Origin of the sequence: Microbacterium sp. I2 (assembly GCF_051364985.1) — a bacterium.
Classification (GTDB): Bacteria; Actinomycetota; Actinomycetes; order Actinomycetales; family Microbacteriaceae; genus Microbacterium.
In genome coordinates, this window is sequence record NZ_JBLWIH010000009.1 from 288,358 (window position 1) to 344,660 (window position 56,303).

The 56,303-nt window shown below is 68.1% G+C and carries 52 protein-coding genes and 1 pseudogene (2 of these 53 only partly in view); 38 read left to right on the plus strand and 15 right to left on the minus strand.

Features of this window, described 5'->3' with window-relative positions:
* Positions 1–14, plus strand: partial view of a glycosyl hydrolase family 28-related protein gene (locus tag ACLKM7_RS08400; protein ID WP_436446694.1) — the end only. 1,816 nt of this gene lie to the left of the window's left edge; 14 of the gene's 1,830 nt are visible here — the last part of the coding sequence; the start codon falls outside the window, past its left edge; it ends in the stop codon at positions 12–14.
* A 126-nt stretch (positions 15–140) separates the two neighbouring features.
* Here the strand turns inward: ACLKM7_RS08400 and ACLKM7_RS08405 are convergent, their stop codons facing one another.
* Positions 141–923, minus strand: coding sequence for an IclR family transcriptional regulator (locus ACLKM7_RS08405; protein WP_436446695.1), 783 nt, complete (start codon positions 921–923; stop codon positions 141–143).
* A gap of 225 nt (positions 924–1,148) precedes the next feature.
* On the opposite strand from ACLKM7_RS08405, the gene ACLKM7_RS08410 reads away from it, so the two are divergent.
* The 14 genes from ACLKM7_RS08410 (at position 1,149) to ACLKM7_RS08475 (ending at position 16,844) form a co-directional block, all read left to right on the plus strand.
* The gene (locus tag ACLKM7_RS08410; RefSeq protein ID WP_436446696.1) at positions 1,149–2,078 is read left to right on the plus strand and encodes a DUF6282 family protein; all 930 of its coding nucleotides are present in this window, start codon (positions 1,149–1,151) and stop codon (positions 2,076–2,078) included.
* Positions 2,079–2,080: 2 nt separating this feature from the next.
* Entirely contained in the window at positions 2,081–3,013 is a 933-nt protein-coding gene (locus ACLKM7_RS08415; RefSeq protein ID WP_436446697.1) for a 3-keto-5-aminohexanoate cleavage protein, read from the plus strand.
* 18 nt (positions 3,014–3,031) lie between these two features.
* Positions 3,032–3,973: a hypothetical protein gene (locus ACLKM7_RS08420; RefSeq protein WP_436446698.1), complete on the plus strand. Its 942-nt coding sequence runs from the start codon at positions 3,032–3,034 to the stop codon at positions 3,971–3,973.
* Between the two features lie 3 nt (positions 3,974–3,976).
* Positions 3,977–4,768: an HpcH/HpaI aldolase family protein gene (locus ACLKM7_RS08425; RefSeq protein ID WP_436446699.1), complete on the plus strand. Its 792-nt coding sequence runs from the start codon at positions 3,977–3,979 to the stop codon at positions 4,766–4,768.
* A gap of 35 nt (positions 4,769–4,803) precedes the next feature.
* Complete coding sequence (locus ACLKM7_RS08430) at positions 4,804–5,556, plus strand: SDR family NAD(P)-dependent oxidoreductase (RefSeq protein ID WP_436446894.1); 753 nt, start codon at positions 4,804–4,806, stop codon at positions 5,554–5,556.
* A gap of 341 nt (positions 5,557–5,897) precedes the next feature.
* Complete coding sequence (locus ACLKM7_RS08435) at positions 5,898–6,887, plus strand: ABC transporter permease (protein WP_436446700.1); 990 nt, start codon at positions 5,898–5,900, stop codon at positions 6,885–6,887.
* On the plus strand, positions 6,884–7,822 hold the full coding sequence (locus tag ACLKM7_RS08440) for an ABC transporter permease (protein WP_436446701.1): 939 nt from the start codon (positions 6,884–6,886) through the stop codon (positions 7,820–7,822). The genes ACLKM7_RS08435 and ACLKM7_RS08440 overlap by 4 nt, the downstream gene beginning before the upstream one ends.
* Positions 7,819–8,715 (plus strand): ABC transporter ATP-binding protein, encoded by an 897-nt coding sequence (locus ACLKM7_RS08445; RefSeq protein ID WP_436446702.1) that lies wholly within the window; start codon positions 7,819–7,821, stop codon positions 8,713–8,715. The genes ACLKM7_RS08440 and ACLKM7_RS08445 overlap by 4 nt, the downstream gene beginning before the upstream one ends.
* Positions 8,705–9,496 carry an ABC transporter ATP-binding protein gene (locus tag ACLKM7_RS08450; RefSeq protein ID WP_436446703.1) on the plus strand — a complete coding sequence of 264 codons (792 nt, stop codon included), beginning with the start codon at positions 8,705–8,707 and terminating at the stop codon, positions 9,494–9,496. The genes ACLKM7_RS08445 and ACLKM7_RS08450 overlap by 11 nt, the downstream gene beginning before the upstream one ends.
* 58 nt (positions 9,497–9,554) lie before the next feature.
* Complete coding sequence (locus ACLKM7_RS08455; RefSeq protein WP_436446704.1) at positions 9,555–11,165, plus strand: ABC transporter substrate-binding protein; 1,611 nt, start codon at positions 9,555–9,557, stop codon at positions 11,163–11,165.
* Between the two features lie 96 nt (positions 11,166–11,261).
* On the plus strand, positions 11,262–12,188 hold the full coding sequence (locus ACLKM7_RS08460; protein ID WP_436446706.1) for an amidohydrolase family protein: 927 nt from the start codon (positions 11,262–11,264) through the stop codon (positions 12,186–12,188).
* The gene (locus ACLKM7_RS08465; protein ID WP_436446707.1) at positions 12,185–13,345 is read left to right on the plus strand and encodes a sialidase family protein; all 1,161 of its coding nucleotides are present in this window, start codon (positions 12,185–12,187) and stop codon (positions 13,343–13,345) included. Before ACLKM7_RS08460 ends, ACLKM7_RS08465 begins: the two co-directional genes overlap by 4 nt.
* Before the next feature lie 50 nt (positions 13,346–13,395).
* Positions 13,396–15,015 (plus strand): ABC transporter substrate-binding protein, encoded by a 1,620-nt coding sequence (locus ACLKM7_RS08470; RefSeq protein WP_436446708.1) that lies wholly within the window; start codon positions 13,396–13,398, stop codon positions 15,013–15,015.
* A 2-nt stretch (positions 15,016–15,017) separates the two neighbouring features.
* Positions 15,018–16,844 (plus strand): nuclear transport factor 2 family protein, encoded by a 1,827-nt coding sequence (locus ACLKM7_RS08475; RefSeq protein ID WP_436446709.1) that lies wholly within the window; start codon positions 15,018–15,020, stop codon positions 16,842–16,844.
* 1 nt (position 16,845) lies between these two features.
* On the opposite strand, the gene ACLKM7_RS08480 is transcribed toward ACLKM7_RS08475, so the two are convergent.
* Together ACLKM7_RS08480 and ACLKM7_RS08485 are read right to left on the minus strand one after the other, a co-directional pair.
* The gene (locus tag ACLKM7_RS08480) at positions 16,846–18,867 is read right to left on the minus strand and encodes a nuclear transport factor 2 family protein (RefSeq protein ID WP_436446710.1); all 2,022 of its coding nucleotides are present in this window, start codon (positions 18,865–18,867) and stop codon (positions 16,846–16,848) included.
* Positions 18,864–19,646, minus strand: a complete 783-nt coding sequence (locus tag ACLKM7_RS08485; protein WP_436446711.1) for an IclR family transcriptional regulator — start codon at positions 19,644–19,646, stop codon at positions 18,864–18,866. The genes ACLKM7_RS08480 and ACLKM7_RS08485 overlap by 4 nt, the downstream gene beginning before the upstream one ends.
* 291 nt (positions 19,647–19,937) lie before the next feature.
* Here ACLKM7_RS08485 and ACLKM7_RS08490 point away from each other — a divergent pair, with 291 nt between their 5' ends.
* On the plus strand, positions 19,938–21,206 hold the full coding sequence (locus ACLKM7_RS08490) for an iron-containing alcohol dehydrogenase (RefSeq protein WP_436446712.1): 1,269 nt from the start codon (positions 19,938–19,940) through the stop codon (positions 21,204–21,206).
* Positions 21,203–22,486: pseudogene (locus ACLKM7_RS08495) on the plus strand (aldehyde dehydrogenase family protein); the annotation flags it as partial. The gene ACLKM7_RS08490 and the pseudogene ACLKM7_RS08495, both read left to right, overlap by 4 nt.
* Positions 22,487–22,714: 228 nt before the next feature.
* Here ACLKM7_RS08495 and ACLKM7_RS08500 read toward each other — a convergent pair.
* The 4 genes from ACLKM7_RS08500 to ACLKM7_RS08515 form a co-directional block, all read right to left on the minus strand.
* Positions 22,715–23,674, minus strand: coding sequence for a zinc-binding dehydrogenase (locus tag ACLKM7_RS08500; protein ID WP_436446713.1), 960 nt, complete (start codon positions 23,672–23,674; stop codon positions 22,715–22,717).
* Between the two features lie 62 nt (positions 23,675–23,736).
* A complete protein-coding gene (locus ACLKM7_RS08505) occupies positions 23,737–24,180 on the minus strand; it encodes a DUF6069 family protein (protein ID WP_436446714.1) in 444 nt (147 codons plus the stop codon).
* A 132-nt stretch (positions 24,181–24,312) separates the two neighbouring features.
* Positions 24,313–24,993: a response regulator transcription factor gene (locus ACLKM7_RS08510; RefSeq protein ID WP_436446715.1), complete on the minus strand. Its 681-nt coding sequence runs from the start codon at positions 24,991–24,993 to the stop codon at positions 24,313–24,315.
* Positions 24,993–26,201: a sensor histidine kinase gene (locus tag ACLKM7_RS08515; RefSeq protein WP_436446716.1), complete on the minus strand. Its 1,209-nt coding sequence runs from the start codon at positions 26,199–26,201 to the stop codon at positions 24,993–24,995. Before ACLKM7_RS08515 ends, ACLKM7_RS08510 begins: the two co-directional genes overlap by 1 nt.
* 153 nt (positions 26,202–26,354) lie before the next feature.
* Here ACLKM7_RS08515 and ACLKM7_RS08520 point away from each other — a divergent pair, with 153 nt between their 5' ends.
* Together ACLKM7_RS08520 and ACLKM7_RS08525 are read left to right on the plus strand one after the other, a co-directional pair.
* Entirely contained in the window at positions 26,355–27,053 is a 699-nt protein-coding gene (locus tag ACLKM7_RS08520) for an ABC transporter ATP-binding protein (RefSeq protein ID WP_436446717.1), read from the plus strand.
* A complete protein-coding gene (locus tag ACLKM7_RS08525) occupies positions 27,050–28,351 on the plus strand; it encodes an ABC transporter permease (protein ID WP_436446718.1) in 1,302 nt (433 codons plus the stop codon). The genes ACLKM7_RS08520 and ACLKM7_RS08525 overlap by 4 nt, the downstream gene beginning before the upstream one ends.
* A gap of 54 nt (positions 28,352–28,405) precedes the next feature.
* Here ACLKM7_RS08525 and ACLKM7_RS08530 read toward each other — a convergent pair whose 3' ends face one another.
* Positions 28,406–29,323 (minus strand): helix-turn-helix domain-containing protein, encoded by a 918-nt coding sequence (locus ACLKM7_RS08530; RefSeq protein ID WP_436446719.1) that lies wholly within the window; start codon positions 29,321–29,323, stop codon positions 28,406–28,408.
* 29 nt (positions 29,324–29,352) lie between these two features.
* Positions 29,353–30,402: a LacI family DNA-binding transcriptional regulator gene (locus ACLKM7_RS08535; protein ID WP_436446720.1), complete on the minus strand. Its 1,050-nt coding sequence runs from the start codon at positions 30,400–30,402 to the stop codon at positions 29,353–29,355.
* Positions 30,403–30,553: 151 nt separating this feature from the next.
* On the opposite strand from ACLKM7_RS08535, the gene ACLKM7_RS08540 reads away from it, so the two are divergent.
* The 4 genes from ACLKM7_RS08540 to ACLKM7_RS08555 are packed head-to-tail and all read left to right on the plus strand — an operon-like array spanning position 30,554 to position 35,841.
* Positions 30,554–31,915, plus strand: a complete 1,362-nt coding sequence (locus tag ACLKM7_RS08540) for an ABC transporter substrate-binding protein (protein WP_436446721.1) — start codon at positions 30,554–30,556, stop codon at positions 31,913–31,915.
* A gap of 13 nt (positions 31,916–31,928) precedes the next feature.
* Positions 31,929–32,846 (plus strand): carbohydrate ABC transporter permease, encoded by a 918-nt coding sequence (locus ACLKM7_RS08545; RefSeq protein ID WP_436446722.1) that lies wholly within the window; start codon positions 31,929–31,931, stop codon positions 32,844–32,846.
* A 2-nt stretch (positions 32,847–32,848) separates the two neighbouring features.
* Positions 32,849–33,760 carry a carbohydrate ABC transporter permease gene (locus ACLKM7_RS08550; RefSeq protein ID WP_436446723.1) on the plus strand — a complete coding sequence of 304 codons (912 nt, stop codon included), beginning with the start codon at positions 32,849–32,851 and terminating at the stop codon, positions 33,758–33,760.
* A gap of 2 nt (positions 33,761–33,762) precedes the next feature.
* Positions 33,763–35,841, plus strand: a complete 2,079-nt coding sequence (locus ACLKM7_RS08555; RefSeq protein ID WP_436446724.1) for a glycoside hydrolase family 2 protein — start codon at positions 33,763–33,765, stop codon at positions 35,839–35,841.
* 64 nt (positions 35,842–35,905) lie between these two features.
* Here the strand turns inward: ACLKM7_RS08555 and ACLKM7_RS08560 are convergent, their stop codons facing one another.
* Positions 35,906–37,114 carry an MFS transporter gene (locus ACLKM7_RS08560; RefSeq protein ID WP_436446725.1) on the minus strand — a complete coding sequence of 403 codons (1,209 nt, stop codon included), beginning with the start codon at positions 37,112–37,114 and terminating at the stop codon, positions 35,906–35,908.
* A gap of 142 nt (positions 37,115–37,256) precedes the next feature.
* On the opposite strand from ACLKM7_RS08560, the gene ACLKM7_RS08565 reads away from it, so the two are divergent.
* The 3 genes from ACLKM7_RS08565 to ACLKM7_RS08575 all read left to right on the plus strand — a co-directional run bounded on the left by ACLKM7_RS08565 (position 37,257) and on the right by ACLKM7_RS08575 (position 39,738).
* A complete protein-coding gene (locus ACLKM7_RS08565) occupies positions 37,257–38,129 on the plus strand; it encodes an SDR family NAD(P)-dependent oxidoreductase (protein ID WP_436446726.1) in 873 nt (290 codons plus the stop codon).
* 168 nt (positions 38,130–38,297) lie between these two features.
* On the plus strand, positions 38,298–39,134 hold the full coding sequence (locus tag ACLKM7_RS08570; RefSeq protein WP_436446728.1) for a class II glutamine amidotransferase: 837 nt from the start codon (positions 38,298–38,300) through the stop codon (positions 39,132–39,134).
* 103 nt (positions 39,135–39,237) lie between these two features.
* On the plus strand, positions 39,238–39,738 hold the full coding sequence (locus ACLKM7_RS08575; protein ID WP_436446729.1) for a nucleoside deaminase: 501 nt from the start codon (positions 39,238–39,240) through the stop codon (positions 39,736–39,738).
* 4 nt (positions 39,739–39,742) lie between these two features.
* Here ACLKM7_RS08575 and ACLKM7_RS08580 read toward each other — a convergent pair whose 3' ends face one another.
* Positions 39,743–40,111, minus strand: a complete 369-nt coding sequence (locus tag ACLKM7_RS08580; RefSeq protein WP_436446730.1) for a MarR family winged helix-turn-helix transcriptional regulator — start codon at positions 40,109–40,111, stop codon at positions 39,743–39,745.
* A 94-nt stretch (positions 40,112–40,205) separates the two neighbouring features.
* On the opposite strand from ACLKM7_RS08580, the gene ACLKM7_RS08585 reads away from it, so the two are divergent.
* A complete protein-coding gene (locus ACLKM7_RS08585; RefSeq protein ID WP_436446731.1) occupies positions 40,206–41,645 on the plus strand; it encodes an MFS transporter in 1,440 nt (479 codons plus the stop codon).
* A gap of 63 nt (positions 41,646–41,708) precedes the next feature.
* Positions 41,709–42,677, plus strand: coding sequence for a squalene cyclase (locus tag ACLKM7_RS08590; protein ID WP_436446732.1), 969 nt, complete (start codon positions 41,709–41,711; stop codon positions 42,675–42,677).
* Between the two features lie 50 nt (positions 42,678–42,727).
* Here ACLKM7_RS08590 and ACLKM7_RS08595 read toward each other — a convergent pair whose 3' ends face one another.
* Complete coding sequence (locus ACLKM7_RS08595; protein ID WP_436446733.1) at positions 42,728–44,461, minus strand: FAD-dependent oxidoreductase; 1,734 nt, start codon at positions 44,459–44,461, stop codon at positions 42,728–42,730.
* A 76-nt stretch (positions 44,462–44,537) separates the two neighbouring features.
* Here ACLKM7_RS08595 and ACLKM7_RS08600 point away from each other — a divergent pair, with 76 nt between their 5' ends.
* Positions 44,538–45,473 (plus strand): LysR family transcriptional regulator, encoded by a 936-nt coding sequence (locus ACLKM7_RS08600; protein WP_436446734.1) that lies wholly within the window; start codon positions 44,538–44,540, stop codon positions 45,471–45,473.
* A gap of 1 nt (position 45,474) precedes the next feature.
* Here ACLKM7_RS08600 and ACLKM7_RS08605 read toward each other — a convergent pair whose 3' ends face one another.
* Both ACLKM7_RS08605 and ACLKM7_RS08610 read right to left on the minus strand, forming a co-directional pair.
* A complete protein-coding gene (locus ACLKM7_RS08605) occupies positions 45,475–45,675 on the minus strand; it encodes a putative acetyltransferase (RefSeq protein WP_436446735.1) in 201 nt (66 codons plus the stop codon).
* Complete coding sequence (locus tag ACLKM7_RS08610) at positions 45,669–47,174, minus strand: SDR family NAD(P)-dependent oxidoreductase (RefSeq protein WP_436446736.1); 1,506 nt, start codon at positions 47,172–47,174, stop codon at positions 45,669–45,671. Before ACLKM7_RS08610 ends, ACLKM7_RS08605 begins: the two co-directional genes overlap by 7 nt.
* Positions 47,175–47,208: 34 nt before the next feature.
* Between ACLKM7_RS08610 and ACLKM7_RS08615 the strand changes: the two genes are divergently transcribed.
* The 3 genes from ACLKM7_RS08615 to ACLKM7_RS08625 all read left to right on the plus strand — a co-directional run bounded on the left by ACLKM7_RS08615 (position 47,209) and on the right by ACLKM7_RS08625 (position 49,325).
* Positions 47,209–47,616, plus strand: coding sequence for an NUDIX hydrolase (locus tag ACLKM7_RS08615; RefSeq protein ID WP_436446895.1), 408 nt, complete (start codon positions 47,209–47,211; stop codon positions 47,614–47,616).
* A gap of 61 nt (positions 47,617–47,677) precedes the next feature.
* The gene (locus tag ACLKM7_RS08620; RefSeq protein ID WP_436446737.1) at positions 47,678–48,796 is read left to right on the plus strand and encodes a zinc-binding dehydrogenase; all 1,119 of its coding nucleotides are present in this window, start codon (positions 47,678–47,680) and stop codon (positions 48,794–48,796) included.
* Positions 48,797–48,995: 199 nt separating this feature from the next.
* On the plus strand, positions 48,996–49,325 hold the full coding sequence (locus ACLKM7_RS08625; RefSeq protein ID WP_436446739.1) for a DUF7882 family protein: 330 nt from the start codon (positions 48,996–48,998) through the stop codon (positions 49,323–49,325).
* A gap of 14 nt (positions 49,326–49,339) precedes the next feature.
* Here the strand turns inward: ACLKM7_RS08625 and ACLKM7_RS08630 are convergent, their stop codons facing one another.
* Positions 49,340–50,287: a LysR family transcriptional regulator gene (locus ACLKM7_RS08630; RefSeq protein WP_436446743.1), complete on the minus strand. Its 948-nt coding sequence runs from the start codon at positions 50,285–50,287 to the stop codon at positions 49,340–49,342.
* Between the two features lie 154 nt (positions 50,288–50,441).
* On the opposite strand from ACLKM7_RS08630, the gene ACLKM7_RS08635 reads away from it, so the two are divergent.
* The 6 genes from ACLKM7_RS08635 to vanX all read left to right on the plus strand — a co-directional run.
* A complete protein-coding gene (locus ACLKM7_RS08635; protein WP_436446745.1) occupies positions 50,442–51,677 on the plus strand; it encodes an MFS transporter in 1,236 nt (411 codons plus the stop codon).
* On the plus strand, positions 51,674–52,570 hold the full coding sequence (locus ACLKM7_RS08640; protein WP_436446747.1) for an MBL fold metallo-hydrolase: 897 nt from the start codon (positions 51,674–51,676) through the stop codon (positions 52,568–52,570). The genes ACLKM7_RS08635 and ACLKM7_RS08640 overlap by 4 nt, the downstream gene beginning before the upstream one ends.
* A gap of 58 nt (positions 52,571–52,628) precedes the next feature.
* A complete protein-coding gene (locus ACLKM7_RS08645) occupies positions 52,629–53,615 on the plus strand; it encodes a fumarylacetoacetate hydrolase family protein (protein ID WP_436446749.1) in 987 nt (328 codons plus the stop codon).
* An 85-nt stretch (positions 53,616–53,700) separates the two neighbouring features.
* Positions 53,701–54,771 (plus strand): D-isomer specific 2-hydroxyacid dehydrogenase family protein, encoded by a 1,071-nt coding sequence (locus ACLKM7_RS08650; RefSeq protein WP_436446751.1) that lies wholly within the window; start codon positions 53,701–53,703, stop codon positions 54,769–54,771.
* Positions 54,764–55,804 carry a D-alanine--(R)-lactate ligase gene (gene vanA, locus ACLKM7_RS08655; protein WP_436446753.1) on the plus strand — a complete coding sequence of 347 codons (1,041 nt, stop codon included), beginning with the start codon at positions 54,764–54,766 and terminating at the stop codon, positions 55,802–55,804. Before ACLKM7_RS08650 ends, vanA begins: the two co-directional genes overlap by 8 nt.
* A protein-coding gene (gene vanX, locus ACLKM7_RS08660) for a D-Ala-D-Ala dipeptidase VanX (protein ID WP_436446755.1) crosses the window boundary here: on the plus strand, positions 55,801–56,303 show its 5' portion. Its footprint extends 124 nt past the window's final position; 503 of the gene's 627 nt are visible here — the first part of the coding sequence; the start codon lies at positions 55,801–55,803; the stop codon falls past the right edge of the window. The genes vanA and vanX overlap by 4 nt, the downstream gene beginning before the upstream one ends.

Sequence of the window (56,303 nt, forward strand, 5' to 3'; positions counted from 1 at the left end):
GCAACCCGGTGTAGCCGTGCCGGCTGCCGCTTGACCAGCGCTCTCGCCCCCGACACCCGAGCGACGGGTTCGGGGGCGAGGTGCGTGGAGAGCGATGATCCGGCGCGGATGGAGCACAGGTCGGGTCGTCGAGTCATGCATCAAGAGGACAGAAGCTCGCCCAACTGCTCCGCGGCGTCGCGCAACCGGCCCAGAGTCTTAGCGGAGCGGTCGTCGGGAGAGAGCGACTCGCTCGTCCCGAGCAGCGCGAGCGCAGCCTGGATGCCGTGAGGGCCGAAGACGGGAACCGCGACGGATGCCAGACCGATCCGGCCGAGGTCGGCCCAGGCGACTCCGCGTGTGCGTACCTGTTCGAGTTCGCGCGCTTCCGCGCTCGCTTCAGCGGCCGTCAGCCCCTCGTGCACGCGGGCGATGACGGCGGGGTCGGACTGGTACGCGAGAAGGACTCGTGATTGTGCGGCGCGGACCTCGAGCACCGTCCCCAGCCGGACCGTGAGGACGATCGTGCCCGCGTTCGCTTCTTCGACGAGGGTGACCGTCGCGCCCGTGCGGCCGAGAAAACTCAGGACAGACGTGAGACCCGTCTGGTCGGAGAGCTGCCGCATGACTTCGGGACCGAAATCGATGATCTGGCGGCGTCCTGTGATCAGCACCGACAGGGGCTCGAAGATCGGGCCGAGCCCCAGGGCGGAGTCGAGGAAGCCGGCGCTCTGGAGTGACTGGAGATATCGATGTGCAGTCGTTCGGTTCAGCCCGAGACGCTCTGCCACCAGTCCAGCCGTCAGTGAGCGCGTGCGTTCGTCGAGGAGACCCAGGACAGCCGCGGCCCGGTCGATCGACTGGATCGACCCCTTCTCCAGGTCGGAGAAGACGATCAGTTCGCCCTCCGCCTCGGCCTCGACCGCTGAGGTTCCACGCCGCATCGCTCAGCCGCTCGCCGTCGACCTGAGGAACGGGGAACGAAATGCAACCACGCGAGTCATAATACGAACACTAGGCACGCGCGACTGGTCGCGTCAATTCGCACAGTGGTATGCGATGCAGCTCGAATGACCTGGGTCCGAGCGGATATCGGGAGATAGACAAGAAGTCTCGGGAACCGTATTCTGAACGAACAAGTCATAATCCGAACACAAGGAGGTCGTCGGATGAATGCCACCGACACCCGTCCGACGCCGTCACTGGCGCTGCTCGCCGTCCTGGACGGTGCTGTCGACCTGCACGTGCACTCAGGTCCGAGCCCCTTCCCCCGCAGGCTGAACCACGTGGAGGCTTCGTACGACGCCGCGTCGATCAACCTGCGCGCGCTGTTGATCAAGTCGCACCATCACAACACCGTGATGGATCTGCTCGCGATGAAAGACCTCCTGAAGGACGCTCCCACCCCCGTCTATGGGGGCGTGGCGCTCAACTCCGAAGTCGGTGGAGTCAACCCGTCCGCCGTCGCGGTCACCATCCAGATGGGCGGCCGCGCGATCTGGGGGCCGACGGTGTCCGCCGCCCGGCACATCGAGGCGCACAGTCACGACGACGGATTTCCCACCCTCTCCGACGATCTCGAAGAAAGAGAGGAATCGATCTTCGATGAATCGGGCGGTGTCTCGGCAGAGACGGTACGTGTGACGCAGCTGGTCGCCGAGGCGGACATCATGCTCACCGGCGGTCACCTGGACGTCGAATCACAGAAGGCCCTCTTCGCCACCGCCCGGGACAGCGGCGTTCGCCGCCTGCTCCTCCACCACCCCGACTTCATCGTGGGCGCATCCGAGGGTGACGTCGAAGAGCTTCTCGCGTACGGCGCCTACGTCGAGCACGAGATGTCGATGTATCACCCCGGCGTGGCCGCGCCGGGTTGGCCCATCAGTCGGCTCGTCGAGTGGATCGAGAAGATCGGTCCGGATCGGACAGTCATCGACTCCGATCTCGGTCAACGCGACAACCCCTATCCCGTCGACGGTTATATCTATGTCATCCAGCAGCTCCTCGACCACGGGGTCAAAGAGAAGGACATTCGGCAGATGATCTGCCACAACACAGCGTTCCTTCTCGGTCTCGAAGACTCGCCGGAGGCGTCCTGAGCATGCAGCGGGCGGAGAAGGTGATCATCAGTACGGCGGTCACCGGCAGCGTGAACGTCCCGTCTCAGAGCGAGTATCTGCCGCTGTCGGCTGAACAGGTCGTCGCATCCTCGGTGGAGGCCGCGCGTGCGGGCTCGGCCATCATCCATCTGCACGCGCGGCATCCCGACGGCCGGCCGGCGTTCGAGGCGGCGGTGTTCGAAGAGATCATCCCGGCGATCCTCACGCAGGTCGACGTCGTCATCAACATGAGTACCGGCGGTTCTTCGCAGATGACGATGGAGGAGCGCCTCGCGGGCGCCACCCGGTTCAGCCCTGAGTTGGCGAGTTTGAACATGGGGTCCATGAACTTCGTGTATTCGGGCATCGCCGACCGGGTGACGAACTGGAAGCACGAGTGGGAGAAGCCATACGTGCAGGCCACCTACACGCACCCCTTCATCAACTCATTCGACAAGATCGAGTACGTCCTGCGCGAGCTGGGCGAGAAGGGTGGCACGCGGTTCGAATTCGAGTGCTATGACATCGGCCATCTTTATACGCTCGCCTACTTCGTCGACAAGGGACTCGTCCGACCGCCCTTCCTCATTCAGGGCGTCTTCGGAATCCTCGGCGGGATCGGCGCTGATCACGCCAACCTCACCCATATGGTGACGATCGCCGACAAGCTCTTCGGCGACGATTATCAGTTCTCCGCGTTCGCCGCCGGTCGCGACCAGTTCCAGTTCGCCACGCATTCCGCCTGGCTCGGAGGGCATGTGCGCGTTGGTCTTGAAGACAGTCTGTGGATCGGCAAGGGGCGGCTCGCAGAATCCAACGCGCAGCAGGTGTCGAAGATCCGTGGCGTGGTGGAAGATCTCGGCCGTGACATCGCCACACCCGTCGACGCCCGCCGGGTGCTGGGTCTCAAGGGCCTCGCATCCATGACCATCTGACCTACGAGGAGCACACCGATGAGCAGCCAATACGCCGTTGACGATATCCGCTCGCAGCTGGCGCCCACCGCACCGGTCGCGACCGTGGATCCGTCGACACCCATCAAACCGTCGCAGTGGATCGAGTTCCTCACGCGGGAGCCCACGGAGGTGACTGCTCGGGGTAGTCGCACGTGGAACGCCAGGAGTGCGACTCTGGTGATCTCGTACACCCAAGCGCGGAAGGGTGACACCCTCGACCGCATCGGCCAGCCCGATGAATATGCTCTCCTGCAGTACTCCGCGAGCGCTCGAGTGCGCGTGACGGCCGGCGGCTCGTCCGCACAGGTCGAAGAACCGTCTTTCGTGGTCGTCCCTCCCGGCGATTCCAGCCTCGAAGCGCTCAGCGATGGCGTGATCATCCGGGTGTTCTCGACCCGCGCCGCCGACCTCCGCGCGAACGTCCTCAACGCCGATGCGTACATCGAGCCGGACGCGCGCGCGGCCGTGTTGGGTGAATGGCCGGACCCGATCGGCGGATTCCGGTTGCGCGTCTACCGGCTGGCCGATCACCCGCTCCGGGAAGGGCGCTTCGGACGCATCTTCCGGACCACGAACGTCATGGTGAACTTCCTTGCCGAGGAGCCGGGTCCCCGGGACGAGCACCGGCTCTCGCCGCACCACCACGACGACTTCGAGCAGATCTCCTTGGCGGTTCGCGGTGACTTCGTCCATCACATCCGCTACCCCTGGGGTCCGGACTCCACTCAATGGCGCCCCGACGAGAGCCGGCGGATCGCGACGCCGTCGATCTGCATCATTCCGCCCCCCACCATCCACACAACCCAGGGAGTGGGGGAGTATCAGCAGTTGATCGACATCTTCTCCCCGCCGCGGGTCGATTTCTCCGCGTCCGGATGGGTGGTCAACGCAGCTGACTACCCGGCTCCGGCTGGTCGTGGCATCCCGGACGGGAACTGAGACATGTCCGAACTTCCGCTGCGACGCAGTCTCTTCCGTGCCGCTCTCCGGAGAACAGATGGCCCGGCCATCGGCACGTGGATCAAGCTTCCCGCGATCGAGAGCATGGAGATCATCGCCCTCGCCGGGTTCGACTTCGCGGTGATCGACCTGGAGCACTCCCCGATCGATCTCGAGACGGCATATCGCCACATCGGCATCGCGTTGCTCTCAGGCGTCTCGCCCCTCGTGCGCGTTCCCGGCATCGACGGCGGCATCATCCAGAGAGTCCTCGACGCGGGTGCCGAGGGAATCGTGGTTCCGCATGTGGACACCGCGGCGCAAGCGCGTGAGGCATCTGCCCGCATCAGGTTCCCTCCCCGGGGCGGCCGGGGTGTCGGGAGCACCGGCCGGGCCGGGCAATGGGGAACGATGCCGCGCGAAGAGTACCTCCGTTACGGCAATGAGGAGGTGGCCTTCATCCCCCAGATCGAATCCGCCGAGGCGGCCAGGAATGCCGCGGCCATCGCGCACGTCGAGGGTGTGGACGCGATCCTCATCGGTGCAGCCGACCTCTCGGCCGACCTGGGCATGCCGGAGCGCGATCCGTACGTGCTGGGCGTGATCGCCGGGGCCGTCCGTGCCGGTGTCGCCGCCGGGGTCGCGGTGGGCAACGCGGGTGGTGCGACGGCGGACTCGGTTCGCGCGTCCGTCGACGCGGGCTTCAGCTTCACGATGATGAGTAATGACGCGAGTCTCCTCGCCGGCGCGGCTGCGGCTGCGGTCGTGGCGGGTCGCACCGTCAGCAAGACGTGAATCCGAGAATGCCGATCGAAGGGGGACAAGTGACGATGGGATTGCTGGACGGGAAGGTGCTGCTGCTGGTCGGGGCGAGCACCGGCATCGGCGCTGAAGCCGCACGCGTCTTCGCGCAGGAGGGAGCGCACCTCATGTTGGCAGCTCGTTCCGAGCCGGCGCTGGAGCGGGTGGTGACCGAACTGACGGCAGCCGGCTTCACGGCCGACTATGTTGGCGCAGACGTGACGAATGCCGCGGATACCGCCCGCATGGTGGACGCGACGGTCCTCCGCTACGGGCGCCTCGACGGGGCCTTCAACAACGCGGGGATCAGTCAGACCGGGCTTCTCCACGAGGTGAGCGAAGCGGACTTCGACCGGCTGATGTCCGTCAACGTCAAGGGTATGTGGCTGTGCCTGCGCGAGCAGCTGCGGGTCATGCGTGGCCAGGGGTGGGGGTCGATCGTCAACACCTCCAGCATCGGAGGGTACAAAGGCACCTCGGGACTCGGCGCGTATCAGGCCTCGAAGCACGCGGTGATCGGTCTGACGCGTGCCGCGGCGCACGATAACGGCCCTCTCGGCATCCGTGTGAATGCGGTCGCCCCAGGGCCGACCGAGTCGGTCATGCTCGACCAGATGCGAGCCGCCGATGCCGATGCGATCCCGAAGCGCCTCGCGGCGATGCCGTTACGCAAGGTGGGCACCGGCGCAGAAGTCGCGAATGCCGTCGCCTGGCTGCTGAGCGACCGGGCGAGTCACGTGACGGGCACGGTGCTGCCCGTCGAAGGCGGCATCACCGCCTGATCAAGGTCGTCGGGCACGAGAACTCGATGTAGGCAGGGTGGTTCATATGTCGCCTCGTCAGATTGCATCGTGAACACTCGAATCGTCCACTGGCCTGCGCGGGCCGTTAACGGGGCGTCGGCCACACCTCGAGACAGGCGCACATGCCCATGCGTCGGTGAGTTTCAGGTTTACTGGACAAGCCCACAATCAATCCGTATTATGAACACGTAGCACGCATTCCGAACACAAGGAGGTAATCGGATGCCGGAGAGCTGTGTGAGCCCACAGTCGGCGATCGAACCCGAACCCGGTCCCTCTCAGAACCTGCGCGGTCTTCGAACGCAGCACGGGTGCGTCCGATGAGGGCGCGTCTGGTGCACTATGCCCGCCTGCTCGTCTCGTCTTTCATCCTCTTCATCGCGGTCGTGACGACGTTGTTCTTCCTTCTCGAGCTGGCCCCGGGTGATCCCATCCAGGCGCTCGTGGGGGACGTGCCGCTCTCGGATGAACTTCGCGAGCGACTGACCGTCGTCTACGGGTTGGATCGCCCGGTGTTCGAGAGGTACCTGACGTATCTCGGGAATGTGCTCACCGGCAACCTCGGGTATTCGGTCGGCACGAACAACGAGCCGGTCCTCGACATCATCATGAGCCGTGCCGGCAAGACCCTCGCCCTCGCGGTTCCCGCCTTCGTGATCTCGACCACGGGGGGCATCGTGCTGGGGTCCATCGCGGCTCGGACTCGCAAGCGCTGGCTGGATGGCGGAATCTCCGCGCTCGCGGTCGGCTTGTTCTCCGTCCCGAACTTCTGGCTCGGGATGCTGCTGATCCTGACGTTCTCGATCACGCTGGGCTGGTTGCCCACCCAGGGGAGCGCGCCCTTCGGCCAGAGCGGCATCGACTGGCGATACGCGATCCTGCCGATCATCACGATGGCCTCGACCGAGCTGGCGTACAAGACCCGCATCATGCGCTCGTCCATGATCGAGTCACTCGGACAGGACTTCATAGACACCGCTCGGTCGAAGGGCCTCACCTCGGCCCAGATTCTGTGGCGCCATGCACTCCCGAACGCGCTTCTGCCGATGGTGACCGTCGCCGGCTACAGCCTCGGCTTCATCTTCGCGGGATCGGCGCTCGTGGAACGGGTGTTCGGCTGGCCCGGGATGGGTCTGCTGTTCATCGACTCGATCGACCGGCAGAACAACATGGTCGTCCTCGGCATCGTGATCGTGCTGACCATCACGATCATCGTCGTCAACATCCTCACCGACGTCGTCTACGGGATCGTCGATCCCAGACTGCGCGCCCAGTTCTCTCCGAAGAACAAGAAGGAGGTCGCGGCATGACCCTCTCGGAACAGACTTCGACGCCCACGGCCGGGATCGATGCCGAAGCGGGACTCCCGCTCACCACGGAACCGATTGCCGCTCCGCTCCGCGACCGATCCTCGGAGCGATCGGGCTGGAGGGTCTTCCTCGCGAAGCCGTCCACGCGCGTCTTCCTGCCGATCATCCTCTTCTTCACGGTCGTCTCGATCTTCGGTCCGTTCTTCGTCGGCGATCCGATCACCGCGGGCTATCCCGAGCTGCTCCCGCCGGGATCGCCCGGGCACCCGCTGGGCACCGATCAGCTCGGCCGTGACTTCCTGGCCAGGCTCGTCAACGGCGGGCGCGTGTCGCTGCTCGTCGGCTTCAGTGTCGCGCTGCTCTGCATGACGATCGGACTCGTCGTCGGCGGTCTCGCGGGATACTACGGCGGTGTCATGGACGCGATCATGGTCAAGCTCGCCGAGTATTTCCAGGTGCTGCCGGGCTTGGTCCTCGCGCTCGTCGTCGCGTCCCTCTTCGGTGCGAACGTGTTCTTCATCGTGATCATCCTCGCGATCACGATGTGGCCGGGCGTCGCCCGAATCGTGAGAGCCGAGTCGATGCGGGTCTCGAAGCTCGGCTACGTCGAATCGTCGAAGGCCGCCGGCTTCCGCGGGGCGAGGATCATCTGGTCGGATGTCGTCCCCAACGTCATGCCGCCGGTGCTCGTTGCCACGACCATGACGGTGGGCCGAGCCATCCTGATCGAATCCGGACTGTCGTATCTCGGGATCGGCGACCCGAGTCGCCCGAGTTGGGGCGCACTTCTGAATTCTGCTCAGTCCTATATGCGAGACGGCTGGTGGCTGGCGGTCTTGCCGGGCGCATGCATCGTCCTGGTCGTGCTGTCGATCAACATGCTCGGTGACGGCCTCAACGATTCCTTCAACCCCACCGTCGGGAGGGTCAAGTGAGCACGTCGGATCGCACGACGACACAGCCTCTGCTGCAAGTCACCGGGCTCAACGTCTTCCTTCCGACCGGGCGACGCAGCGAGATCGAGGCCGTGCGCCATGTCGACCTGCTCGTCCGCGATGGCGAACGCGTTGGCATCGTCGGGGAGTCCGGGTCCGGCAAGTCGGTCACCGGACGCGCAATCGCCGGTCTGCTGCCGACGTCGCCGCTTGTCCGCGTCAACGGATCGATTCGCTTCGCCGGTAAGGAGATGGTCGGCGCCGCGGCCGAGGAATGGGACGAGATCCGGCGGGAGCGGGTCGGCATGATCTTTCAGGATCCGCTCACCTTCCTCAATCCGGTGATGCGGATCGGACGCCAAGTCGCCGAGTCGATCCCTCTCGCGCGCGTCGGTCGAGACCACCGCGCACAGCTGGCCGCCGTGCATGAGTTCCTCCGTCGTGCGGGCCTCGAGCAGGTGGAGCAGGTGGCGAACAGCTTTCCGCACGAGCTGAGCGGTGGGATGCGGCAACGCGTCCTCATCGCGATCGCCATCGCGAAGAAGCCCGCCCTCATCCTCGCCGACGAGCCCACCACCGCGCTCGACGCCACGGTTCAGCAGCGAGTGCTGCGCACGCTGGACGAGACCGTCGCCGAACTGCGCACGGCGATGATCCTCATCTCCCACGATCTCGCTGTCGTCGCGGGGATGACCGATCGCGTCTACGTCATGTACGCCGGACAGATCGTCGAAGAGGGACCCACCGAGCGCGTGCTCGACGACCCCCAGCACCCCTACACGAGGGCGCTGCTGCGCAGTGTGTACAGCATCACTGAGCCCGGCACCGAGCTCTACTCGATTCCGCCCGCGTTGCGGGGCGAACTGAACGCGGAGGCGGCTCATGCTTCTTGAGGCCAAGAATGTGTCGAAGGTCTATCGGTCTCGACGCTCGTCCGGCCCCGTGCAGGCGGTCAAGGACGCCACGCTGAGCGCCCGGCCCGGCGAATTCATCGCGATCGTCGGAGAATCGGGGAGCGGCAAGTCGACACTGGCGCGCATTCTGCTCGATCTGATCCCGCCATCGACTGGGTCGGTGGAGCTGGACGGCACTCGAATCAGCTCACTGCGAGGCGAGCGGTACCGGGGGTACAGGCGCCTCGTTCAGGCGGTGCTGCAGGACCCCGCCGGTTCGCTCAACCCGCGCAAGTCCGTCGAACGCACGATCGGCGAGGTGATCCGCCTGCATGGCATCGCCCGCACCCGCCCGGATGTGCGCGCCAAAGTGCTCGAGGTGCTCGAACTGGTAGGGATGTCTCCCCCTCAGCCGTTCCTCGACCGATACCCGCATGAACTCAGTGGAGGGCAGCGCCAGCGGGTGCTCATCGCTCGCGCGATCTCGCTCGATCCCCGGATCATCGTCGCCGACGAAGCCGTGTCGGCTCTGGATGCGTCAGTCAAAGCGGGCGTGCTGCGGGTCATGGTCGACCTCAAGGACCGCTTGGGGGTGGGCTACGTCTTCATCACCCACGACCTCCCCCTGGTTCAGAAGGTGGCCGATTACGTGTACGTGATGCGCGCCGGCGAGATCGTCGAGCAAGGGCCGAAGGATCAGATCTTCTCGGCGCCCCAGCATCCGTACACGCAGACGCTGCTCGCCGCGGCACCGGTGCTGCGCCGGCGGTCGTCCCTTTGATTCGTTCCCACAGCACCACCCGCACCATCGATCTCGTGCAGAGAGGCAAGAGAAGGACATGAACAAGAAGGCAATCAAGGCGAGCGGGCCGCTCGCGATCATCCTGGCGGGGGCGCTCGTCCTCACCGCCTGCACCGGCGGCGGAGAGGGCGGCGATGCCGACGGCGACGACGGGGCGGAACGGGTCTACGTCCAGGCCGTCGGTGGCGATCCTGTGACGTTCGGGATGAATGCGCAGTTCTCCAGCGCGCCCATCTCGCTGCTGATGAGCGCTCAGATGATGGACACGCTCATCATGCTGTCCGAGGACTACGAGATGACCCCTGGACTCGCGGAGAGCTGGGAGCTGAGCGATGACGGCCTCGAGCTCACGCTTCACCTGCGTGAGGGCGTCGATTGGCACGACGGCGAACCGTTCACTGCGGAGGATGTGAAGTTCAATTTCGACGAGATCGTGCCGCTGCAGGTCTATGGCGGTCCGCTCGCCGAGCGGATCACATCGACCACGATCGTCGACGACACGACAGTCGCGATCACTCTGAGCACTCCATATGGCCCGCTCCTGGAGGCCGTCGCCATGCAGTTCATGATTCCGAAGCACATCTACGAGGGCACCGACTATCTCACCAACCCCGCGAACAACGAGGTCGTCGGGACCGGACCATTCGTCTTCGAGTCGTACTCCTCGGGCGAGCAGGTCACGATGCTCAAGAACCCCGACTACTGGGGTGGCGACATCCCGGTGGACCGGCTGATCTATACGACGCTCCCCGACGCCAACACCCGTGCCGTCTCGCTGTTCGCGGGCGAGCTCGATCAGGCGGCCATCAATCCCTCCGAGCAGGAGCGCGTCCTCGAGGATCCGAACACAGAACTGCTCGAAGGCGGACTCTTCGAGCAGGTCGTGGTGGCCATGTTCAACACCCAGAATCCCTACTTGCAGGATGCGGCGGTTCGAGCTGCCATCTTCTCGGCCTTGGACCGGCAAGAGATCGCGGACACGGCTCTCTCGGGTCTCGCGGAGCCGGCCAACGGCTTCTTCCCGGACTCACTGGACTGGGCGGTGAACAAGGACGTGAACTTCGAGGAGGACTTCCCGCGCGATATCGAAGCGATCGAGAAGACGCTCGACGACGCTGGATTCCCCCGGGGCTCGGATGGGACTCGCTTCACTCTTCGGCTCAACTACATCACTCCCCTCACCGAGGTGGGCGCGACCGTGGAACTGGCCCAGTCGATGCTCGCCGAGGTGGGAATCGCGACGGAGGTGCTCGGCACGTCGGGCGCGATCTTCAACGAGCAGACCTACACCAACAGCGACTTCGACATCGCCTTCCTGCGTACCAGCCTGGGTCCCGACCCGAGCGTCGGAATCACCCGCTGGTACGTCTGCAACCCGGAGCGACTGGCCGCGTCGAATCCTTCCGGCATCTGCGATCCCGAGATCGACGCCGCCGCCGATGTGGCGCTCTCGACGACCGACCAGCAAGTGCGCGGCGACGCCTTCAAGGAGCTGCAGGCGCGCGCCGGCGAGCTGATGTTCTACGGCACGCTCGCCTGGTACTACGGCGCGAACGGAACCGTCAACACGTCGCGCTGGGCCGGCCAGGATGTGACTCCGCCGATGACATCGCGTATGCCCTGGCTCGAGATGACGCCTGTCGACTAGACGCTCCGCCGCGGTGGTGGGCGTGCGGCCGATCAATCGGCTCGCGCCCGCCGCCCTCCCGACGACCCCTCCGAGGCTCAAGCGAAAGTGTGACCGATGACCCTGCCCTTGTTCGACACTCATGCGCATCTCATTTCGGATGACTGGGACACCTATCCGCCGAAACCACTCCGCCCGGACCTTCCCGTGCCCAAGAAGCCGGACTACACGGTGACCGCCGAGGACCTGATCCGTCTCATGGACGAGCAGAACGTCTCCGGGGCGGCCCTCGTGCAGCGCGGACACCTCTACGGGTACGACAACGGGTACATCCTGGCCGCCGCGCAGAGGTACCCGGGCCGCCTGCATCCCGTCGTCATCCTCGACGCGCAGGATCCCGCAACGCCGGATGTGTATCGCGACATGGTCGCGAACCAGGGCGTCAGAGGCTTCCGGCTCGCGGGCCTGCGCCCGTGGTTCCTCGATACCGCCTGGATGAGTTCGCCGCAGGCGATGGAGATGTGGAAGACGTGCGCCGAACTGGGGACTCCGGTCACGCTGCTGTTCTTCATGAATCAGCTGCCCTACATGCTGCCGCTGCTCAAGATCATCGCCCAGCAGTTCCCCGACCTGCCGATCCTCCTCGACCACGGCGGCATGCCCTACGGAATGACGCAGTACGAAGTCGGACTCGCGAAGGCGGACGGACGGGACGTGGTTCTGCCGCGCGCGCCACACTTCGGCATCGACACCACCATCGGCCTGTTCGAAGACACTCCGAACGTGATGTTCAAGATCACCGAGATCAACATGGAGCGCTTCGAGGCGGAGGGCGTGCGCGCCGCACATGTCGTGCGCCGAATGGTCGACAGCTTCGGACCGGACCGCGTGACCTGGGGCTCCGACGTCGGCCAGAGCATGCTCTGGGACTACACGCAGAAGGCCGCCATGGCCCGCGCCGCCGCAGACTTTCTCACGGAGGACGAGGCGCGCAAGTTCCTCCACGACAACGCCGCCGCCGTCTACTCGGGGGACGCGAGATGACCGCGATCCGCCAGTTCGCCAAGCCGCGGACGGCGACGGATGCCGAGCACGCCGTCGTCTACCGCCGCGACGACGAATTCACCGCCTGGCCGCACACGATGGGTTTCTGGCAGACGGGCTCCGGAGAGCTTGTGCAATGCGTCATGACCTTGGACTGCGACTATGCAGATCCTTCGAGCATCAGTCACGACAAGCTCGGCGAGAGGAAGGGCCGCGGCACCCGCATCGTGACGGTGCGCTCCGGTGACCGGGGGCGCACCTGGAGTGAGCCCGCCTTCGACATCTACCCGTCGATTCGCTCCGGTGACACCGACCGACCCGCCGACCTGTCGGAGTTCGGCCCGATCGACTACCTGGACGGGAACACCCTCCTGGGCAACAGCACGACGGACTTCGGCAAGCCCGAGGGGCGCTCCTATGTGAGGGTGTCGAAGGATGCCGGGCACACCTGGTCGCCGGCGGCAGAACTGCCCCTCGACGGACTCGGCGCCCTGCTCGGGATCAACTCGACACTCGTGCGTCCGGACGGTCGGGCACTCGTCTTCCTCACGTCCGTCAGCACAGACGGATGGACACGCCGGCCGCTCGTCTTCGGGAGCACCGACGACGGCACCGAGTTCCACTTCCTCTCGTTCATCACGCCCAAGGAGGACCCGCTCGGCGCCGCCGACGGCGACTGGAGCAGCACCTTCCGCTTCGGCGGACACCGCTGGTTCTACCCGCGCGGAGTGATGCTGCCCAGTGGTCGCATCCTCTGCACACTGCGCTCCCAGCGCGACCCCCGGGGTGTCATGTGGACAGAGGTCTACGCGAGTGATGACGGCGGGCTCACGTGGCGCTTCCTCTCGCGGGTCAACGACTTCGGTGCCCCGGGCAGCCTCGTGCCGATGTCAGACGGGCGGCTCGTGGTGGTCTACGGCTACCGGCAACGGCCCTACGGCATCCGTGCCGTGGTCAGCGACGACGAGGGCATGACGTGGGGTCCCGAGCTGATCGTCCGGGACGACGGCGGGAGCTGGGATCTCGGCTACCCGAACGCGTTCGAGGTGGAGCCGGGCAAGGTCGGCGCCATCTACTACTTCAACGAACGGGACGACGCGATCCAGGCGAACGGCGGCGTGCGCCACATCGCGCGAAGCGTCTTCTCGATCGACTGACCCGGCTCGCGATCGCGAGCCTCTGATTCATGCAAGGAAGCAGGAGCAACATGTCGAAGTACACGAATCGACGCCGCGCGGTGGTGGCCGCGTTCGTCGCAGGAGCGCTCGCCCTCGGCGGGTGCGCGGCCGCCAGTCCGGCTGAACCGGATGCGGGCGGGGGCGGCGGCGAGCCGCAGGGGATCTGGGTGCGGGCACTCAACGGCGACCCCATGGCCGTCGGCTTCAACGCGCAACTGACCGCCGGCACCGTGCCGAGCCTCTTCAGCGCGCAGTTGTTCGACCCGCTCATCTTCCTCTCACCGGAGGACGGATCGCTCAATCCCGGTCTGGCCGAGAGCTGGACGCTGAGCGACGACGGCCTCGAGCTCACCTTCGAGCTTCGGGACGGAGTGACATGGCACGACGGGGAACCGTTCACCGCAGAGGACGTCGTCTTCAACTACGAGAAGATCGTCCCGCTCCAGACGTACGGCTCGGCCCTCGCCGCGCACATCGAATCCGTCGAAGCTGTCGACGATGACACCGTCGTCCTCACGCTGACGGACCAGTACGGGCCGCTGCTCGAGACCGTCGCGACTCAGTACATGCTGCCTCGGCATCTCTACGAGGGCACGGACTACCTCCTGAACCCCGCGAACAAGGAGCCCATCGGCACAGGCCCGATGAAGTTCGACACGTACAGTCCCGGTGAGTCCGTGACTCTCGCGGCCCACACCGATTACTGGGGTCCCATCTCGCAGGTCGCGCAGGCCGTCTACACGGTGATCCCCGACCCGAACAGTCGCATGGAGGCGCTCGGCGCGGGGGAGATCGACCAGGCGATCATCGAACCGGCACAGCAGAGCCGCGTCGAGGAGGCCGACGACCTCCAGCTGATCGAGCACGGCGATTATCCGCAGGTCGTCACATTGACCTTCAACGCCCGCAATCCCGCGCTCGCCTCCGCGGAGGCACGCGCCGCCGTCTTCGCCGCTCTCGACCGCGAGGAGATGGCGGAGGTCGGGATGTCGGGGGTCGGACAGGCGGCCACGGGATTCTTCCCGGAGTCGCTCGACTGGGCTCGCGACCCCGAGATCGACTTCGATACGGATTTTCCGCACGACCTCGAAGCGATCGAAGAGGCCCTCGACGAGGCAGGATTCCCGCGTGGCACGGATGGCACCCGCTTCACGGTGAAGATCGTCTACATTCAGACCCTCACCGAGGTGGTCGGTGCCGTCGAGCTCGCTCAGTCCATGCTCCACGAGATCGGGATCGAGTCAGTGCTCGTGCCGAGTACCGGGCCGGCTTACAGCGAGGCTCTCTACTCCACCTCGGACTTCGATCTCGCGTTCTCGCGGGCGAGCATCGGGCCCGACCCGAGCCTCGGGATCGCGACGCGCTACATCTGTGCGCCTGAACTGACCTCCGGGTACAACCCTTCGAACGTGTGCGACGAAGAGATCGAGGCCGCCGCAGACCAGGCGCTGTCGACGACGGATCAGGCGGCGCGGGGCGAGGCGTTCCGGCAGCTTCAGCAGCGGGCTCGTGATCTCATGTTCTTCGCGCCGATCGCTTGGTTCGACGGCGCCTTCCCGACGATCTATTCGGGTCGCTGGGATGGCCAGGACGGACCCCGCGAGATCGCCGAGCGCATGCCCTGGTCGACGATGACCCTGGTCGGCTGATCGTGGTCGCGCCCGAAGACGCCGGCGCGATCGCGGCCGGCATCGCGGACGTCGTTGCGGTGCGCGCGATCAAGCGACTGCAGTACGCGTGGGCCCACTACGCCGAAGCGGGCGACCTCGAGGCGATGGCGGATCTGTTCTCCCGCGGAGGCCGCATCATCCTGCCACCGCGAGAGGCGGCGGGGCGCGCGGCGATCCACGCGCTGCTGATCTCCACGATGGGCCACGGGCAGCCGTCCTATCCGGCCGATCGGCTCAATGTGCCGATGTTCTTCTCCCCGGTCATCACGATCGCCACGAATGGACGCAGCGCGCGCGGCCGCTGGCACGAGGTGGCGATGACCGGACGCTTCGGCAAGCGTGCCTCGTGGACGGGTGGCATCCACGAGAACACCTACGTGCTCGAGGACGGTGTCTGGAAGATCGCCGTGCTCGAGCTCCACCCCCAGTTCGCGGGGTCGCACGCGGAGGGGTGGCGCAACGTCACGAGCGCCGTTCCGCTCGTCCCCTTTCACTTCACTCCTGACGGCGCGGGAGCGCCCGTCTCGCGTCATCCGACGCGACGGGGTGCGGATGACGCAGACCGGGCGCTGCTCGCCGGTGGGGCGCGATCGGCGGTCGACGAGAGCCTGGTCGTCAACATGATCGGCGCCTACGGTCACTACATGGATCGCAAGCTGTGGGACGATGTCGCCGATCTCTTCGCGGAAGATGGTGTGCTGACCTGCACGGACGAATCCTGGGTGGGTCGCGAAGCGATCCGGGCGGGCCTCGACAAGCTGGGGCCGGCCGGTCTCGGGCAGGGCGAGCTCTTCGAGCACTACGAGCTGATGCCCGTCGTGTCGTTGACCGCTGATGGCGATGAAGCCGAACTGCGGGGCGTCGAACTGCAGCTGCTCGGACAGCACGGTGTATACGCACGCTGGAGCGTGCGGATCGCGGAAGGACGGCTCCGTCGCGCCGGCGACAAGTGGGTCTTCACCTCGCTGCGGTTCCTCCCCCGGCTTCTCGCCGACCACTCCGCCGGCTGGGAGAGCGATCTGCCCGCCCTGCACCGGAACTCGACGGCGTATCCAGAGCACCGCGGTCCCGCGGTCGCGTTCTCCCATCCCGTGGTGGGACGAGTCCCGTCGCCGCCGCTCGTCTCGGGGGGCACCCTCGAGCAGGCATTCGTTGCGCTCGAGACGGCGCGGGCGTTCGACGCCGCAGAGAATCTCGCCTCGGCGTACGGCTACTTCCTCGACGAGGCTCACTGGGACGAGTCCGCGGATCTCTTCGCCCGCGACGGATGGAAGGAGCTGTCCTTCATCGGCACCTTCATCGGACGCGAGCGGATCCGCGATTCGCTCGTCGCGCGCTACGGCAGGCGGCCGCGACGCCCAGACTTCCTTCCCATCCACCAGAAGACCCAGCCGTACATCACGGTCTCTCCTGAGGGCGACTGCGCCCAGATCCGGCTCAAGATGCTCCAGATCAACAGCGGATGGACGGCCGAGCCCAGCATCGTGACGGGCTTCTATGAGGAGCAGGTCATCCTCGAGGACGGCACCTGGCGGATCCATGGCATGGACCTCGAATACAACCTCGTGGCGGACTGGGCCGATGGATGGGCGGCTGTGAATCCGGGGCTCTCGCGCAAGTTCGCTCCCGACGACGCCGGTATCGCAGCCTTCGAACCCGCACCTGACGGCCCGCTGCGCGGTCGTGCCTTCGCTCCCTACCCGGAGGTCGCGACGGTGGGGTACCACTACGCCAACCCCGTCTCCGACCGCGAGCCCGGGCTGCGCTTCCATTGGTCCGACGGTCGCTTCGACATCCCCGCGGGCTGATCTACACGAGCGGTTCGATGTAGTCGGGTGGCAGCTCCACGCCGTCCCGCTCGGGTCCGTTCGGAGGCATCTGGTATCCGTGCGCCGTCATCCGGGTGGCGGGAAGGTACTCGCTCGGGACGCAATCCGGCCAGTAACGCTCCGGTGTGCGGCCGCTCACCGGATTGCGGTAGTGGAACCACATCGGCAGGATGCCCGGCCACTCGATGAGCTCTCCGGTTCCTCCCCGGAAGTGCTCCTCGCGGCGGCCGAGTGCGGTCATCGGGATGTCGGGCGGATACTTCTCCAGGAGGGGACTCGGACGCGGTGAGGAGCCGGGGCGAGGCGCGGGAACGCCGGCCCAGCCGCCCTTCCAATCGATCGAGGTGAAGTACGGCTCGTCGATCGTCAGGCTCCACAGGCGCCACACGCCATCCTCGAGCACCAGCTGATCGTTCGGGTACATTCCGCCGTGGAATCCCGCGGCGTAGAACTCGCCTGGGCGGCTCGGTTCCTTCGACGTGCGTGGCTGGAACAGCCTCGTGCGCAAGTGCGCGGAACGGCCGTCGGCCGCGACGTGGATGACCGGTTGTGTGCGCCAGTGGTACGAGATGCCGGGACGTGTCGCCGGGGGTGCGCCCCAGTTGGCCGTGACGGAGCCGGCGATACGGTCCCGTCCGAGGTAGTAGCCGGCGAAGGGAGACTGCTTGTTGCCACGGGAGGCGAAGAGCGCAGCCAGTTGCGGCCATTGGAAATCGTCGAGATAGAAGCCGTAGGCGGCCGAGACGTTCTCGACCGCGTCGTACGCCGAGGCCCGCCGCAAGCGGCGCTGTGCGTCGGCCACACGCATCTCGGCATCCGCAGATTCGGCGCGAACGTCCGCTGCTGACGAGGAGGAGGAATCGAGGGTGTGAGCGTCGCGCTCCGCGAGGAGGGCGGGAGCGGTCTCTGACGCGACGATACCGTCGCCGGAGCCCCACCCTTCGAAATAGTCCGCGCGGAGCACCGGGTGCATCCACAGCTCTGCGAACCGCCAGCGTCCGCCCCGTTGGACGAATCGATTCCGGAACACCGAGATCTCCCACGCTGCCGATCGGCGTGACACGTCGCCCAGCATCCCGAACTCGATGCCTCGGCTGACGGCGAGTCCGCGACGCGCGTCGACGCGGACGACGGTGTCGAACAGCGGGCGATCGTTCAGCTGGCCGTAGCCGAGACCTTCGGGACCCATCGTCTCGAGGAAGCGGCGCAGTCCGTCGTGCCCACGATATGTCTGGTCCTCGCCTACGCGAATGACGCAATCGTCGGTGAACATGTCGACGATGTCGGGCCACATCCTGCGGTCGACGTAGTAGCCGTACGCGTGCTGGAGATTGCGGACGGCGTCTTCTTCGTTGAGTGACGTGATCCGATCCTCGAGAGCACTCAGCGGCGCATCGGCGGGAGGGGCGGGCTGGGCGTGCGGCGGGACCGGCGCTCCGGTCTCGTCCACTTCGAAATGGAACGGCACGACGGGAAGATCACGCTGACCGACGTTGGTCCAGCCGTGCGCGTGGTCGCCGTCGAATTGCGGGTGGTACCGATGCTCGGAGATCCGCCATACACCCTGCTCGCGCAGGTAGGTGTTCTCGTAGATCCCGCCGCGTATGCCGGTGGTGCCGTCACCATCACCGAGGAACGACAGGCTCAGCCAGCGGCCGCAGGCACGCTCGCCATCCGTCGAAAGGTTGATGAGCGGCTGATCGATCAGCTCCGTCGCGACCGCGCCCGGAGAGAGCCCGTCGGGCTGTCCACCGCTCAGCGCGCTGCGGATCGCGGTACGCCCCCTGACCTCGCCGTCGCCGTGGTCCCACACGGCGCCGGCGGTGAAGAGTGCGGCCATGGCACTCCAATTCCCCATCTGTCGGGCGTGCGCGTATCGCCTCTCGAGGTCTTTCACCGCTCGCAGGGACTCGGCGCGGTCTACGTCGCGTGCGAGTTCGGACACCATCGTGTCGAGCACTGCGTCCGGCTCGACGGTCCTGATCTCCGCCGCTTCGGTCATCCGCCCAGCAGGTTCCCGAGTTCGGTGGCGGCGTCGCGCAGTGCCTGTACGCGCTCATCGGCTTCCGCAGAGGCAGTGAGCAGCGCCGTCGTGCCGAGGAGGCCCAGCGCCGCGTGTACGCCGCTGCGGGTGCCGAACACGGGGGCTGCGACCGACTCCAGCCCGGTGCGGTGGAGGTCCGCCCAGGCGACGCCGTCGCGTCGGACCTTCGACAGCTCCTGTTGCTCTGCGCGCGCTTCTGCGGGGCTGAGTCCCTCGAGGGCGCGCATGACGACCTCAGGGTCGGACTGGAACGCCAAGAGTACACGCGACTGTGCAGCCCGAAGCTCGAGGACCGTTCCGACGCGCACGGTGAGGAGGATCGTGCCCTCCGTCGCCTCTTCGACGAGGGTGACGACCGCTCCGGTCCGGCCGAGGAAGCTCATGACAGCAGTGAGCCCCGTGCGGTCGGAGAGAGCCCGTAGCACCGGCGGCGCAAGCGTGATGAGCTGCTGCCGGATCGACACCAGCGCGGACAGCTGGTCGATGAGCGGTCCTGGGCCGAACCCCGCCGAGAGAAAGCCCGCACCCTGCAGCGCCTGCAGATAGCGGCGCGCCGTCGTGCGATTGAGGCCGAGTTGCTCGGCGACGAAGTTCGGGGTGAGCGTTCTGACGTTCTCATCGAAGAGCGCAAGCACATTCGCCGCGCGGTCGATGGACTGGATAGGACCGCGCTCGCCCGAGGGAGCCGACTCCCCGGTCTCGTCGTCCTCGTCGAGGGAGAGTTCTTGACTGTGCATCGTGCCCCCAGTAAATCAACACCGCGTCCGAATTGCAATCATCGAGTTCGTATTGCGAACGCATTCGAAGGGCCGGAACCATGAGGGCGTGCGAGGCGACGTGTGCGCGAAACCCGTCGCAAGGTGCGGTCAACATGCGATCACATGGTTCACAATATGGTAAGCAAGAAGTGTGACTCCTCCCGGAACTCCAGATCCGGTGCAGGGGCGGCCAGAGCGGTAGGAGATGGACGGGTGGCAGATGTGGTCAGGCAGGCACAGGAACAATCGCTTGCGGCCGGGGGTTCCGACGTGACCCAGGGGCTCGGGCTGATGCGCCTCCCGACGGAGGTGCGTTTCGGGTGGGGAGCACGCGCGGCGGTTCCTGAACTCGTGGCCGGGTTCGGCGACCGCGTGCTCGTGGTCACCGACCCGGTTCTTGCGACGACTTCACACTTTCGCGACATGGTCGATGGGCTGATGCTCGTCTGCGGGCATGTCGAAGTGCACTCCGACACTCCCGCGGAGCTGCCGATCACGGCGGTTGCTCGCGCAGCGGAGCACGCGATCGCCTTCCGTCCCCAGGTTGTCGTGGGGTACGGCGGCGGCAGCGCACTCGACGCGGCGAAGCTGGTGGCACTGCTGTGCGCGCACGGCGGCTCGCTCCCCGATTACTACGGTGAGAACGGCGTGCCTGGACCCGTCCTCCCCATCGTCGCGATTCCGACCACAGCCGGGACGGGGAGTGAAGTCACCCCCGTGGCCGTCCTCTCCGACCCCGACCGGGAGTTGAAGGTGGGAGTCTCCAGTCCGCACCTGATTCCGCGAATCGCCGTCGTCGACCCAGAGCTGACGATGGCAGCGCCGAGATCGGTGTCCGTCTACGCCGGTATCGACGCGTTCGTCCACGCGGTCGAGTCTCTGACCGCACGAGCTCTGCGCCCGGAGCACAGGGCGGTTCTCCCGGTCTTCGTCGGGCGCGACCTCTTGACCGAACCACTGGCGCTCGAAGCGGTGACGCTGATCCATCGCGCTCTGCCTCGGGTGGTGGACGACCTCGGGGATGTCTCGGCGCGCATCGACATGGCGCGGGGCAGTCTGCTCGCCGGGATCGCGTTCGGCTCGGCGGGAACGCACGTGAGCCACGCCATCCAGTACCCGATCGGAGCCATGACGCACACTCCACACGGTCTCGGGACCGGCACCCTCCTTCCCTACGTCCTCCAGGCGTGTGTGGGGGTTGTGCCCGAGATGCTCGCGAGGATCGGGGAAGCGATGGGGCGCGGGCAGGGCGGCGGCATCCCCGAGCGTGCCCAGGACGCGGTCGACGAAGTCGCGTGGCTCTGCGCCCGTGTCGGTCTGCCCGTGTCGCTGGCCGAACTCGGCGTGGCTCAGGCCGACGAGGAGCGCGTCGTCGAGCTGACTCTGCAAGTGACGAGGCTTCTCGGGATCGCCCCTATCGAGGCGGACCGCAACGCGATCCGGAACATCGTGCGTGCGGCCATCGCCGGGGATCGCGACCTGCTTCGGGGTGACGGCGGGCGCCCGGTATCGTCTGCGGCGGCGGAAGCATCGCGATGATCGCACAGCTGCATATCGACGGTCTGTGGCGTGACGGATCCGCCGGCGACACACTTCCCGTCATCGACCCCGCAACGGGCGAAGTCATCGAGCGATTCGCGGCGGCGACATCGGACGACTGCATGGATGCGGTCACCGCGGCGGAGACCGCCTTTGCCGCCTGGGCGCGCACGACTCCACGGGCGCGATCCGAGATCCTGTACCGCGCCTTCGAGATCCTGCGCGCCGAACGGGACGAGTTCGCCGAGATCATGGTCCGTGAGAACGGAAAATCCTGGCCCGACGCAGTCGCGGAGGCGAACTACGCCACCGAGTTCTTTCGCTGGTTCGCGGAGGAGGCGGTCCGGGTGTCGGGCGACTACAGGCTCTCTCCGGCTGCCGATAAACGCATTCTCGTGACGCACGAACCGATGGGGGTGGCGCTGCTGATCACGCCGTGGAACTTCCCCGCCGCCATGGCGACACGCAAGCTCGGACCCGCACTGGCAGCGGGGTGCACCGTGATCCTGAAACCTGCCCGCGAGACACCCCTCACCGCGGCGTACATCGTCGATGTGCTGAGACGTGCCGGCGTGCCACGCGGAGTGGTGAACCTCGTCACGCCCGTCCCGACGGGGCCGCTCGTCGCGGAGATGATCGCTCATCCCGCGGTGCGCAAAGTCTCGTTCACGGGATCCACCGAAGTCGGGCGGGAACTGCTGCGCGAGTGTGCCGGCACGATCGTGAGCGCATCCATGGAACTCGGCGGAAACGCACCGGTCATCGTGCTGCCCGGTGCAGATCTTGATCGTGTCGTACCGCAGGCGTTCCTGGCCAAGATGCGCAACGGAGGGTCGGCGTGCACCGCGGCGAACCGCTTCTACGTGCACGAGAGCCTGCGAGAGGCCTTCGTCGAGCGCATGGCAGATCAACTCCGCGCTGTCCGCACGGGACCCGGCCTCGATCGCGAGAACACGCTCGGGGCGATGGTGTCGGTCGCCGAGCGCGACAAAGTCGCCGAGCTCGTCGATGCAGCTGTCGCCGAGGGTGCGCGACTTGTCACCGGCGGCGATCCCGTGATGGCCGGGGCGTTCTACCCGCCGACCCTTCTCGACGGTGTGTCGCATGGTGACACGATCACGCGGCGCGAGATCTTCGGTCCGGTGACGGCGGTCATCGGCTATGAAGATGTGGACGATGCGGTGCAGCAGGCGAACGACACCGAGTTCGGTCTCGTCGGGTACGTTTTCGGACCCGAGGATCTCGCCCTGAGGACCGCGCATCGACTGGAGACCGGCATGGTGGCCGTCAATCGCGGGGTGCTGAGCGACCCGGCCGCGCCCTTCGGCGGAGCGAAAGCAGAGCGGCCTCGGCCGCGAGGGCGGCTCCGTCGGCATCCTGGAGTACCTCGAGGAGAAATACATCGCTCTCGACGGCCTCGACGCCTGACGATGCCCTCATCCGTGATGTGGACCCGTGGCGATGTCCTCAAGCCGCAGCTCCCCGCGCCGGTGGTCAGACCGGGCCGTTCAGAGGACGATGACGGTGCGCTCGCCGGGCTCGTCCACGTGCGCCCAGGCCTCTTCGACATCGGCCAGTGCGTATCGGCGCGGCTGGATCACGAGCGCCCCCGACGCGACGGCGGCTGCCGCATCGGGCAGCTCCCTGCGGTAGACGGACGGCGATACCGACCCGAATCCGCTGCCGCTGATCCGCAGCGCGTGCGAGCGGATCGCGGCGCCGTCGAGAGCGATGGCGGCGCCACCCGTGCTTCCGATGTGGACCCAGTCGAGGACCTGGGCCGGGTCGGTGCGGGCCGACAGGATCGCACGCATCGCGTGCTCGGCGGGTGCGCCCCACACATAGTCGAGCACGACGTCCACGTCGGCCGCGACAGCGGCCAGTGCGGTGCCGGTGGCCTCGATGTCGGAGGTGAGCGGCACGACATGGTCTGCGCCGTCGTCCACAAGAGCGTCCAGCCGCGCGCGGTTGCGCCCGGCGGCGACGACGCGTCCGGCCCCGAGGTACCGGGCGACCTTGACGGCCATGGAGCCGGCGTTGCCGGTCGCGCCCAGGACGAGCACCGACTGTCCCGGGGAGAAGGGCACCCGGGCTCGCAGGACGACCCACGACGACATGAGCGGATTCATGGTGGCGGCGACGATCGCGGGGTCGGCGCCCCGGGGTACGGGGATCGCGCGGGCCGGGTTGAGCAGAATCCGCTCCGCCAGGGTTCCGCTGTCGCGGGCGATGACGAACGCGAGCGAGCCGTCGGCACGGCGGACCACGCCGTCCACGCCGGGGACCATAGGCAGCCGGTCGGGGCTGGCGTAGTGCAGGCCTGCGGCGGCACCTCGTGTGACGGGGTGCACGCCCACGGCGAGCACGTCGACGACCTCGCCGCCCGCTTCCGGACGGGGTTCGAGGATGGAACTGTAGCGGGGCGATTCGCCGTAGGTCTCGACGAGCGCGGCTCGGATGGTATTCATGGCATCTCCTGTCGATCGGAATGTGATGGGTGGTGTGTCGGGTGGGCCGGCATGTCCCGGGTTCATGCGGTGGTGTCGCGGGCGTCCTCGCGGTCCGAGAGGGGCATGAGCCGCCGGTAGGTGAGGATGGCGATCGTGATCGTGATGACGTGCATGCTCATGAGAACGGCCGCGTAGAGCCATCCGTCACCCGTTCCGGTGGTGACGCCGATGAGGATGTCCGGTACGAACGACACGGCGAGGAACGACGGGACCAGCCAGCGCATGACCCGGCGGGGACGCTTCGCGAACCGGTCGATCAGGTGCCAGCCGACCGCACCGCCGATCGCAGCGACGACGGTCAGACTGAGATACGCGATCGGCTGCAGCCCGGGACCGGTGGCGCCGACGGCGCTGCCGACGAGCGCCAGCACGGAGTTGACGGCGCTCGCGAGGACGGCGACGATCGCGATGGACAGTGGGACCGCGACGGTCGGACTGTAGGTGCGGGGCAGTGTCGTGGACATGCTCTCCTCCTGGATCGGATGCCGTCGCGAGACGCTCTGCGACGGTGAATCCAGGCTCCCGGCGCGGCGAGACGCGCGCGTCCCCTCGAGGGCGTATCCCCGGTACTGCGCTCGCGGTATTCCGGCCTCGGGTCAGGCGGCCCCCGGGCGGAGCAGGCCGCTTTCGTAGGCGAGGATCACCAGCTGCGCCCGGTCATGCGCGTGCAGCTTCATCATGATCCGGTTCACATGCGTCTTCGCGGTGTGAGGCGAGATGAACAGGTCGGTCGCGATGTCGGTGTTCGAGAGTCCACGGGCGACGAGGACGAGCACCTCACGCTCGCGGTCGGTGAGCTGGTCGAGCTCTGGCGGCGTGCGCAGCGGTCGGTGATCGGGCGGCGTGCCCGACGCACGCACGTACTTCTCGATGAGCGCCTTCGTCGCGAGGGGCGACAGCAGCGACTCGCCCGCGTGCACGGCGCGGACGGCGCGCGAGATCTCGTCCGGCTCGGCACCCTTGCCGATGAAGCCGCTGGCGCCGGCACGCAAAGCAGCGAGCACGTACTCGTCCTCTTCGAACGTCGTCAGGATCAGGACGCGGGTCTGCGCGAGCGCCGGGTCGCTGCAGATCGATGCGGTGGCGTCGATGCCGTTGAGTTCCGGCATCCGGATGTCCATCAGCACGATGTCGGGCAGCAGAAGCGCCGCCTGCGCGATGGCGGCCACACCGGTGGCGGCCTCGCCGACGACCTCGATCCCTTCGGCCTGATTCAGGATGCCGGACACGGCCTGGCGGATGAGCGGCTGGTCGTCCACCACGAGCACGCGCGTCATCAGGGTCGCTCCTTCGCGAGGGGAAGGGTGGCCGCGAGGCGGTAGCCGCTCGCCGTCGTCCCGGTCTCGACGACGCCGCGGACCGACGCGACGCGCTCCCTCAGCCCGATCAGACCGTGGCCCGCGCCTGCTGCGGTGTCGCGCCGGGCATCGTGCGCAGAGGGGATGCTGGGATTCGTGACCACCACCGTCACCTGCTCATCGGCGACCTCGACGAGGACGTGAGCGCGCTGGTCGGTGCCGTGCTTGAGGGCGTTCGTGAGCCCTTCCTGGATCACGTGGTACGCGACCAGGTCCGCTGCGCCCGAGACGCGGCCGGGATCGCCCTCCACGCGCAGATGGACCGCCAATCCGGACTGCGCGAACTGCTCCACCAGCTCGTCGAGCCGGCCCAGGCCCGACGGCGGTGTCATGGTCGCGGCATCCGGATCCTCGGTGCGAAGCAGGGCGAGCAGAGCGCCGATCTCGCCGAGTACCGTGCGGGAGGCGCTGCGTATCGTGCTCAACGCCTCTTGTGCCCGCTCGGGTGATTCCAGCGACGACGACGCGACGCCGGCGTTCAGGCTGATCACCGCGATCTGGTGTGCGACGGTGTCGTGCAGGTCGCGGGCGATGCGCAGACGCTCCTCCGAGACGCGGCGCCTGGCCTCTGCCTCACGGGTCTGCTCGGCGCGCTCGGCTCGCTCTGTGACCGCGACGATGTACTCGCGGCGGGACCGGGTGGCGTCGCCCGCCGCCGCGGCGAACGCGACGGCGAGTGTGAACTGGACCATCCGCGGGTCGGCGGCGCTCACGACCGCGCCGAGCACGCTGAGGAGGAACACCGCGGCCGCGGTGATGGCCGCGGCGATGATCGTGATGCGCCGCGTGGACCGGTTCGCGAGCCCGAACATCGCGATGGCGACGGCCAGGATGATGCCGGGAGCGACGGTGCCGGTCACGGAGGCGACTCCGTAGAGCGCGACGCAGCCCGCGAGGACCGGGATGGGCCATCGTCGCCGGAACAGGAGCAGAAGAGCCGCGGCGACGACGGCGATCACCGCCACCACGGACGCCGAGGGGGGTGCCTGCTGCGGGCCGTGAAGGAAGACCGACGAGACGACGAGGAAAACCGCGAGGGCGTCCCCCGCCCATCGCAGCACATGCCTGGTCAGCATCCGTCTTCTCGTCGGCGACCAGGGATCTCGTCCGTCCGTGGTCGCGTTCACGTGTCCAGTGTGGGGCAGTGCAGGGCGGTGCGCATCATCCCGCGGGGGCACATGGGGTACCGCAGCCGCGGTATCGAAGTGCCCGCGCCCGGGGGACGTGCCGCGAACGCGTCCGGACGACGCTGGAGTTCCACCCCGATCCTGAGGAGTCCCATGAGCATCCCGATCATGTCGGTCACCGACGTGCACAAGTCCTACGGCCGCGGCCAGAACCGATTCGACGCGCTCCGGGGAGTGAGCTTCGACGTTCATGAAGGCGAGAGCGTCGCGATCGTCGGCAAGAGCGGATCCGGCAAGTCCACGCTCATGCATCTCATGGCTCTGCTGGACGCTCCCTCGTCCGGCACGATCGAGCTGGAAGGCGTCGACACCGGCACGCTCCGGGGCAGCCGGCTCAACCGCGCGCGCAACCGGACGTTCGGCTTCGTCTTCCAGCAGTTCTTCCTCACCGGCGACACCACGGTGCTCGACAACGTGGTCCTGCCGATGAAGATCGCCGGCTACGGTCGAGCGGAACGACGACGACGCGCTCTCGCCGCCCTCGAGCAGCTCGAGCTCGAGACGAAAGCCGGCAGCAAGGCCGCCGATCTCTCCGGAGGGCAGAAGCAGCGCGTCGTGATCGCCCGAGCCCTGGTGAACAATCCGCGCATCCTGTTCGCCGACGAACCCACCGGCAACCTCGACAGCCAGACCGGCGCGGTGGTCGAAGACATCCTGTTCGCCCTCAACCGCGAACACGGCATCACCCTGATCGTCGTCACGCACGACGAGGACCTGGCCGCCCGTTGCGACCGCCGGATCTCGCTCAAGGACGGGCTCGTCGTCCACGACAGCGTGGCGGTGGCGGCATGAAGACGCTCGATCTCGTCCGGTCGGCCGTGTCGAACACGTTCCGCTCCAAGACCCGGACGACCCTGACGGTCCTTGCGATCTTCGTCGGCGCCTTCACGCTGACGCTCACCAACGGGCTCGGCACCGGCATCAACGCCTACATCGGTGACACGCTCACCGCGGTGGGCGCGCAGGACGTGATGACCGTGACGAAGAACTCCGAGGCGGCGGCATCGGCCGAGGAGGACTCCGGACCTGCTGAGTACGATCCGGATGCCGTCGCCTCCGGCGGCTTCGACGGTGCCACGGTCTCGGCGCTGACACCGGCCGACCTCGACACGCTGGCCGAGGTCGACGGCGTCCTGGACGTTCAGGCCACCAAGTCCATCTCGCCCGACTACATCCAGGCCGGTGACGGCGACCGGTTCGTGCTGAGCGTCGGGGCTCTCGTGGAGGGTCAGTCCGTGCAGCTGGCGGCCGGCGAGGATCTCGACGACGCGGCGGGCGAACTGCAGGTGCTGATCCCCGTCTCGTACGTCGAGCCGCTGGGATTCGACACCGACGAGGCTGCGGTGGGGCAGACGGTGTCGATCGCGGTGACCGACGCCGACCGCGCCCAGCACGTCATCGACGCCACCGTCGTCGGCGTCGCCGAGGAGGCGCTGGCATCTCCGGCCGGTGTCTCTGTCACGACGAACGACGCTCTCACCGATGCGTTGTATGCGGCGCAGAGCACCGGGCTGCCCACCGACGAGACCGAGAGGTACGCGCAGGCCAGCATCTGGTTCAGCCCCGACGCCACCGACGAAGAGATCGCCGCGCTGAAGGATCGGCTGGCCGACGCCGGATTCGCCGGCACCACCGTCGCGGATCAGCTCGGCGCCGTCACCGCGGTGATCGACGGCATCGTCCTGGTGCTCAACGCCTTCGCGATCATCGCGCTGCTGGCGGCCGGCTTCGGCATCGTCAACACGCTCTTCATGTCGGTGCAGGAGCGCACTCGCGAGATCGGCCTCATGAAGGCCATGGGGATGGGCAGCGGCCGCGTCTTCTCGCTGTTCAGCCTCGAGGCGGCCTTCATCGGGTTCCTCGGCAGCGCCATCGGCGTGGTCATCGGGATCCTCGTCGGCGGCGTGGTCAGCTCCGCGCTCTCGGGCGGTCTTCTCACGAGCCTGCCCGGCTTGACGCTCATCGCCTTCGATCCGGTCTCCGTCGCCCTGATCATCGTGGCTGTCATGGGCATCGCGTTCCTCGCCGGCACGCTGCCGGCTGCCAGGGCGGCGCGCGCCGATCCGGTGACGTCACTCCGATACGAGTGAGGCGGGATGCCGGGCGCCCAGCGGTTCGGGTGTCCGGCATCCATGCGTTCAGCGCTACGCGAGGGCCGGGGCGTGGCGCGTCTGACGCCACGCCGACGGCGGCATCCCGACGCTGCGACGGAACGCGCGGCTGAAGCCCTCGTCGGAGGAATAGCCCAGCTCGCGCGCGATCGTCGATACGGGGAGCCCTGATTCAAGCATCCGCTTCGCAGTGTTCATGCGCACTTCGGTGACGTAGCTGGCCGGTGTGCTCCCCACCGTGGCGCGGAAGCGCTCGGCGAACACCGAGCGCGACATCGCACCCACGGACGCGAGCAGTTCGACGGTCCAGTCCCGGCCGGGCTGGTCGTGGATCGCTTCGACGACGCGGTCGAGGAACGGATCCTTCGACGCGGCGGGCCAGCCCTCGGGCGCGCACCCGTTCTCGGCCCACGCGCGGATCACCGAGAGCAGGACGGTCGTCGCCATCATGCGGCAGATGACGGGGTCGCCCGAGCGTAGAGCGGCGCTGGCGTTGTGCGCGAAGCCCATGTTCGCCGCCAGTGCGGCCGCGGCCGGTTCGAGGCCCGCGAAATCCGTCACCGTCACCACATCGGGAACGACCGTGGCCAGCCCGTGCGCGACGTCGGACAGCTCGAACTCGAACACGACGAGCGATGCCGAGGCGTCGGGTTCGAGCACGAACCGCCGGCTGCCGAGGGTGATGAGCGCGTCGCCGGCGACGAGGCGCGAGCGGTCTCCGGCAGCGGTGGCCCAGATCCGCTGCGACGCGCGGTCGACATCGAGGCGGCATCCGGTACCCAGAGGGGGATGCCCGTGGACTGCGCCCTCCGCGACGTAGACGAGCGTCACCGCATCAGCGGCGATCGGCAGCGTGCCGGCGGGCTCGAGCGTCAGACGCCGCGCGACCCCCATGCGCACCTCGATGGAGGAGAGCACCTCGGTCAGGGCTTTCGAATCGACCACCGCCATGCGAAGCCGCAACGTGCGGGCGGCGGTGGCTATTCCTGCAGGACGGGGATGCCGTCACCCCTCGCTGACGATGTGGCGGTGCTTTCGCGCACCAGCAGTTTGTGGGGGGCGACGATCTCTGTGGCCGGAAGCGCAGGGTCTTCGATTCGTGCGATGATCCGGCGGACGGATTCTCGCGCGATGAACGGGGTATCGAGCGAGATCGTGCTGAGCGTCGGTCGTGAGAAGCGCCCTTCCTCGACGTCGTCGATGCCGATCACCGCGATGTCCTCAGGTACACGCAGGCCCGCGTCGAACACGGCGCGCATGGCGCCGATGGCGAGCAGGTCGGAGAAGCAGAAGATCGCGTCCGGTGGGGTGGGGAGCTCGAGTAGGGCGCGGGCCGCGGCGTAGCCATCACTGCGGCTGTAGTGTGCGGCGGTCGTCACGTAGCCGGGATGCCGTTCCAATCCGGCATCTGCCAGTGCTGACTCGTATCCGGCCGAGCGTTGCAGCGGGGTCGCGTATTCTTCGAGCGGCTGGGAACCGATCGCTGCGATCCGGGTGCGTCCGATCGCGATGAGATGGTTCACGGCATCTCGCGCGGCGGCGACGTTGTCGATGGCCACGTGGTCGTAGCGCCCGTCGAAGTCGTGCTCGCCCAGGAGGATCAGCGGCATCCGCATCGATCCGTGCATGGCCAGCAGCTCGGACTTCGTGACCAACGGGCTGAACAGCAGCCCGTCGAAGAGCATCGTGCGATCCTCCCCGGTGAGCAGTTGCCGTTCGCGCTCATGGTCGTGTCCGGTCTGGTCGATCATGACGCGGTATCCCACCTCGGCGGCGGCGTCGATCACGTCACGGGCGAGCTCGCTGAAGTACGGCACGTCGATCTCAGGCACCACGAGTGCGAGCATCCCGGTGCGTCCGGTGCGCAGTGTCCGCGCGACGGGGTTGGGGCGGTAGTCGAGCTCTTCGATCGCCGCCAGCACCCTCGCACGCATTCGCTCGCTGACGTGGGTATATCCGCTCACTACGTTCGACACGGTGCGCATCGAGACCTGCGCGCGTTCTGCGACATCGCGGAGTGTGGCCGGCATCCCGCCATCCTACCGTTTGCAACGTGTGCAAACATGGGTTACAATTTGCATACGTTGGCAAACAGTGGCAGACCATCACTGCGACCCGCCGAAGACCACCGCGCCTCACCCGACGTCCACACACAGAAGTTCCACACACAAAGGAGTGTCCATGAACCGCCACCCGAGCCGGACCGCTCTCCGCGTCGTCGTGACCGGCAGCTTCGCCGTCGTCGCACTCGCGCTCACCGGCTGCGGCCCCGACATCACGGCCGGCGACGAGTCGGCATCCGACCGGCTCCAGGCACCCGCCGCTGAGCAGCCGGCAGGCGAGATCACCATCTGGGATCGCTCCGGCGACCTCTACGAGGTCTTCGACGCGGTGATCGACGACTTCGAGGCGAAGTACCCCGAGATCACGGTGAACCACGAGGCGGTCGACATCAACGCCAAACTGCAGAACACCCTCATCACCGGCACCGACGTGCCGGATGGCGTGTTCCTCGACGACGCGCTGGTAGGCGGCTACGCCGAGCACCTGTGGGACGTCACCGACGTGCTCGAGCCGTACATCGATGACATCGCTCCGCAGAAGATCGACGCCACCACGGTCGCCGGCGGCATCTATGGCGTGCCCTTCGACCTGAACCCGGGATTGCTGTATTACAACGCCGCTGCACTCGAAGCGGTCGGCATCGACGCGACGACGATCGAGACGTACGACGATCTCCTCGCCGCCGCCAAGGAGTATCAGGCGGCGAAGCCCGGCTCGAAGCCGATCCACCTGGAGCAGAGTCCCTTCCTCGGACAGCTTCAACTCGAGATGTACGCGAGCCAGCTCGGCACCTCGATCGCGGATTCCGACGGGGAACTGCGCCTTGACAGCGACGAGTACGAGCAGATCCTGACCTTCCTCGACACCGTGCAGAAGGAAGGTCTCGGCACGCGGGCCGAGTACCTCAGCCCGACCGACATCGCCGACCTCGATAACGGCAACCAGGTCTTCTACCCGTGGGCGATCTGGTTCGACTTCGCTCCACAGCAGCTGCTGCCCGAGACGAGCGGCGACTGGCGGGCGATGCCGCTGCCGGCGTGGACGGAAGGTGGCGCGCGCAGCGGCGCGATGGGCGGTTCGTCGTTCGTCCTGCCGAAGGACGGGGAGAACGCCGACCTCGCGTGGCTGTTCTACGAGTTCCTCATGTACGACGAGGCCGGCTACAGCGCGGTCTGGGGCGTGAACGACATCTACCCGAGCGGGCTCAACACGTCGATCCCCGCGTACTCGCCGGCGGCCGACCCGTCGACGCCCCTGTTCGAGCCGATCGAAGCGCTGGGCGGCCAGGACCTGTGGGCCGTCGCCACCGAGGCCGGTTCGCAGATCCCGAGCGGCACGGCGATCCCGTCGTGGTGGAACGGCGCCGTCGACTACCTCGGCAACGACCTGCAGCGGATGCTTGACGGCGATCTCACGCCCGCCGAGGTCATCAGCAGCTCGACCGACGGCATCCAGACCAACCTCATCGACAGGCAGTGACAGGCTCTCCGAGATGACGACCTCCGCCCTCCCCTCCGCGCTGCCGCAGCGCGCGCGTCGCTTCGGCGCGGCGAAGCTGCGACGACGCTCGGCGCCGTACCTCTTCGTGCTGCCGTTCCTCGTGATCTTCGCCGCTTTCAGCGTGTACCCGCTGATCTTCACGGCGCGGCTGAGCTTCACGAACTGGCGCGGGGCCGGTGCCGCGGAGTGGGTGGGCTGGGGCAACTACGCGTACCTCCTCGCGAGCGAGGCGTTCTGGAACTCGCTCGGCAACTCGGCCCTGCTGTGGCTGCTGATCGTCCCGGTACAGCTCGTGCTGGGCGTCGTCGTGGCCGTACTGCTGAACTCGGCGAAGCTGCGGCTCCGCGGTCTCTACCGGGTCGCGTTCATCGTGCCGTTCGTCACTCCGCTGGTGGCCGTCGCGCAGATCTGGGTGGTGCTCTTCGACCAGCAGTACGGGGCGGTCAACGCGCTCCTCGGCGCGTTCGGCATCCCCGATATCGGCTGGCTCACGACGAGCGCCTGGGCGAAACCGACCCTTGCGCTGCTGTTCCTCTGGAAGACCACGGGGTTCATCGTGATCATCCTGCTGTCCGGTCTGCAGTCCATCGACCAGTCGATGTACGAGGCGGCCGAGCTCGACGGCGCCTCGCGGTTGCGGCAGCTGTGGAGCATCACGGTGCCGCTGCTGCGCCGCACCATCATGTTCGCCGTGGTGTTGCAGACCCTCGCGGTGTTCCAGATGTTCGCCGAACCGTTCGTGGTCACGCAGGGCGGGCCTTACAACTCGACGACGACCGCGGGCTACTACCTCTACAACCACATCACGCGGGGAGACCTCGGTACGGGAGCGGCGAACTCCTTCCTCCTGGTCATTCTCGTGATGGTGCTCTCGCTCTTCTTCGTCCGGATGCTGCGAGCCAAGGACTGATCATGACCGGCACTCTCCTCCGTCCCGCAACCACCGCAGCGGCATCCATCCCTCTCGAGCGCCGCCCGCGCAAGACGAGTCCCCGGATCGGCTCGCACGCGTTCCTGATGCTCCTGCTGATCGGGTTCCTCGCACCGGTCGCCTGGGCGATCGTGTCGTCGTTCAAACAGCCGAACGACATCATCCGCGACCCCCTGGGTTTCGACGTGACGACGTTCACGCTCGACAACTTCACCGCGATGTTCCAGGACGTGCCGATCGCTCACGGGTTCCTCAACACCGCGATCGTGCTCGTGGTCAAGGGCGGCATCACGCTGTTCTTCGCCCCGCTGGCGGCGTTCGGGTTCGCCAAGTACGACTTCGTCGGCAAGAACCTGATCTTCGGCACGGTCCTCGTCACGCTGATGCTGCCGACGATCGTTCTCATCATCCCGCTGCTGCTCGAGATGAAGACTCTCGGGTGGGTGAACACGTATCAGGCGCTGATCCTGCCCGGCGCGATCGATGCGTTCGCGATCTTCTGGATGCGGCAGGTCATCAGTGCCGTGCCCGACGAACTGCTCGACGCGGCGCGCGTGGACGGCTGCAGCGAGTTCGGGATCTTCTGGCGGGTGATCGTGCCGGTGATCCGCCCGGGCCTCGCGGGTCTGGCCGTGCTCACGATCATGAACATCTACAACGACTTCGTATGGCCGGTGATCGTCGCGAGCTCCGAGCAGATGGCGACCCTTCAGGTTGTGCTGTCGACACTCGCACAGAACATCACCGGCAACCGGATCGGCGCCGACTACGCCACCGTCACCGGCGAGCTCCTCGCCGCGAGCTCCATCGCCCTCATCCCCCTGCTGGTGCTCTTCATCGTGCTCCAGCGCCACTTCATCAACGGCATCCTCGCCGGCAGCGTGAAAGGCTGAATGTGTCACTTCCCATCACCTCCTCTCCTCTCGAGGCACCCGTTCTCGAGGAGGTTCCTCGCCCCGAGTACCCGCGCCCGGATCGCGACCGATCGGAGCGTTGGCTGACACTCAACGGGCGCTGGGACTTCGAGGCCGACGGGATCCAGGCGCCTATCATGGTGCCGTTCGCCTGGGAGAGCGAGGCGTCGGGCATCCGCCGCCCGTGGCTGGAGCGCGGGAGGTACCGTCGCTCCGTCCTGGTGCCGGCCGCGTGGGGCGACCGCCGGCTCGTGCTGAGCTTCGGCGCCGTGCATCACCGTGCTGTCGTGCGGATCGACGGCACGCTCGTCGGCGAGCACGTCGGAGGCTATGAGTCGTTCGAATTCGACGTGACGGAGTTCATGGTTCCCGGGGTTGCGTCCGAGCTCAGCGTCGAGGTCGAGGCGCCGGCCGACAAGCGTCAGATCGTCCACGGCAAGCAGCGGTCGATCCCCCGCGACGACTACGACGGAGTGTCGTTCACGCCCACCTCGGGCATCTGGCAGTCGGTGTGGCTGGAAGCACGCGGGCGCACCTACGCGCGTTCGGTGTCGCTGCGTGGAGACAGCCTGACCGGAATCGATGTCGCGGTCTCGGTCGCGGGCGATGCGGTGGCTGGTGCCGTCGTGCGCGCGCGGGCGGGGGAGGCCTCGGTGGAGTTGGTGACGGATGCGGCAGGCCGCGCGATCGGACGGATCGAGCTCGCGGAGCCGCGGCTGTGGCAGCCCCACGATCCGCACCTGTACCACGTGGAGATCATCGTCGGAGAAGGCGCGACGGCAGACCGAGTGGTCGCGACGACCGGACTCCGGCGCATCGAGACCCACGGCGAGGAGCTGCTGCTGAACGGGTCACGGTTGTACGTGCGAGGCGTGCTCGATCAGGGCTACTGGCCCGACACGGGTCTGACCGCGCCGGATGCCGAGGCGCTTCGGCGTGACATCGCCCTGGCGGGCCAGCTGGGCTACAACCTGGTGCGCAAGCATCTGAAGTTCGAGGATCCGATCTGGCTGCATGAGGCGGATGTCACCGGGATGCTCGTGTGGGCCGAGCCGGCCTGCCCGAGCCGCTTCTCGGATGCTGCGGCCGCCGCGTTCGAGGCGCAGTTGCCGGCGATGGTGGAACGCGACGGGAATCACCCGAGCATCGTCATCTGGGGTCTCTACAACGAGGAATGGGGTCTCGACTGGGACATCCCCGGCAGCGCCGCACGGGCAGAGGCGGCAGTCCGCGCGTACGACCTGCTGCGTGCGCTCGACGACTCGCGGCCGATCGTGGAGAACTCCGGCTGGGCGCATGTGAAGAGCGACCTCGTCGACTGGCACTACTACGAGCCGGATATCGCGACGTGGAAGCAGGCTGTGGCCGAGCTCGCCTCCGGAGCACGCGAGGCGTTCCCGGTCCGGCTCGGCCCGGACTTCGTCGTCGACAAGTCGTTCTACAGCTCTGACGAGTTCGCGCGAAGCGGCGTGCCCATCTTGAACAGCGAGTACGGCGAGGGGTTCACAAGCCTGGAACGGGCCTGGCATCTGCGGTGGGAGACGCAGGAGCTCCGCCGTCACGACCGGTACTCCGGGTACGTCTACACCGAGTTCTCCGACGTCGAGCACGAGTGCGCCGGGCTGCTGACCGAGGATCGGCGCACCAAGGACTGGGGCGGAACCGTCCCCGCGCATGTGAACGCCGAAACCGTGCTCGTGCTCGACCTCGTTCCCGCCCAGGCCGGAGCAGATCTGGCGCTGCCGGTAGCCGAATTCGGGCTCGACGTGCACGTGTCTCATCATGGGCGCTCTTCCGTCACCGTCACTGTGCACGGAGTGTGGGCAGCCGCCGGGACTCCGGCCGGCTCAGTCCGTGCGCCTGCGGTGTCGTCCGCTGTCGTGACGGCGGAGCCGTTCGAGCTTTCGGGTGCCGTGACGCTCGCTGTTCCCGCATCACCGGCACCGGGACGGTTCCTGATCTGGGCGACGGATGACGCGGGCACCGTGATCGCGCGGACGTTCCTGGATACAGCCGACGTCGAGGCGCCGAACAGGCGCGGCGCGCGGGCGGAGGAGTAGCGCTCGGGAGGCGTGCGCCCACGCGGGGACTGCGGGGAAAGGCGTGGCCGCTGTCTCCGCAGGGTCAGCTTCGGGCGCGGTTGGAGGCGCCGAAGAGTCCCGCTCCGACGACGAGCATCCCCGCGCCGATGACGTAGACCAGTTCCACTCCGACGTTGTCGACGAGGAACCCGCCGAGCGCCGCGGCGATGGCGATGGCGCCCTGGAAGCCCACCACGACGAGGCTGCCACCGGCCTCGAGGCGATCGGGCATGCGGTGACCGATCCACGTGTTCACGACGATCAGCCAGGAGGCGAAGAAGAAGCCCCACACGAACGCGACGACGGCGATCGCGGCCACCGAGCCCGACAGCAGCAGCATCGCGGCCACGGATGCGGCGATCACGAGCGGCGTCAGCACCGCGAAGAACGCGAAGGAGCGGTCGACGACCATGCCGATGACGATGTTGCCGATCAGGCCGCCCGCGCCGAACAGCGCCAGCAAGAGCACGACGGTCCCGGCATCCACGGATGCCGCCCCGTCCCCGACCTGCATGCGCTCCAGCGCGAGCCGGATGTAGGTGTACGCCAGGAAGTGACCGAGCACGACGAGGACGTGGCCGACGAGGCCGAGCGTGATCCCGGGCCGGCGCGCCGTGTCGGCGAGGATCGCGAAGCTCGACGCCGGCGCCGGCGGCACCGACGGAAGGAGCACCCGCATCGCGATCGCGAGCAGGCCCGTGACGACGCCGGCGAGCGCGAAGACGACGCGCCAGTCGAGCATCGTGCTGAGCATGACCCCGATGGGAACGCCCGCGACGGTGGCGAGGGATGCTCCGGCGGACGAGAACATGACGGCGCGTCCGAGTCGGTCGGGGCCCGCGATGCGGGCGGCGACCGTGATGGACATCGCCCAGAACGCACTGATGGCCGCGCCCAGGAAGAAGCGGGCGAGGAGCACGATCACGAGGTTCGGGGCGATCGCGACCACGAGGTTCGAGATCGCGGCGGCGACGGCCATCCACGTGAGCAGCGAACGACGGTCCAGCCGCGGGAAGACGAGCCCGACGGTGGGCGCGACGACCAGGCCCACCAGCGCCGTGACCGTGACGGTCTGTCCGGCCTGCCCGGGGCTCACGCCGAGTCCCGCCGCCATCTCGGTGAGCACTCCGTTGGGGAGGAATTCGGCGGTGACGAGCAGGAAGCTCATCAGCATCATGGCGATGAGCCCGCCGTAGCGCAGCTTATCGACGGACGACGCGGGGGCGACGGGAATGGAGGCGGTCGTGGGCATGGTCCCACCGTCGCATCGACACAGTGCCTCCGCCCGACCGGTCGTCCGCCGCATCCGACCGATCGTCCGCGGGAGTTGCGCGGGCGGTGTCGCGGTGCCGCAGCTTGCCTTCGAGTGCGCTCGACCCCGTACCGTGTGGGGCATGACGACGAGCGACCGCACGAAGACCTGGCTCATCACCGGAGCGAGCTCGGGCCTAGGCCTGGCCCTGGCCGAGGCTGCCCTCGAGGCCGGCGAGCAGGTGGTGGGCACCGCGCGCCGGGCGGACCGCTTCGACGCACTCAGCGCCAGATTCGGCGATCGGATCGTCGCGGTGCAGCACGATGTGCGTGACTCCGACGGCGCCCCGGCCGTGGTGGAGCGTGCCGTCGACGCGTTCGGCCGCATCGACGTGCTCGTCAACAATGCGGGCACCGGCCAGGTGGGCGCCGCGGAAGAGGTGACGGATGCCGCATTGCGCGACATGCTCGAGCAGCATCTCTTCGGTCCGGCTGCCTACGTGCGGGCGGTCCTCCCGCATCTGCGCGCACAGCGGTCGGGCGCGATCGTGCAGATGAGCAGTCAGGGCGGGCGGATGTCGTTCCCCGGCGTCGGCAGCTACTCCGCCGGCAAGTTCGCCCTCGAGGGGTGGTCGGAGGCTCTCGCGGGCGAGGTCGCCCCGTTCGGGATCCGCGTGCTCATCGTTGAGCCCAGTCGCTTTCGCACCGCGTTCAACGCCGCCGGAGTGCTCAGCACTGCCGAGCCGCATGCCGAGTACGACCGCGTCATCGGGGCGGTCCGCGCCAACTTGGCCGATGTCGACGGGGCGCAGGAAGGCGACCCGGCTCGCGCGGCGACGGTCATCCGCGAGGTGCTCTCGCGGCCGGACGCCCCCGTGCGTCTGCCGCTCGGGGCCGAGGCGGTCCGCAACCTCACCCGGGCGTACGAGCGTTCCCTCGCCGACGTCGAGAGGTGGGCCCCGGTGAGCGAGTCAGCCGACTTTCCGGGGATGCCTCCTGCCGTGCGGGCGTTCTGACCAGTGGAGGACGGCGCCTCCGGTGTCGCGTCGCCGTCGCGGCCTTGGGAGTTCGGGCACGGTGACGGATGCCGCGGGCCTATCGGCACCCTCGGATCGGCCCTACGATGACGAGCACACGGCGGCGGAGTCAGTGCGTCCCGGTGCCGACGAGGTTCGGGAGGCAGCATGTGTCGCTGGCTGGCATACACCGGTGAGGCGCTGCAGCCGTCGACGCTCATCCTCGACGCGCAGCACTCGGTCGTGGCTATGTCGCTGAACTCTCCGCTGGGCGCCGAGACGGTCAACGGCGACGGGTTCGGGTTCGGCTGGTACCCGGCGGATGCGGCAGACTCCGCGCATCCGGCGGTCTTCCGCAGCATCGAGCCGGCGTGGAACGATCAGAACCTGCGCGAGGTGAGCTCGGCGGTGCGCAGCCCTCTCTTCTTCACGCACGTGCGCGCCGCCGCGGGCCCGCCGATCCAGCAGACGAACTGCCATCCGTTCCGGCACGAGCGCTGGCTCTTCATGCACAACGGCTTCATCGCCGGGTTCAGCCAGATCAAGCGCGACCTTCTGCTGGCCGTGGATCCGTCGCTGTTCCCCCTCCTTCAAGGGACGACCGATTCCGAAGTGCTGTTTCACCTGGCGCTCACCTACGCCCTCGAGGACGATCCGATTGCGGCGGTCGGCGCGGCGATCCGCCGAGTCGAGGAGGCCGGACACGCGGCCGGAGTGCAGTTCCCGATGCAGGGGACGGTCGCCGTGACGAATGGTGAGATCGTGTGGGCGTTCCGCTATTCGTCGCAAGGGCGCTCGCGGACCCTGTTCCACTCGGCAGATGTGCCGACTCTGCGGACGATGTACCCGGACGTCGAGCGTCTGTCGGCGTTCGGCGACCACGCGCAGGTCATCGTATCCGAGCCGCTGAACGACCTGCCGGGCGTGTTCCTCGAGGTTCCCGAGTCGGCGGTGGCGGTGCTCGACTCCACGGGGTATCACCACGCGGACTTCCTGCCCGCATAGGCGATCCGGCAGCCGGTGAGACGACGCCCTCCTGGTGTACCAGCGAGCTGAGCGACGTAGCATGGCGCCCACGGCTCGACGACGTGCCGGAGAAGGGCAGACCTTGGAAGCACAGACCTCACCGCTCGATGACCAGTACCTCCGGCGTTGCGTCGAGCTCGCGGAACTCGCACTCGAAGCCGGCGACGACCCGTTCGGCTCCGTGCTTGTCGACCGCGAGGGGGTCGCGCTCGCCGAAGCCGTGAACCGCGAGACGACCGACCGCGACCCGACCGCCCACCCCGAGCTTCACCTCGCGCAATGGGCGATCGCGAACCTGACGCCCGATCAGCGCGCGTCGTCGACCGTCTACACCTCAGGCGAGCATTGCCCGATGTGCGCGGCAGCGCACGCCTGGGCGGGCCTGGGACGGATCGTCGCCGCAGTCTCGAGCGAGCAGCTGGTGGGCTGGCGGGCATCGTGGGGACTGCCTGCCGGTCCGGTGCGCGCGCTGCCCGCCGCCTTCGTGGCCCCAGCAGTACCCGTCACCACGCCCGTGCCCGCATTCGAGCGGCAGATGTACGCGCTTCACGAGCGCGCTGCCCGGCGGGGCCAGGGAGGCTGAGGATCTAGCCCAGTTCGTCGGCGAGCAGGGACCGGTAGAGCTGCTGCGCCTCGGCGTGGACCTTGGCGCCCTTCTCCGTCACCCCGACGAACATCGAGCGACGATCGAATCCGCACTCCATGCGCTCCACGAGCCCGGCCTTCTGGAGCCGGTCGACGATGCGCGAGAGCGCGCTCTGCGTCATTGGCGTGCGCTGCACGAGATCACGCATCAGGCACGGGTCCTGCCGCTGTTCGGCGACCAGGTCGAGGATCTCGAACTCGCTGAGCCCGAGATCGCAGCGCTCATCGAGTGCCCGCTCGAGGACCGAGGCCGTCGAGAGATACGCGGACTGCAGCGATCGCCAGCGCTCGACCACATCGTTCTGAGCCATGCCCACATCGTATCCGAATTATTCATGTGCACGCATTACATGCAGCAGAATTCAATGTTGACGCAACCTATGACGAAGCATGTATCTTGACCGAGTGACTTCACCGACCGCGCGGATCACCCCCGCCATCACCCCCGCCTCCGGAGCGCAGCCCTGGACGACACGCACGTGGCTGCTGCTGCTCGTCGTCTGCATCGTCATCGCCCTCGATGGGCTCGACGTCTCGATGGTGGGCGTCGCGCTCCCCGCCATCGGAACCGAACTGTCGCTCGAGACCGGCACCCTGCAGTGGATGGTGTCGGCGTACGTGCTGGGCTACGGCAGTCTGCTCCTCCTGGGCGGGCGTCTGGCCGACCTGCTGGGCCGCCGCCGTATCCTCCTCATCGCCCTGGCCGTGTTCGCCGCGGCCTCCCTCGCGGGAGGTCTCGTGAGCGATCCCGCGATCGTCATCGCCTCGCGGTTCGTGAAGGGCATCGCGGCGGCGTTCACGGCGCCGGCCGCCTTCTCGCTGATCACGACCAACTTCGCCGAGGGGCCGTCGCGCAACCGGGCGATCTCGATCTTCACGACGTTCGCGGCGAGTGGGTTCTCCCTCGGATTGATCGTCGGCGGTCTGATGACGTCTCTCAGCTGGCGGTGGACGTTCCTGTTCTCCGTTCCGTTCGCCGTCACCGCGCTGGTGCTGGGACTGTTCTTCATCCCGCGGGATCGCGTCGCCAAGACCGGTGGCCACGACATCTGGGGTGCGCTGACGCTGGCCGTGGGCATGCTCACCCTGGTCTACACGGTGGTCTCCGCGCCGGAAGTGGGCTGGAGCTCGCTTCAGACGATCCTCGGACTCGTCGCAGCGGCTGTCGTGCTCGCGGCGTTCGCCATGATCGAACTGCGGGTGCGGCATCCGCTCATCCGTTTCGGCATCCTGCGCGAAGGCTTCGTCGCGCGGGCCAACATCAGCGCGATCGCCCTGTTCGGCTCGTATGTGAGCTTCCAGTTCATCCTCACGATCTACCTGCAGTCGGTGCTCGGGTGGCCGCCGCTGAGCATGGCCCTCGCGCTGCTGCCGGCGGGCCTGGTGGTCGTCGCCACGGCGCCGTTCGCAGACCGGTTGATCGACCGGTTCGGCTCACGGCTGCTCATCACGGTCGCCCTCGGCGCGCTCTCGCTCGGCTACCTGCTCTTCCTGCGAGTCGGCACCGATCCGCTGTACGCCGTCGACATCCTGCCGTCGGTCCTGCTGCTGGGTGCAGGTTTCGCGCTGGGCTTCCCCGCGATTCAGGAGCGCGCCACCGCGGGGATCTCGAACGACGAACAGGGTCTGGCCGCAGGCCTCGTACAGAGCAGCTCTCAGGTGGGCGCGGCGCTCGTACTCGCCGTGACGACGGCGCTCATCGCCGGCGGCGAGCACGCCGCGGATGCCAGTGCCGCGCAGATGCTCGACGCCTTCCGGCCAGGACTGGTGCTGTCGACGGCGGTCGCCCTCGCCGGGTTCGCGGTCGCCCTCGCACCGGCGCGGCGGGCCGCCCGGCGGAGGTAGGGGGCGGTCCGAGTCGGGCGAAGCCGGCCGCCGCATGTCGGCGGACGCGGATACCCTGCAGGCATGACCACGGACCAGCGGGTTCTCGACTGGCTGCTCGACTCGGACCCTGCCCTGCGCTGGCAAGTCCAACGCGATCTCGCCGGCGCTCCGCCCGAGGTGTGGGAGGCGACCCGAGCGCGCGTCGCGACGGAGGGATTCGGTGCCCGGCTGCTGGCCGAACAGGGCGACGACGGTCAGTGGGCGGGGGGAGCCTTCTTCCCGGCCGGCTTCTTCGGCAGCCCCGAGGCGGAGGAGCCCGGACAGCCCTGGGTCGCGACGACGTGGGTGCTGAAAGACCTGCGGGAATGGGGAGTGGATGCCGCGGCTCTCGCCGGAACCGCCGAGAAGCTCGCAGCGAACAGCCGGTGGGAGTACGACGACCTGCCGTACTGGGGCGGTGAGGTCGATGTCTGCATCAACTCCTACACGCTCGCAAGCGGTGCCTGGCTCGGTGCGGATGTGTCGCGACTGGTCGCCTGGTTCCCCGAGCACCGTCTCGCGGACGGCGGGTGGAACTGTGAGGCGGAGGAGGGGGACTCGGTGCGCTCGTCGTTCCACTCCACGCTCAACGCGGCGCGCGGCATCCTCGCGTACGAGCGGATGACCGGCGACACCTCGATGCGCGACGCCCGCCACAGCGGCGAGGAGTACCTGCTCTCGCGCCGCTTGATCTTCCGTGCGACGACCGGCGAGCCCGTGGGGGACTTCGTCAGTCGCTTCGTCTATCCGAACCGCCACCGCTACAGCGCCCTCGCGGCCCTGGACCACTTCCGCGATGTCGCCTTGCTCGAAGGCACGCCTCCCGACCCACGGCTCGCCGAGGCGGTGGAGCTCGTGCGATCCGCACGGCAGCCGGACGGCACCTGGCTGCAGACCACACCGCTCGCGGGCCGCGTCTGGTTCGACACCGACGTCGCCGAGGGCGAGCCCTCGCGGTGGCTCACGCTGATCGGCACGCGAGTGCTGGACTGGTGGGATGCCGCCGCCTGAAGCGGCGCGCGATGACCGGGCCGCGACATCCGTCACCCGTCGGGATCCGGCTACTCGACGAGCTTTCCCGCGACCGAGACCTCGTGCATGAGATCCGCGATGTGGGCGGGGATCGGCGGGATCTCCTCACGCACGACACCCGTCGTCGGCGACCACACGAGGTTGACCTGCAGCTCGGGGTCGAGCTGGGGGTAGTCGCTGCGGTTGTGGCAGCCTCGCGTCTCGCGCCGTTCCAGCGCCGCCTCGAGCGTGGCCCGCGCGGCCAGGGCGGCCGAGCGCAGGTCGAACGCGTGGGCGAGGTCGTGGTAGCCGGCGATGTCGGGGTGCACCCCGATGTCGGCCATGCGCGCCTCGATCGCATCGAGCTCGGCGAGCCCGGTCAGAAGCCCCTGTTCGTCGCGCACCACGCCGGCGTGCTCCGTCATGGTGTCGCGGATCGCACGCTGCAGCGCGCGCACGTTCTCGGTTCCGGATGCCGCGAGCAGCTGCGCGATCTCGGTCCGGGCCTGTTCGATCGCGGTCTTGGAGCGGATCTGCGCCGGAAGTGACGCGGAGTACTCGGCCGCGGCCTGACCGACGATGCGCCCGAACACCAGCAGCTCGATGAGCGAGTTGCCGCCGAGGCGGTTGGCGCCGTGGAGCCCCGACGATGCCTCGCCGATGGCGTAGAGGCCGGGCACGTCTGTGGAATGGTCGGAGGAGCGCACCCATACGCCGCCCATCGAGTAGTGCGCGGTCGGCGCGATCTCGATCGGCTCCTTGGTGATGTCGAGCATCTGCAGCTCGAGCATCGTCTGGTACACGCGGGGGAGGCGGGTCATGATGACCTCGCGGGGCAGGTGCGACACGTCCAGCCAGACGCCCCCGTTCGGCGTGCCGCGGCCCTCCTTGATCTCGGTGTAGCACGCGAGGGCCACGCGGTCGCGTGTCGAGAGCTCGAGCCGCTCAGGGTCGTACTTGTGCATGAATCGCTCGCCGAGGCCGTTGCGCAGGATGCCGCCCTCGCCGCGGGCGGCCTCGGAGATGAGCGTGCCGGCGGCGTTCTCGGGCTCGATGATGCCGCTGGGGTGGAACTGCACGAGCTCGGGGTCGCGTAGCCGGCCACCGGCCTCGACGGCGAGGCGGAACGAGTCACCGGTGTTCTCGTCGCGCCGTGACGACGTGCGGCGCCAGATGCGGTTGTGCCCGCCCGCGGCCAGGATGACGGCATCCGCGTGGATGAGGTAGCGCGTGCCGTCCTCGAGATCGAATCCGTACGCCCCGAACACGGCGCCGTCGTCGTTCACGAGGATGCGCGTGACGTACACCGTGTCGAGGATGGGCACCTGGAGCTGGGCGGCACGGTTGATGAGAGTCCGCTGGATCTCGAGGCCCGTGTAGTCGCCGGCGAACGCGGTGCGGCGGTAGGTGTGGGCGCCGAAGAAGCGCTGTGAGATGCGGCCGTCCTCCTCGCGGGCGAAGGGCATGCCGTAGCGCTCGAGGTCGTCGATGCCCTGGGCAGCGCCCTTCGTGACGGTCTCGACCGTCTCGGGGTTGGCGAGCAGGTAGCTCTCCTTGAGCGTGTCGGCCGCGTGCTGCTGCCAGGTGTCGGCGGCATCCATCGTGCCGAGGGCGGCGTTGATCCCGCCGGCGGCCAGGGAGGTGTGGGCGTCCGACTTGGGTCGCTTGCCGAGGGCCAGCACATCGACACCGGCTTCGGCCAGTTCGATGGCGGCTCGCAGCCCCGACCCGCCGGTGCCGATGACGAGGACGGTGGTGGACAGCTGACGTTCTGAAGTGGTCACCCTTAAACGCTAGGTTTCCGCATTCGATAACTCCAATGCATCTTTATCGTCATGTCGATAGCGTTAGGCTATATATATGAATCTCGAGCAGCTGCAGAGCTTCGTCACCGTCGCCCGCTTGGGCAACTTCACGCGCGCGGCCGAGCAGTTGCACCTCGCGCAGCCGTCGCTGAGCCGCCAGATCTCCGCGCTGGAGCAGGACCTGGGCGCCATGCTGTTCCATCGTGCACGGGGCGGCAGCACGCTGACCGCTGCCGGTGAGTCGCTCCTGCCGCTGGCCCGCCGCATGCTGGCCGATGCCGACTCGGTCCGACGCGAACTCGCCGAGATCGCTGGGCTCGAGCGGGGACGAGTGCGTCTCGGCGCGACGCCCACGCTCTGCGTCAGCCTCGTCGCCGAGGCGCTCAGCGTGTTCCACGCCGCTCACCCCGGCATCGACCTGCACCTCTCGGAACAGGGATCGCGGCGCCTGCTGGAGGAGCTGGCGGCCGGCGAAGTCGACCTCGCGCTGATCACGACCTCGGGCGGGGCATCCGTCGACCGCTTCGTCGTCGCGCCGCTGCTGGTGGAAGAGCTCGTCGTCGTCTCGTCGAGCGCCTCTCCTCCGCTGACGTCGAACGAGGTCATGCGGCTCGAGGAGGTCGCTCGTCTGCCGCAGATCGTCTTCAGTTCCACCTACGACCTCCGCCGGACGACCGATGCCGCCTTCCGCGCGGCCGGTCTCATGCCCGAGACGGCCATCGAGGGTGCGGAGATGGATGCCGTGCTCCGATTCGTCGAGCGGGGGATCGGAGTGGCCATCGTCCCGGCGATGGTGCTCATCGATCGACCGGGGCTGCGGTCGGTGCGGCTGGCCGAGCCGACGCTCACGCGGACGATCAGCATCGCACGCACAGCCGATATGGTGCCGTCGATCGCGGTCGAGGTCATGCAGCAGACCGTCGCCCGTACCGCCACGGCGCTGGCTGCCCGTGCCGGAGCGACCATGCGACTGGCGGATTCCACAGCCTGAACTATCGGCGGTGCGGCGGGGGCGGCACTTCCTTCGCGGCGATGATGTCGGCCACCGCGATGCGCTCGACACCGCGCTTGCCGTCGACGACGACGGTCTCGGCATCCGCGCTCAGCAGTTCGCCGAGCGCATCCGTCGCCTGTCCGGACGGCAGCCGGTAGCGAACGACCACCCGGTGCCCGGGCGCGGGCAGGTTCACCATGCGCCGGGGGCGTAGTCCTTGAGGAAGACGCCGAAGAGGTCTTCGCCGGCCTCGCCGCGCACGATCGGGTCGTACACGCGGGCGGCGCCGTCGACCAGGTCGAGCGGCGCGTGGAACCCCTCTTCGGCAAGGCGCACCTTGGTGGGGTGCGGGCGCTCGTCGGTGATCCAGCCGGTGTCGACGCTGGTCATGAGGATCCGGTCGGTCTCGAACATCTCGCGGGCGCTCGTGCGGGTGAGCATGTTGACCGCCGCCTTGGCCATGTTGGTGTGCGGATGCCCCGGCCCCTTGTATCCGCGACCGAAGACGCCCTCCATGGCGCTGACGTTGACCACGTAGGTGCGCCGGGCGCTGCTCGCCGCGAGCGACGCGCGCAGCCTGGACACGAGGAGGAACGGGGCAGTCGTGTTCGCCAGCTGCACTTCGAGCATCTCGAGCGGATCGACCTCGCCCACGCGCTGCGTCCACGAGTTGACGTGGTCGAGGTCGGGGATGAGCCCGCCGGCGTCGATCGCGGTGCCGGCAGCCAGGCGCTCGAGCGAGCTCGAACCTGCGGCCATCGCCTGCTCGGTCAGCTCGTCGGCGCGCGCCGCCGCGGCGGCGAGGATCGGGTGGGCGCTCACCGAGCGCTCGAGCGCGCGTGGGTGCTGATCGTTGGTGTGGCCGAACGTCACCAGCTCGGGAAGCGGCCCGTCGGGCAGCGGTGCGAGCTCGGCGTCGACGAGCGGCTGGTAGGCGCCCGGCGAGCGGCGCACCGTCTGCGTGGCGTTGTTGATCAGGATGTCGAGGCTGCCGGCGGCCGCGACGTCATCGGCGAGACCGATGACCTGGGCGGGATCGCGCAGGTCGATGCCGACGACCTTGAGTCGGTCGATCCACTCGGGGGCGTCCGGCAGGCTGCTGAAGCGGCGTACGGCATCGCGCGGGAACCGCGTGGTGATCGTCGTGTGCGCGCCGTCGCGGAGCAGCCGCAGCGCGATGTACATGCCGATCTTCGCGCGGCCGCCGGTGAGCAGCGCTCGCTTGCCCGTGAGGTCGGTGCGGGCCTCACGCTTGGCGTGGCTCATCGCCGCGCACTCGGGGCACAGCTGGTGGTAGAAGGCGTCGACGAGCGTATACGGCTGCTTGCAGATGTAGCACGCGCGCGCCTTGATCAGCGTGCCGGCGACGGGCGCCGTGGTGGAGGTGCTGATCGGGATGCCGCGCGTCTCGTCGTCGATGCGGTCCGCCGCGCCGGTGGCGGTGGCGGCGACGACGGCCTTGTCGGCCTGCGCGATCGCCTCGCGGATCTCGCGACGGCGCTCCTTCTTGACGGCCTTGAACATCTTCGCGGTGGCTTGGCGCACCGCGACGAAGTCCGGATGCGTCTCGTCCAGGCCCGCCATTCCGCCGAGGACCCGAAGGGTGACCTCGAGATCCGCCGGGTCGATGCCGCTCGGCGGGAGGTCGGAGGAGGCGGAGGTCTCGGGAGGCACACGCGATTCTACGTCGGCCCACATGGGCGGAGCCTGTTACCGTGCGACGGTGAGCTCTGTGAACACCGATCAGACCGCACCGCTGCGGATCCACGTCTCGGCTGCGGTCATCCTCGACGAGGACGGCCGGCTTCTGCTGGTGCGCAAGAACGGCACGACGGCGTTCATGCAGCCGGGTGGAAAGCCCGAACCCGGAGAGACCGCGAGCGAGACGCTGAGTCGCGAACTGGCCGAGGAACTGGGCATCCGGATCCCCCCGCACGACCTGCGTCCGCTGGGCGAGTTCACCGCCGCGGCGGCGAACGAGCCGGGCTTCCTCGTCGTCGCGGACGTCTTCGCCGCCGACCTGGGCGGGCAGAGCCCGCGTGTCGGCGCGGAGATCGCCGAGCTCTGCTGGGTCAGCCGAGCGGATGCCGGGACCTTGGAGATCGCGCCCCTGGCCCGGGAGAACTTCCTCCCCGGCTGAGGACGCCCCGAACCGCGGCATCCCCGAGCGCAATGAGATCGACCGTCGAGAGGAATCGCACATGACCACCGGTATCCCCGAGGTGATGAAGGCCGCCGTGTGGGACGGTGAACATGCGCGACTGCAGATCGAGCAGATCCCGACACCGGCGCCGCTGCAGGGCGAAGTGCTGATCGGGGTCGCCGCGTGCGGCGTCTGCCACACCGACCTGCACGTGCTGAAGGGCGAGGTGGCCTTTCCGGGTCCCGCCGTCCTCGGCCACGAGGTGAGCGGAGTGATCGCCGCGATCGGCGACGACGTCGAGGGGTTCGAGGTCGGCGACCGTGTGATCGGCGCCTTCATCATGCCGTGCGGCACGTGCGACCTCTGCCGCCGCGGCCGAGACGACATGTGCTCGACGTTCTTCCGTGAGAACCGGCTCGGCGGCAACCTGCTCGACGGCACATCGCGCCTGCGAAGGGCGGACGGGAGCCGCCTCTCCATGTACTCGATGGCCGGCCTCGCAGAGTACAGCGTGATCCCTGCGACGGCGATCACGCGGCTTCCAGAGGGGCTTCCGCTCGAGGAGTCAGCAGTCCTCGGGTGCGCCGCCTTCACCGCCTACGGTGCGCTCGCGGCCTCAGGTCTCGAGCCGGGTGAGTCGGTCGCGGTCGTTGCGACCGGCGGTGTGGGCTCGAGCATCGTGCAGCTCGCCTCCCACCTCGGCGCGGCACATGTCATCGCGATCGACGTCAACGACGAAAAGCTCGCCGCGGCGACCGAACTGGGCGCGACAGCCGTGGTCAACTCCGCGAGCTCGGATGCCGCTGCCGGCGTTCACGCGATCGTGCCCGGCGGTGTCGACGTGGTCTTCGAGGCGCTCGGGCGCAGCGAGACGTTCGAGCAGGCCATCGCGCTCCTGGCCGACGGTGGACGCATGGTCGCGGTCGGCATCGCGGCCGGTGCCGCCGTCGCCCGGGTGCCGATCACGCCGCTGGTGCGCCGCGGCTACACCGTTCGCGGCTCGTTCGGCGCCCGTACGCGGCGCGATCTGCCGCGGGTCGCCGCGCTCGCCGCGGAGGGCGGGTACGACGTCCACCGCGCCGTGACCCGGCGATTCTCGCTGGACGACGCGGATGCCGCCTACCAGGCACTCGCGCGGGGAGAGATCACCGGCCGCGCGATCATCGTGACCGGCTGAGCGAGCTCGCCCGTCGTCCCCACTGACAACGAGGAAGCGGGCCGGTATCTTCAGGGGCGTACCGAGCGGCTGCACCGCCCGCACTCGGTGCAGCCGAAGGAGACGGAGGCGAGCTCTATGACGATGGCATTGTCCTCGGTGGTGTGTGAGCGGCCCTGGGTCGGCCATCGGTCACCACTCCCGACAGATTGAGGTCACCATGGGTCATCTGATCTACGGGGTCGCCCCCGCGATCGCCATCGACGACTGGGCGCTGGAGCACTTGCGCTTCGTCATCGTCACCAAGCTCCGTCGCGACGAGAGTTTCAGCTTCAACTGGGAGAACGAGCCCGACGTCCACGGCGACGACGCTCGTGAGGCGCCGGGGATCTACGGCACGGTCTGGATCTCAAAGGGCTCTTCGCTCTACTTCAGCTTCGACAAGCCGCGGGCGCGCGACCTCAACAGAGCCTGGCTCGACGCGCTCGCTGCGTCCGCGAACAGCAGCAGCGGCCTACGGCTCGTACCTGAGCCGACCGTGCCGGATTAGCCGCCGGCGCCGGCTCAGCCGGTCGTGCGGAGCTGCCGGGGAGGCCGTCCGCTCGGCTCACGGGACAGCGAGCCCACGGTGCGCGACAGGGCGCCGCGCAGCCACACGATCGCAGGGTCGTCTTCGTCGCGAGGGTGCCAGTACATGCACTCGGTCATCGGCATCCTCAGCCCTTCGGGCATCTCGAAGACCGAGAGCCGGAGCGTGCGGGACGCCTTGGCCGCCAGCATCCGGGGCACCAGAGCGACCATCTCGGTGCCCGAGACCAGCAGGGGAAGCGCCGCGAGACCGAAAAGCCGCGCACCGACGATGTAGTCGACTCCTGCTCGCCGGAGGAGATCCTGCAGGTCGTCGTGATCGGGATCATTCAAGTAGGCGGTGGCGTGCGGCACGGCGGAGAGGTCGTTCACCGAGGGCTCCGGCGTCGAGAGGACGGAGTTGTCGGGGTCGGCGATGAGCACGAAGTCGTCCGTGAACAGCTCCTGGCTCCGCCCCGGAAGGTGAAAGCCCACGGGCCCCACGATCAGGTCGAGCTGACTGTACGGCGCGAGCGTGCCGTCGCGCACCGGCTGCGGCGCGAAGTCCACCGAGGCGCGGGGCGCGTCGACGGCCAGCGTGCGCAGCAGCGGGCCTGCCAGGATCGCGGTCATGTAGTCCGTCGCGCCGATCACGAATCGGCGTTCTGTCTGCGACGGATCGAACGACTCCTTTCGGTCGATCACCGGGTTCAGCTCGGCCACCGCGTGGGCCACGGCGGGGAGCAGGTCGCGCGCGAAGGGGGTGAGCTGCATCGTGCGCCCGGCGCGCACGAGCAGCTCGTCGTCGTAGTGGCGCCGCAGCCGTGCCAGTGCCGCGGAGGTCGCGGGCTGGCTCAGGTGCAGGCGCGCGGCCGCGCGGGTGACGCTGCGCTCCTCGAGCAGCACGAGCAGCGGGCGCAGCAGGTTGAGATCGAACGCCGGCACGTGGCTCCTCCCGTGCGCAAGAAACAGGCATGTATCCACGGCGTGGATATGACTCATGGCAGATGCGACATTGCGTGGATAGTACCGCGTTGAGAGCATGTGACTTCGGCCACCCGAGGCCGAGACGGCTTTCAACGTCGAAAGAGAGATGTTCATGACGCAGACAGTGACCCCGGACGAAGGGACGGTCGCTTCCTCCCGGAGCGAGTTCCGGCGCGGATGGCCGACGCTGGTGTTCAGCACGATCGGCGCCGGTGTGGGGCTCAGTGCACTGGGCTACATCCTGGGCACACTCGTGGTACCGCTGCAGGAGGAGTTCGGCTGGGGCCGGGGCGAGATCAACCTCGCTTCGCTGGTCAGCTCGCTGGGCCTCGCGGCCGCGCTGCCGTTCGTCGGCAGGTTCCTGGACCGATTCGGAGTCAAGCGCGTCGCCCTCGTCTCGATCCCGCTGTTCGTGATCATGCTCATCCTCGTCAGCACGTTGACGTCGAGCCTGGCGACGTTCCTCGCGTTCTACGCGCTGGCCGGACTGCTCGGCGCCGGAACCTCCGCGGTCACGTACTCCAAGGCGGTCATCGACAAGTTCGACAAGCGTCGCGGCATCGCGCTGGGCATCGTCGCGGGCGGGCTCGGCACGGCGGGACTGCTGCTGCCGCCGCTGATGGGGATCGTGATCGCCGGCAGCGGGTGGCGCGCCGCCTACCTGACGATGGCCGTCCTGGCCGCGCTGCCGTTCGTGCTCGTCTTCTTCGCGCGCCTGAGCACCCCCGCGGCGGTCGCCGCCGTCGACCGCTCCACGCTGCCGGGTCTCACGATCCGCACGGCGGTGCGCCGACGCGAGTTCTGGAGCCTGTGCGTCGTGTTCTTCCTGCTGGGCTGGGCGCTGCTGACGATGGTCCCGCACTTCGTCCCGCTCCTCATCGACTCGGGCGTCGATCCGGTGCAGGCGGCCTTCCTGTCTTCGCTGGTGGGCGTGGGCACGGTCATCGCCCGCCCCGTGATCGGGTGGCTGTTCGACCGCTTCTATGCGACCTACGTCGCCGTCCCGCTCTTCATCGCTGCAGCATTGGGATGCCTCCTCCTGCTGTGGGCAGGGCCGGCCGCGGCACCGCTGACCGCGCTTCTGATCGGCATCGGCTTCGGCGCCGAGATCGACCTGATGTCGTACCTGAGCTCGCGCTACTTCGGACCGCGCGCCTTCGGCGCGCTGTACAGCATCGTGTACAGCCTGTTCATGATCGGAAGCGCCTTCGGCCCGGTGATGGCCGGATTCGCCTTCGACGCGAACGGCAGCTACACCGTCCCGCTCATCCTGGCGGCATCCATGATGGGCGTCGCCGCCGTCGTGCTGCTCACGCTCCCGCGCTTCCAGAGGACTGCGGCCTCGTGACCTCGGCACCCGAGCTGCAGCAGGTTGCCCACGGAGTGTGGGCGTACGTCCAGCCCGACGGCGGCTGGATGGTCAACAACATGGGGCTCGTCACCGGACACGACGGCTCCACGAGCATCGACACGACGTCGACCGAGAAGCGCATGCGCGACTACCTGCACGCGGTCGCGGGCGTCACCGGCGACCCGGTGCGCCGAGTGGTCCTGACGCACTCGCATCCCGACCACTGCAACGGCGCCTCGCTCCTGCCCGACGCCGAGATCATCGCGCATCGCACCGTCGCCGACGACCTGCGACGCCCGCACGCGCTGGCCCCGCACATCTTCGCGCCGTTCGAGCAGGGGGCGGCCGAGCCGCGCCTGCCGACGATCCTGTTCGAGGACGCGCTCGGGATCGACGCCGGCGATCGGCGGATCGAGGTGCGTCACCCCGGCGGGCCGGCGCACACCGCGGGCGATGCGTACGTGTGGCTGCCGGAGGACGGCGTGCTGTTCACGGGCGACCTGGTGTTCCACGGCGGCACGCCGTTCGCGCTGTCGGGATCACCCGCGGGGTGGCTGCGAGCGCTGGGCGAGATGGCCGCGCTCGAGCCCGAGACCGTGGTGCCCGGCCATGGAGAGGTGGGCGGACCGGCGTTGTTCGCACCGGTCGCCGACTATCTGCACTTCCTCATCGACGCGGCCGAACACGCCCACCGCGCCGGACTACCACCGCTGGAGGCGGCGCGGCAGCTCGACCTGCGCCGATTCGACGGCCTCCTCGAGAGGGAGCGCATCGTGGGCAATCTGCATCGGGCGCTGGCCGAGCTGAACGCCGCCGAGGTCGACTTTCCGCAGGCTTGGCAGGACATGTACGACTACAACGGCGGTCGTCCGCTCGCGTGCCACGCATGACCGAGGTGGTCCGCGCGCATCGTGAACGCCGACTGTATCGACGAACGGAGACCCATACATGAGAATCGCCCGCTGGACTCATCAGCACACCGTCGGCGAGGGATTCGTCATCGACGATCGCGTCGTGGCCTTCGGGGACGGAGCGACCGTCGCCGACGTGCTCGCGGCCGGCCTGGATGCCGCGCACGACGCGTACGAGCGCATCCTCCAGGACGGCACGGCGGTGACCGCCGGCATCCCGCTGACCGACGTCGCTCTTCTCTCCCCCGTTGTTCCCGCGTCCATCCGGGACTTCGTCACGTTCGAAGAGCACGTCGAGGGCGTCTCGGCCGGTGTCGAGGGCAAGAGCCACGTCGCGCCGGAGTGGTACGAGGCGCCGACGTTCTACTTCACCAACCCGCACACCGTGCTGGCGTCCGGTGAAGAGCTGCACCCGCCGGTCACCGAGAGGCTCGACTTCGAGCTCGAGCTCGCCGCCGTCATCGGCGCTGCGCCCGACGGAGCCGAAGCGAATCTCGCGCCGGAGGACGCGGCATCCGTCATCTTCGGCTACACGATCATGAACGACTGGTCGGCGCGCGACCTGCAGGCCCGCGAGATGAAGGTGCGCCTCGGACCGGCCAAGGGCAAGGACTTCGGCACCGTGCTCGGTCCGTGGATCGTGACGGCTGACGAGTTCGATCAGTACCTCGACGACGACGGGTTCCTGGCGATCCGCGCCGCGGTCCGGGTCAACGGCGAGCTGATCGGCGAGGACCTGGTCTCGAACATGGGCTGGCCGTTCCCAGAGCTCGTGGCCTACGCCTCGCGCAATTCACGGGTCGTTCCCGGCGATGTGCTCGGATCGGGGACGGTCGGCAACGGCGGATGCCTCGGCGAGCTGTGGGGCCGCAACCAGGGGCTCGTGCCGCCACCGCTGCAACCCGGCGACGAAGTGGCGATGACGATCGAGGGCATCGGCGAGATCGTCAACCGCATCGGCGCTCCCGTGCCCGCGCCAGAGATCCCGCCGGCGCGCAGGCGGACGCGGGCGCGGACGCGCTGACGGGCGGGCGCACCGCTCGCGCATATCGCGCGTGTATCGAAAAGCGCATACGGGGTGACAACGGCCGGCTGCCTTGACTGGACGCATGGTCGTTCCCCCTCCCACGCGATCCGGCAGTCGCGGGATGCTGCCGCCGTCGTTCCTCGTCGGATCCGCCCGTGCGGGGAGTGGGGTCGGTGATGATCGCCCGACCCGCCGCCTGGACGTCACCGTCTTCGGGTGCGATGTCGACGAGGCGATCCTGTTCCGCGAGAAGGCGCCGGCGCTCGGCATCACGCCGGTCATCACTGGCGCCGCGGTCTCCGAAGCGACGATCGAACTGGCGACCGGCAACCGCTGCATCAGCGTCGGGCACAAGTCCGACATCACGAACCCCCACCTGCGTGCGCTGAGTCGCGCCGGCGTGGAGTACATCTCGACGCGAAGCATCGGCTACAACCACATCGACGTCGCCTATGCCGAGAGCCTCGGCATCCGCGTCGAGAACGTGGCCTACTCGCCGGCGAGCGTCGCCGACTACACGCTGATGCTGATGCTCATGGCGCTGCGGCACGCGGCATCCATGCTCCGCCGCGTCGCTGCACACGACTACCGGCTGCCCGTGGCGCGGGGTCGCGAACTCGGCGATCTCACGGTTGGGGTCATCGGAACGGGACGGATCGGCGCTGCCGTCATCGATCGACTGCGTGGATTCGGATGCCGCATCCTCGCGCACGACGAGCGGCAGACGACGGGTGCCGACTACGTGCCGCTCGACGAGCTGCTGCACGAGAGCGACGTCGTGACCCTGCACGCCCCGCTCACCGTCGGTACGCGTCACCTCCTCGATGCGCGCCGGGTCAGCCGGATGAAGTCCGGTGCCGTCGTCGTCAACACCGCGCGCGGAGCGCTCATCGACACCGATGCGCTGATTCGGGCTCTGGAGACCGGCCGGCTGGGCGGTGCGGCTCTGGACGTCGTCGAAGACGAGGAGGGCGTCTTCTATGCCGACCATCGCGACCGGCCCGTCGAGAGCGAGCGCCTGCGGCGCCTCCAGCGTCTGCCGAACGTGATCATCAGTCCGCATGCTGCCTATTTCACCGAGCGCGCGTTGAGCGACATCGTCGAGAACTCGCTCCTGAACTGTCTGCGATTCGAAGGGAGAAACCATGGCTAGAACCCGGATCGGCGTGTTGTTCGGCGGTCGGTCGGAGGAGCACCCGATCTCGCTCAAGTCCGCCCGGGAGGTGGCGGCGCACCTGGATCTCGACAAGTACGAGCCCTCCTACGTCGGGATCACGCCGGAGGGCGCGTGGCGGCTGTGCGACGGTCCGGACGACGGCTGGGAGTCGGGCTCGTCGCGTCCGGCGGTGCTTTCGCCGGACCCTGTGACCAGGGGGCTCCTCGTCCTGGGGGACGACGGCTACGAGACGGTGGAGCTCGACGTCGTGCTGCCGGTCCTGCACGGCAGGTTCGGCGAGGACGGGGCGATCCAGGGCCTGCTCGAGCTCTCGGGCATCCCGTACGTCGGCTGCGGCATCCAGAGCTCCGCCGTGTGCATGGACAAGTCCCTCGCCTATGTGGTCGCGCGTGCCGCGGGGATCGCCACGCCCGACTTCTGGGTGCTCGCCCGGGGGGACGACATCGATCCGCGGGCCATCCGCTACCCCGTCTTCGTGAAGCCCGCGCGCTCCGGGTCATCGTTCGGAGTGAGCAGAGTCACCGGTCCCCAGGAGTTCGGTGCGGCCGTGGCGGAGGCGCGGCGCTACGACGAGAAGGTGCTCGTCGAAGCGGCGGTCGTCGGCAGCGAGGTGGGGTGCGCCGTCATGGGGAGCGGCCGCGAGCTGACGGTGGGTGAGGTCGACCGCATCGCGCTGTCGGGCGGGTTCTTCCGCATCCATCAGGAGAGCACTCCCGAGACCGGTTCCGAGAACTCGACGCCGATCGTGCCGGCCGACATCCCGGACTCCTCGCGGCGGCTGGTGCAGGCGACCGCAGAGGCCATCTACCGCGTGCTGGGGTGCACCGGTATCGCGCGGGTCGACATGTTCCTCACCGAGGAGGGCACCGTGATCCTCAACGAGGTCAACACGATGCCCGGCATGACCTCGTACAGCCGGTACCCGCGCATGATGGCCGCGGCCGGCATCCCCCTCTCCGAGCTGCTCGACCGACTCGCGACCGAGGCGATGGCGGGGTCCCGGCGATGAACCTCGACTTCGCCTTCGTCGACGAGCTGGTGCCGGGTATCCGGTGGGACGCGAAGTACGCCACGTGGGACAACTTCACCGGAAGGCCCGTCGAGGGCTACGCGGCGAACCGCATCGTCGGCACGCGTCCGCTCTGCGAGGCGCTGCGCACCGCGCGGGCGAATGCCGCCGAGCTGGGGTTCGGTTTGCTGCTGTGGGACGGCTATCGCCCCCAGCGGGCCGTGGACAGCTTCACGCGCTGGGCGCAGCGGCCGGAGGATGGTCGCACGAAGCCGCGCCACTATCCGAACCTCGACCGGGATGCGATCTTCGAGAGGGGGTACGTCGCGACGAAGTCGGGGCACAGTCGCGGCAGCACCGTCGACCTGACGCTCTTCCACCTCGGCACCGGCGACCTTGCCGCCATGGGAGGCGGCCACGACCTCATGGACCCCGTCTCGCATCACGGAGCGCGCGGACTCACGCGCCTCGAGTCGGGCAACCGGAACCGGCTGCGTGC

What these genes read in the sequence shown, in the direction of transcription:
- ACLKM7_RS08600 (WP_436446734.1), top strand. Translation starts at nt 44,538, where the DNA reads ATGAATCTCGAGCAGCTGCAGAGCTTCGTCACCGTCGCCCGCTTGGGC.
- ACLKM7_RS08535 (WP_436446720.1), bottom strand. Translation starts at nt 30,402, where the DNA reads ATGCCGGCCACACTCCGCGATGTCGCAGAACGCGCGCAGGTCTCGATG.
- ACLKM7_RS08510 (WP_436446715.1), bottom strand. Translation starts at nt 24,993, where the DNA reads ATGACGCGCGTGCTCGTGGTGGACGACCAGCCGCTCATCCGCCAGGCC.
- vanA (WP_436446753.1), top strand. Translation starts at nt 54,764, where the DNA reads ATGGCTAGAACCCGGATCGGCGTGTTGTTCGGCGGTCGGTCGGAGGAG.
- ACLKM7_RS08465 (WP_436446707.1), top strand. Translation starts at nt 12,185, where the DNA reads ATGACCGCGATCCGCCAGTTCGCCAAGCCGCGGACGGCGACGGATGCC.
- ACLKM7_RS08480 (WP_436446710.1), bottom strand. Translation starts at nt 18,867, where the DNA reads ATGACCGAAGCGGCGGAGATCAGGACCGTCGAGCCGGACGCAGTGCTC.
- ACLKM7_RS08520 (WP_436446717.1), top strand. Translation starts at nt 26,355, where the DNA reads ATGAGCATCCCGATCATGTCGGTCACCGACGTGCACAAGTCCTACGGC.
- ACLKM7_RS08485 (WP_436446711.1), bottom strand. Translation starts at nt 19,646, where the DNA reads ATGCACAGTCAAGAACTCTCCCTCGACGAGGACGACGAGACCGGGGAG.
- ACLKM7_RS08565 (WP_436446726.1), top strand. Translation starts at nt 37,257, where the DNA reads ATGACGACGAGCGACCGCACGAAGACCTGGCTCATCACCGGAGCGAGC.
- ACLKM7_RS08620 (WP_436446737.1), top strand. Translation starts at nt 47,678, where the DNA reads ATGACCACCGGTATCCCCGAGGTGATGAAGGCCGCCGTGTGGGACGGT.
- ACLKM7_RS08650 (WP_436446751.1), top strand. Translation starts at nt 53,701, where the DNA reads ATGGTCGTTCCCCCTCCCACGCGATCCGGCAGTCGCGGGATGCTGCCG.
- ACLKM7_RS08570 (WP_436446728.1), top strand. Translation starts at nt 38,298, where the DNA reads ATGTGTCGCTGGCTGGCATACACCGGTGAGGCGCTGCAGCCGTCGACG.
- ACLKM7_RS08410 (WP_436446696.1), top strand. Translation starts at nt 1,149, where the DNA reads ATGAATGCCACCGACACCCGTCCGACGCCGTCACTGGCGCTGCTCGCC.
- ACLKM7_RS08610 (WP_436446736.1), bottom strand. Translation starts at nt 47,174, where the DNA reads ATGTGGGCCGACGTAGAATCGCGTGTGCCTCCCGAGACCTCCGCCTCC.
- ACLKM7_RS08625 (WP_436446739.1), top strand. Translation starts at nt 48,996, where the DNA reads ATGGGTCATCTGATCTACGGGGTCGCCCCCGCGATCGCCATCGACGAC.
- ACLKM7_RS08550 (WP_436446723.1), top strand. Translation starts at nt 32,849, where the DNA reads ATGACCGGCACTCTCCTCCGTCCCGCAACCACCGCAGCGGCATCCATC.
- ACLKM7_RS08635 (WP_436446745.1), top strand. Translation starts at nt 50,442, where the DNA reads ATGACGCAGACAGTGACCCCGGACGAAGGGACGGTCGCTTCCTCCCGG.
- ACLKM7_RS08440 (WP_436446701.1), top strand. Translation starts at nt 6,884, where the DNA reads ATGACCCTCTCGGAACAGACTTCGACGCCCACGGCCGGGATCGATGCC.
- ACLKM7_RS08420 (WP_436446698.1), top strand. Translation starts at nt 3,032, where the DNA reads ATGAGCAGCCAATACGCCGTTGACGATATCCGCTCGCAGCTGGCGCCC.
- ACLKM7_RS08470 (WP_436446708.1), top strand. Translation starts at nt 13,396, where the DNA reads ATGTCGAAGTACACGAATCGACGCCGCGCGGTGGTGGCCGCGTTCGTC.
- ACLKM7_RS08405 (WP_436446695.1), bottom strand. Translation starts at nt 923, where the DNA reads ATGCGGCGTGGAACCTCAGCGGTCGAGGCCGAGGCGGAGGGCGAACTG.
- ACLKM7_RS08435 (WP_436446700.1), top strand. Translation starts at nt 5,898, where the DNA reads ATGAGGGCGCGTCTGGTGCACTATGCCCGCCTGCTCGTCTCGTCTTTC.
- ACLKM7_RS08590 (WP_436446732.1), top strand. Translation starts at nt 41,709, where the DNA reads ATGACCACGGACCAGCGGGTTCTCGACTGGCTGCTCGACTCGGACCCT.
- ACLKM7_RS08425 (WP_436446699.1), top strand. Translation starts at nt 3,977, where the DNA reads ATGTCCGAACTTCCGCTGCGACGCAGTCTCTTCCGTGCCGCTCTCCGG.
- ACLKM7_RS08415 (WP_436446697.1), top strand. Translation starts at nt 2,081, where the DNA reads ATGCAGCGGGCGGAGAAGGTGATCATCAGTACGGCGGTCACCGGCAGC.
- ACLKM7_RS08530 (WP_436446719.1), bottom strand. Translation starts at nt 29,323, where the DNA reads ATGGCGGTGGTCGATTCGAAAGCCCTGACCGAGGTGCTCTCCTCCATC.
- ACLKM7_RS08460 (WP_436446706.1), top strand. Translation starts at nt 11,262, where the DNA reads ATGACCCTGCCCTTGTTCGACACTCATGCGCATCTCATTTCGGATGAC.
- ACLKM7_RS08500 (WP_436446713.1), bottom strand. Translation starts at nt 23,674, where the DNA reads ATGAATACCATCCGAGCCGCGCTCGTCGAGACCTACGGCGAATCGCCC.
- ACLKM7_RS08505 (WP_436446714.1), bottom strand. Translation starts at nt 24,180, where the DNA reads ATGTCCACGACACTGCCCCGCACCTACAGTCCGACCGTCGCGGTCCCA.
- ACLKM7_RS08560 (WP_436446725.1), bottom strand. Translation starts at nt 37,114, where the DNA reads ATGCCCACGACCGCCTCCATTCCCGTCGCCCCCGCGTCGTCCGTCGAT.
- ACLKM7_RS08525 (WP_436446718.1), top strand. Translation starts at nt 27,050, where the DNA reads ATGAAGACGCTCGATCTCGTCCGGTCGGCCGTGTCGAACACGTTCCGC.
- ACLKM7_RS08455 (WP_436446704.1), top strand. Translation starts at nt 9,555, where the DNA reads ATGAACAAGAAGGCAATCAAGGCGAGCGGGCCGCTCGCGATCATCCTG.
- ACLKM7_RS08430 (WP_436446894.1), top strand. Translation starts at nt 4,804, where the DNA reads ATGGGATTGCTGGACGGGAAGGTGCTGCTGCTGGTCGGGGCGAGCACC.
- ACLKM7_RS08580 (WP_436446730.1), bottom strand. Translation starts at nt 40,111, where the DNA reads ATGGCTCAGAACGATGTGGTCGAGCGCTGGCGATCGCTGCAGTCCGCG.
- ACLKM7_RS08645 (WP_436446749.1), top strand. Translation starts at nt 52,629, where the DNA reads ATGAGAATCGCCCGCTGGACTCATCAGCACACCGTCGGCGAGGGATTC.
- ACLKM7_RS08545 (WP_436446722.1), top strand. Translation starts at nt 31,929, where the DNA reads ATGACGACCTCCGCCCTCCCCTCCGCGCTGCCGCAGCGCGCGCGTCGC.
- ACLKM7_RS08450 (WP_436446703.1), top strand. Translation starts at nt 8,705, where the DNA reads ATGCTTCTTGAGGCCAAGAATGTGTCGAAGGTCTATCGGTCTCGACGC.
- ACLKM7_RS08605 (WP_436446735.1), bottom strand. Translation starts at nt 45,675, where the DNA reads ATGGTGAACCTGCCCGCGCCCGGGCACCGGGTGGTCGTTCGCTACCGG.
- ACLKM7_RS08540 (WP_436446721.1), top strand. Translation starts at nt 30,554, where the DNA reads ATGAACCGCCACCCGAGCCGGACCGCTCTCCGCGTCGTCGTGACCGGC.